The organism is Nicoliella sp. ESL1120, from assembly GCF_058508515.1.
Map to the genome: position 1 here is coordinate 1,153,427 of NZ_CP196383.1, position 57,671 is coordinate 1,211,097.

Consider the following 57,671-nt stretch of genomic DNA (forward strand, 5'->3'; position numbering starts at 1 on the left):
TTGGCAATGCTTTGGGCAACCGCGGCATTGCTAACGACAATCGCAGCACTTGCGATTGCTGAACTAGCGGAATTAACGACTCCCTGGGCGGAAGTGGCCGCATTTTGTGCACCACTAGCGACAGTGTTGGCAGAAGTGGCAACGCTGGACAGACTGTTAGCAGAACCGACATAGCTGTTCACATCGCTGAGCGCAGAGCTGGCCAGGTTATTGTAGATACTTGTGGTGGTCGAATCATCGCGGTTAGCGGCATCACTAGCAGCGGCGGCATATGACTTCCCGACACTGGCCGATTTGTTAGCAACGCTGTTAAGAGCATCCATCGCACTGGAAGCACTATTAGCAACCGATGCAGCAGAACTGGCGAATGATGATTGCTGTTGGGCAACTGCATTGGCACTGCTTGCTTGGTTAGCCGCAGAGTTAGCCACTGAAGCTTGTGAGCTAATGATAGCGTTATTCGGGTAGTTGGAAGTAACGCTGTTGATTGATCCCGTGGCACCAGCGACACTGCTGTTCGTTTGACTGGTGGTATTAGCGACTTCACTAGTATTAGTAGCTTGGCTGTTCGCACTGGTGGTGGCGGAATTAACGACATTGCTAGCGGCGGACAAACTATTTTGCGCCGATTGCATTGATTGATTATAGCTATCAACGGCAATTGAGTTTACACTGGCGCTGTTGACAGCATTGTTGGTCACACTGCTGTATGAACCAGCGGCACTGTTGGCACTACCTGCGATCGAGTTAGCAGAACTCAAGTTTGCGTTGGCAGAACTAAGAGCCGCGCTCGCAGAAGTGGCTGAATTAACCGCAGAGTTAGCGGCGGCTGAATCTTGACTAGCTTGACTGGCGTATGAAGCAGCCTTGCTAGCCGCATCACTAGCGGCTGAGGAATCCCCCGCTTGGGCGGCACTAGCGGCATCGTTGGCAGCAGCACTAGCGGAACTGGCATGAGCATTAGCATTTGAAATTGCAGCACTGGCGGTGGCACTAGCGCTGTTGAGTTGAGAAGCGGCATTGGAAGCGGCACTGGAAGCCACTTGGGCTGAATCAGCAGCTGATTGGGCAGCGGATGCGACCGAATTAGCAGCACTGGCAGCACTTTGCGCCGTACTATCATTAGGGTGCAAAGAGGCGATCGAATTAGCAACACTGGCAGCACTCTTCGCAGCATCAGCACTGGATTGGGCGGTGTTGCTAGTAACGGATGCCCCACTGGCAATTGAATCCATCGATGACTTCGTTGAACTAGTGGATTGGGCAGTATTAGCAGCCGAACTAGCGGCGCTGGAAGCTTGACTAGCAGCGTTGAGTGCATTTACGGTCGTATTGATTTGGGCGTTCAACGTGTTCGCACTGTTTTCATCAGATTGGGCTTGGGTCGCAGCACTCTTGGCACTGTTAGTAGCGGTGGTAACTTGACTAGCTAGTGTTGAAGCTGTCGTCGTAGCAGATTGGACCTGGTTCACCAAACCAGCCGCATTGGCGTTGAATTGGTCCCCGTACGATTGATTGCCGTCAGCATATGCCTGGCTGGCTAGGCTGGTGTAGAAGTTCACCATGTTCGCGTTGGAAATGGTTGCTTGGTTCAAACTATTAAAGTTGGCAGCAAGCCGTGCCGCATTCGATGCAGCCACACTTGCGTTGCTCCTTTGTGATGCTGCATCAGCATTCAAGCTGCTGATGCTACTGAACGTTGCACTGACAGTGGCTACGGCGGCACTCACTGCAGGATTGTTGGAATAAGCTGACACTACCGATGAAGAAACGATATTGGCGTTAACGTAAACGCTATTGACCTGACCAGCAGCCGAACTAGCGGTACTTGATGCAGAAAGAGCTTGATCAGCATTGGTGCTAGCAGCATTAAAGCTGGCTTGAACCGTGGCAGATGCACTGGATGCCAGGTTGTTATTAGCGGATACCTGTGATGACGCCCCTGAATTAGCACTACTGAGCGAACTGGCATCGCTATTAGCGGAACTGACCTGGGCATTAGCACTGGCAGCAGAACTATTGACGGTTGCTACCGAATTAGCAAGTGAGTTCAAAGCACTTGAAGCGCTGTTAGCAGCGCTATCAGCACCAGATGCAGTAGCATTGTATGATTCAGCAGATGAGTTAGCCTGACTAGCAATCACTGATTGATCTGATGCAGCAGAAGTATCGCCACGACTAAATGCAGAAGCGGCACTAGCGGCGGCATTGCTGGCAATGGTAGCCTCGGATCTGGCAGAATCCCGTGCAGAATTAGCAGCAGTATTGGCAGATGTGATTGCACCACTCAAAGCACTGGCGGTACTAGTGGCACCATTAACTGCGGAAGCCTGTTGACTAGCTACAGTTGCAGCACTGTTGGCAACAGAAGCGATTGATTGGGCCTTACTGTTGTTAGGGTTAGCGCTCGCCACCGAATTAGCATAACTAGCGGATTTGCTGGCAGCACTAGCGGTTTGAGCAGCTTGGTCCGCATTCATGCTAACGTTGTTCGCACTGTTGGAAGCGTTAGTAACGCTATTAACGATATTGGCAGCATGGGCGCTAGCACTGTTGGCAGCGGTATTAGCTGCACTGGCATCGTTACCAGCGTTGGTGGCGTTCGCACTGGCTTGACTGGCGGCAATTAAGCTGGCCTTGATTTGTTCAGCAACAGAACTAGCAAGTGAAGCATTCGTTGAGTCGGTCTGGGCCTGAGCTTGTGCACTCGCCCCCGAACTATTGGCGTTGCTAGCAGCGGTTGATTGGGCAGTAATTGTTGAATTAGCATTCGATAGCTCGTCTAGAGCAGTATCGGCCATGTTGCTGTAGAAATCACCAGTATCAGACTTACCGTTCGCATAGGCACTATTGGCCTTGCTAGCGTAGGAGTTGACCTTGGAAACCGCCCCACTAGCAACCATTGAAGCGGAGTTGGCAGCAATCGTGGCACTTTGCGCTGCTACGTCGGCACTACTTGCAAGACTCGATTGACTTTGAGCATTCGTATTCGCATTCGCTGCTTGACTCACGGCACTCGTCATGTCACCCACCAAGCTATTAACAAAGCTATTTGAGGAGTTGGCACTAGTAAATGAGGCAACCGCACTGGCGTTTGATGCCACGCTTGAATTAGCTTGTGAAGTAGCGGCGGCCAGTGAACTAGTGGTAGCAGAGTGAGCTTGGGCACTGATGCCGCTCACGATCGACGCATTCGGACTGTTCAGACTACTTGCCTTGCTATTCGCACTGTTCATTGCAGTGCTTCCGATGGCTGCACTAGCACTAGCAGCACTAACGGCAGCCCCAATGGATGTGACCGAGGCATTGACAGATTGGGCGCTACTATCGTATAACGCAGCTTGACTGGCAGCATTGCTAGCGGTGCTGGTAGCAGCAGCAATGCTTGATGCTAGTTGACTAGCGTTTGTAGCCGCTGTTTGAGCAGAAGCCGCATTACTATTGGCGGCACTCGTGTAGGAGTCCCCTGAACTTAATAAGCCTGCTTGGTAGGCGGATTGAGCTGAACTGGAGTTGGAATTAAATGATGCGTTAAAGCCATCAACAGCAGAATTAAGACTACCGATGGTCTCCTTCATCCTATCAACAGCTGTACTAGCCGATTGCGCAATGCTGGATTGTGAATTGGCGTCTTTTTGGTATGACGATAGCGTTGAATTAGCGCTGCTTAGTTGACTGGCGTAACTCTGGTAAACAGCGTTACTAGGGTTGCTGCTCAACAATGTCCCTACGAAAGAAGCGTTGGAACTAGCGGTGTTACTATAATTGCTCACATTGTTAGCATGAGAAGACGCAGCGCTAGCGTATGAACTAACGCTCGTTGTATAGTTAACCGCACTGACTACCAACCCCTTCGCTGAACTAACAGCGGATTGGTTCGTGGAATTATTAGCTGCTGCTGATTGAGCGTGATTAAGGTTTGCAAGCGCATCTGAATAAGCACTCTTCGCAACACTTTGTAGCGCACTAGCAGAAGAGGCATCCCGAATGGCACTGGTAGCAGCAGTCGTAGCGGTACTCAATGCATCGGCAGTGATCTGGGCGTTACTATTTGCAACGGATTGATAGGAATTCATCGCAGCCACGTTTGAAGCAGCTTGGGATGCTAAGATCTTCCCTAAGTCAGTATTCCCAGTATTAAATGCAGCAGCGGCCTGACTATTGAGTGCGTTCACCTGCGAAGCGGTTTGAGCAGCGTTGTAGTTAGCCTGACTAACGTTCGAGTTTGCAGAGGAAGCTAGTTGACTAGCACTATTGGCGGCGCTGGCCCAGCCATTAGCGGTGCTGCTCAAGTTAGCAGCAGCTGTATTAGCAGATTGGACCACGCTATTTTGAGCAGAAACGACCGCATTAGAGGCGTTGTTAGATGCTAGCGGCGCAAGGCTATTTGCACTACTACTAATGTCGCTAGCGTATGAAGCCGTATTGCTGGCCGCACTGGATGCTAAATAAGCATTGAATGAGGCATTCGAATTATTGACCGATGCTGATTGGGCAACGATTGCGGTAGTCGATGCAATGCTAGAAGCAGACTGGGAGGTTTGGACTCCAGCATTATTACCAGAGATCGTAGTCGTAGCGATACTGTTGGCCAGGCTATTGGCAGCGGAGGCATTCGCAGCGTTTTGACTAGCGTTTTGGGCATCCACGATGCCTTGACTAGCAGCTGAACTAGCCACACTGGTTAACGATGCAATCGAACTGGCGGTGCCACTAGCTGAATTAGCAATGCTATTTGCAGTGGCAACCATCGAATTAGCGGTATTAATGTAGCTGTTTCCATCACTATCTTGCCCAGCATCAAATGCTGAATCAGCACTTGCTGAGAGACTCGCAACGCTGTTAGCAATATCATTAATGGAATTCTTGCCACTTGAGATGGCTGAATTTAAAGCATTGGCAACTGATGATGCTGAGTTAGCAATACTAGATTGTAAACTAGCATCAACTGAGTTTGAATGAGCACTACTTGCCGCCTGTTGAGCTTGGCTGGCCGCACTAACGATGGCTGAATTACTAGCGCTGCTTATAGCCAGGGCCGAAGCTGATCCAGCAGCATTGGCTGCCGTAGAGTTATAAGCCCCCGCCGCAGTGTTGGCGCTGTTTGCAGCACTGGCGTAACTATTAATTGCACTACCGTTCGCAATAGCGGCCCCACTAATCCCGTTAATTGCGGATTGGTTCGCGTTGACTGAACTAGTGTTATTATTACCGCTATTAGCAGCGTTGGCAGCGGCACTGGCCACTGAACTGGCAACGCTAATGGCATTGGCAGCTACCGAAGCGGCACTAGTTGCGCTGTTCATCGCGGCATTAGCGGCATTAAATGCAGAAGCAGCTGCAGTCTTATTAGCCGCAATCGTTTGTGACTGAACATTGATGTCGCTGTTCGACGATCCGATCGCATTAGACAGCGAAGTGATTTGTTGTTGATACAAACTCCCCAACTGATTGTTCCCGGTAGCGTAGGCATTGGTAGCTTGGGAACTCAGTTGATCAAGGGTATTCAACTTATCCTGGGCATTTTCCTGGTCACGACTGGCAATGGAAGCCGCCTTAGAGGCACTGAGGCTAGCTTGGGTGGCGATGCTATTTTGACTGCTTGCCACCGCATTAGCGCTGTTGGCAACGACGTTAGCAGAATTGACTAGGGCAACTTGACTACCAACGAAGCTGTTCTTAGGGTTGGCAGTGGCTAACGAACTGGCGATCGCACTATTACTATTGGCCACGCTGGTCGCACTACTGGTAACTGAAGCAGCGGAACTAGTGGCACTGGCGTACGAGCTCACTGATGATTGATCACTATTAAGAGCGTTCACGCTAGCACTTGCACCACTGTAACTATTGCTAGCTGCAGTAGTGGCGCTGTTAATTGCGTTATTAGCAGTTGCTGAATCGCTGGATAGCGAAGTAGCGGCAGCAGAAGCACTACTGATCAAAGCGTTCGCACTGGCGGCGTTACTAGCGTCGTTGCTAGCCTGACTGGCGGCGTTTTTAGCAATTTCAGTTTGCGTATTTACAACAACCGCTTGACTAGCGGCAACACTGGCCGCTGAAGCAGCGTTACTTGCAATTGAATTTGCATCAGCGGTAAAGCTATCACCCAACGATTGATTACCAGAGATGTAGGCACTAGCGGCCGAACTGGTAGCGGAACTTAAAGAACCAGGGGCTAATGCAATCGCTGAACTAGCACTAGCAATGCTAATTGCAGCCGAAGCAGCCACAGAGTAAGCACTAGATGTAATCCCCGATTGAACCGCAGCGTCTGAATTATAAAAACTAGCGTTATAGGCAGCGTTACTTGCCACGACGGCGTAGCTACTTAAAGCGTAGTTACTAGGGTTTTGACTTGCCAGGGTTTCAACTGCACTCGCATTGGTTGAGGCTGAGCTATTAATATCTTTGGTCGAATTTGCAGCATTTGAAGCAACAACGCTGTAAGAGTTAGCCGCACTAGCATTAACGGAGCGCACCGTCCCAATTTGGGTCGCGGCTGAACTCACCTGGTTGGCGTTGCTCTGGTTAGCAGCGGCAATACTTGCGGTAGCCTGGGCGGAATTGAGGGCGGCGATGGCAGCAGCGGCAGCATCTTTAGCTTTGGTCTGTTCGGATTGGGCAGCAGAAGCATTGGAACTCGCTGAAACAGTAGCAATACTAGTTTGAATAGCCGCACTGCTTGCCTGACTAGCTGCTGAACTCGCCACTACATCGGCACTGGCAGCTTGGCTACTGTAAATAGAAGATGCATCACTGTTTTTAGCGTTAGCAGCGCTGGTTGATAACGAATTAAAATCATTATGCGCACTAGTGGCACTGCTGTTCACCCCATTATAACTATCCGTTGCGGAAGCCGCGCTTTGCGCATCGTTGTAATTATTAGTTGCACTACTATAGTAACCATTTGCAGCATCCATTGCGGAAGTGGCAACACCTGCAGCTGAACTCGCAATACTACTTTGGAGCGAAAGGAGCGAAGTTAGTGACCCCGCACTCGATCCATTGGCTTGACTATTCAATTCGTTCGCAATACTAGTAGTGGCAGCAGCAGCTGAACTCGCCAGACTCTTATAGTAACTAGCTAAGCTAGAGTTAGCAAAAGCTAATGACGCCAAGATCTTAGCGGCATTGGCCTGACTAGCAGCGTTTGAAGCCCCCGCACTGGCATTTTCACTATTGTACGCGCTGAAGGCATCTGAAACCGCACTCCCAATCGAATCATTGGCTAAACTAAGGATTGCATTAACACTACTTAACACCGAATTAGCGGCGGAAGCAGATTGATTAGCGTTAGAGACATTGATCAAAGCCTGACTTGCGTTTGAATATTGACTAGCGGCGTTAGATGCTGCAGACGATGCCAACACTGAGTTGGATGAAGCGGTACTGTAATCACCATTTTGGGCGGCCGCCGATGCTGCTGAGTAAGCCGTTGAAGCCTGGGCACTGGCAGTATCAGCATTACTGGAGGCAATAGACGCAGCCCGACTTTGTTGGGTGGCATAGCTACTAGCCGAGGTAACTACTGAGTAAGCTGAAGATGCTTGTTCAATGGCTGGATTGACAACTGAAGATTGGTAAGAAGTAATCTCGGAATAAGCCGTTGAAATCTGCGAATTACTAGAATAAGCGCTATAGTATTCACTGGCTTGACTGGCAATTTGGGAAGCCAGTGAGGCTGAGAATGAGACTTGCCCAGAAGTATTAGTAGCAACTGAATTAGCAGCATTAATTCCGTTGGAGAAGCTACTTACTACAGCACTGGCGGAAGCGGTTTGGCGATCGTATGATGAAGCCTGACTAGATGCACTATTCGCTCCATTAGCATATGAATTAGCCGAACTAGCGTTGAGCACAGCTGAATAAGCACTGCTAATTGCACTAGCGGGGGCACTGGCAGCTGCTTGATCTGAGCTAGCGCTGGACTTCGCATTGGCGGCCACGACCGAATTACTGGCGGCAATTGAAGCTTGGGAGCTAGCTTGCAGGGCAGCACTAGCGGCAATGCTGGCGTAAGATGATGCAAATGAATTTTCGTTCGTTGCTCCAGAATAGTTCCCGTTCGAATTATATTGCACCGCTTGGTTCGCATGTGAACTGGCTTGGGAACTAGCAGAACTAATTACAGAATTCAAACTATTGATGGCACTAGCAGCACTGCCATATGCCATACTGGCACTGTTGGCCAAGCTACTTTGGTTATTAGCATCGGAATTCAACGAGTTTAAACCATTCCCGTTGAAATTAGATGCAATCACATTTTGGGCGCTAGCTATAGCCGAATTACCGGTGATGGTTGCGGCAATGCTATTGACGCTTCTGGAATTATTCATTGCAGAATTGTAGATACTATTCGTTCCACCAGTGGCTGAATTAGTAGCACTGGCGTCGCTACTAACGTTATTACTTGCACTGACGGCACTGACCGCACTATTCCCAGTTGTTGAAGCTGATTGAGCCGTGCTATTGGCAGAACTGGCGTTGGCTGAGGTATTTGCAGTTTGGGAAGCAACAACGACGCTGTTAGCCCCAGAATTGGCCTGGCTAATTGCGTTGGCAGCTGAACTAACAACGCTCATATAACTGTTTGCTTGGGATGCTGCAGTATCAGCAGCTGATCTTTGGCCACTGGCAATTTGGGAAAAGCTACTTGCCGATTGCGCATTTTGGCTCGCCAAAGAAGCGTAGCTAGAAGCGCTTTGGGCGGCAACTGAAGCGGCACTTGAGTTGCCCTGCGACATGTAGCTATTCGCACTACTGGTTTGTGCAGTGGCGGCTGCGTTATTGGAACTTGCCGAACTAGCGGCAGCATTTGCTGCATTTGCCGCTGATTGGGTGTTGCTGGCAGCCACACTCGCCGTTGAACTTAAAACACTAATTTGAGCATTAGCACTTTGAGCAGATTGACTGGCAGTGCTGGCCTGGGAGGCATATGATTGCACCGCAGGATTACCAGAATTAGCACTGGCTAACGAGCTTAGTTGTGAATTTTGGCTACTAGCGCTATTAACCGCATTGCTAGCGTTACTACTGTTATTTTGAACATTACTGGAATCCTGACCCGCAGTTGTTGCATCACTTTGGGCCCCTGAAGCATACGATGAGGCACTGGCAGAAGCGCTCGCGGCGTTGTTGGCGTACGATGAGGCTAAACTCCCCTGGTCAACGTTGTATACGACGGTCGTAACGATGTTGCCAGTGCTATCACTAACGTTACTAGTCGTTGCTACGCTAGTTTGATTTGCAGTATATCCGCTAATCGTTGGTGAAGGAACAGCGGCAAATGAATCGCTACCCTGAGCAGTCCATTTTCCGTCAGTGACCTTCCCAGTAACTTTATTAGTGGTCTGAATCTGGTTAAACGTAATCGTTTGGTTCACATCATTCGCAGCAGATGATCCATTTGCGTATTGATAATGGATGGTCCGATTTACGGTTTTAGTATTAGTTACCTGAGTAGTTCCTTCGTGCAAGAGCACGTAGTAGTTTTGATCCACTAAGTCGTTATTATCAAAGTAAGTATTGTCGGAGCTATTGGTAAAGCCATCACTATCTAAGACATAACCACTATTAAGATAACTATTCAGGCGATTCTTGGTGTTGTAGTTTAGACTTCCACCACTATCCCCTTCCAAAGTATCCCGTTGTAAAATTTGGCCAGTCGTCTGATCGACGTAGTTAATATTGGCTTTTTGAATCGAGGTGTAGGTCATGCTGTTTAACTTAATTGTTTGGGTCGCTGCAGAATAACCAGTCGCTGCCGTTAAGTTAAAGTAGGTTGCTGGATCGTTTTGATCATAGGTGATTCCCTGCGAAAATGTAACTGAGTTAGCACCACTACTATCATAGATGGTCGCAGTTAATGTCCCCTGTCCAGCAGTACTGGAAGGAGTGTAGGAAATCACGATCCGATGTGCATTCCCATCGGTTGCATTGATTCCACTATTGGCGTCAATACTTTGAACGGTATCTTCGTTAATATGTCCGTAACCGCTAGAATCAGTATTTACAAACGCCCCGTAGGGTGATGGATATGAATCTCCAGCAGACTTAATCTTGGTCCCGAAAATTCCGTTCAAATAGTTGCGATAAATATCTTTTTGATAGGTATCCAAATCCCCATCCAATTGAGTCGTCGTATTTCCGTTGCTAGGGGTATCTGGGAACGTATCAAGCTTAAAACCAACGGCATTCGGAATTCCGTTGATCCCAATTCCACCACCAGCAAGCCCCTGTTGATTTCTAGCACCCTTGTAGAGCACGAACCCGATCCCATCAGCGTTACTACTGAGGGTCACATTACCGTCCAGTGTAAAGGACTGTCTTAGGTCCAGTGAACCATTGTAGGCAACATTGGTACTCTGGGATTTGTCATTAGTCAGAGTCAGGGTATTCGATGAAATGTCTAGGGATGGGACTGGATTATTTCCAGTTAGCGTGGAGGTCCCATTGGCAGTCCCGTTCAGAGTGAAGCTAGTTCCGAACTGTTGAGGACTATTCAAAGTCGTTTGGGTCCCAGAAAGATCTTTATTAACAGTGGTAGTGGTGTTATTTGGGGTCACTTTAGAATAGTCAGTCGTTTGGGTCGTGGTATCGCCAATTCGATCACTTAGCCCCGCAGCGTCCACTTGATCTGGATATTCACTGTTCATGACCACTACGGCGTTGCTGGCGGCCAGATAGGCGTTCGACATCATGGAATAGTAAGCCGAATTAGCAGCGACTAAAGAAGCCAGTGAATTTTGATCACTAGCATTAAGTACTTCGGCAGTGAGTTTGGTGGAAAGTAACTGCGCAGCAGTACTTTCGGCACTCCCGTTGGCGCTGTAAGATTGAGCCACTTGGTAGGCAGACGAAACAGCACTAACGTTACTATCGTTAGCGCTGATGGCTCCACTATTTTGAATCGTGACTAATGCCAAGCTATTAATGGCACTAGCATATGAGTCAATCTTTGCAAGGCTACTCTTCACCTGTGCAATCGCACTGGCATTGCTTTGGTGCGCAGCATCAGATTGGCTATCCGCTGATTGACTAGTGTTATCACTACTACTGGATTGATCGGCACTAGCACTCGATTGACTATCGTTGCTAGTACTATCCAATGCACTAGTCGTACTTGCTGAGCCCTGGGTATTACTGATAACACTCGAACTGGTGGTTGAATCAGCACTCACCGAAGCATCAGTGGTGCTGAGTGCAGAACTACTAGAGCTGGCACTTTGTACACTATCTCTCTGTTCGCTGTTACTATTTGTAGCATTGATCGAACTTGATTGCACTGCATTGGTTGATGATGAAGCAATGCTTGACTCATCATCATCGGCATTACTATCACTTGCCGATTGAGTTAACGTACTGGCATTAGCGGTTGCATCTTCATGCGCAATTACGCTACCTCCGCCCATTACAGTCAGCATTGATAGCGATACCACTACCCAATGCTTTTTAATCTTTTTAAGCTTTTTCTTATCGTTTACCTTGTTAAATCTAAGTTTATTATAAAGCATTCTAACATTCCCTCTTCGCAATCCATTTACGGCACTATACACTTAATATCATACAAAATGAGCACTCACATGTAAAGGTCTTTATAATTATTAAAGATAAACAAGGGCAATAAATATACATATTATATATATTCATCATATTTATAATCAATAAAAAAAGAGACCATGGAATAAAACCATAGTCTCATCGATAAATTAATTTTTATTTTAATAGTGTTCCATGTATTGCTTACGTTCCCATTCAGAAACTTGAATCTTGTATGCGTCATATTCAAGGTGCTTAGCAGTCGTGAAGCCCTTGATCAAACGTTCGCCAAGTGCGTTCTTAATAACGTCGTCCTTAGCTAATTCATTCAAAGCATCCTTTAATGTTTCTGGAAGACTTTCGATATCGTTATCAGATCTTTCTTCTGAATCCATCTTGTAGATATTACGGCTAGTTTCAGGCATTGGCTTGATCTTGTTCTTTAATCCATCTAAACCAGCTTCTAGTAGCACTGCAATGAACATGTATGGATTAGCAGTAGGATCACCACTCCGTAGTTCCAAACGAGTCCCCATTCCACGAGAAGCAGGGATCCGAACAAGTGGTGAACGGTTTGAAGCAGACCATGCAATGTAAACAGGAGCTTCATAACCAGGTACTAAACGCTTGTATGAGTTAACGGTTGGATCACCAATTGCAGCAATGGCCTTGGCATGCTTCAATAATCCACCCAAGAAGTAATAAGCAGTTTCTGATAATTCTAATTCACCATTTTTGTCAAAGAAGGTGTTACCATCTTCGTTAAATAATGACATGTTCATATGCATCCCTGAACCATTAATTCCACTAAGTGGCTTTGGCATAAAGGTTGCATATAAACCATGCTTCTTAGCAATCGTCTTAACCACGATCTTAAAGTTTTGGATATTATCTGCAGTTTCTAACGCATTTGCGTATTTGAAATCAACTTCATGTTGACCTGGAGCAACTTCGTGATGGGCAGCTTCAACATCAAAGCCCATCTTTTCCAATGTAAGCACAATTTCACGACGACAATCTTCACCTTGATCCATTGGAGCACGGTCAAAGTAACTACCTGAATCATTCAGCTTTGTAGTAGGATTGCCATTTTCATCCATCTTGAACAAGAAGAATTCTGGTTCTGGTCCAATGTTAAATGATGAAAAACCAGCCTTTTTCATGTCTGATAAGACCCGAACAAGGTTATTTCTAGGGTCCCCTTCAAAGTATTCTCCGTTTGGCTTTCTAACTGAACAAATCACTCCAGCAATCTTGCCATGTTCTTCACTCCATGGGAATGTCATCCAAGTAGAAAGGTCTGGGAATAGGTACATATCACTTTCTTCAATTCTAACGAATCCTTCAATTGAAGAACCATCGAACATAATCTTATCATCCAATAATTCATCTAATTGACTAATTGGTAATTCGACGTTCTTAACAGTTCCGAATAGGTCGGTAAACATTAATCTTAAAAAGTTAACGTTATCTTCCTTAACCATTCGTCTGATGTCATCTTTTGTGTAATCATGCTTAGTTGCCATAAATAAATCGCTCCTCACGTTGGAAATCAATTTTTACATCGGATTGTTAAAAGGGTTACCATTATCAGCTAGTCCACCGAGATTTAAAAACTCCTTATGCAATAAACGCCTTGCTTCATCATCTGAAATCGACTTCGATAATGATTCTTGTTCCTGCTTGCGTTTAGCCTCTCGTTTGGCAAAGACCGCTTGAATATCCGCAATGTTAAACCCTTCTCCTAAGAAGTCCTTAATCTCCAAGATTCGATCGATATCATTTAGAGAATACATGCGACGGTTCCCCTCGTTACGCTTGGGTAATACCAATCCCTGTTCCTCATAATATCTAATTTGTCTTGCAGTCAAGTCGGTTAATTTCATTACAGTTCCAATCGGCAATACCGATAATGAACGGCGTAGTTCTTTTTCGCTCATAACGTTTCCCTCCAACATCTATAATCATATCATCTTTTTTCCATCCGTCAAGGATTTATGTTACTTTTTATAACATCAGAATCCGTTTTATTTATTTAACCACGTTTGAACGGTTTCTTCAACCATTTTTAATGTCGTCGGGTGTTGTAATAAGTTAAACCACTTAACATTCATTTTATTCCGAAACCAGGTTAGTTGTCGTTTGGCATAGTGTCTTGAATCCTGTTTTATTTTAGCAACTGCGACGTCTCGTTCAATGGCTCCACTTAAGTATGGATACAGTTCTCGATAACCAATCCCCTTTCCAGCAGGTAAATCAGTTCCACCTTGTGATAATAGCCACTGGGCTTCATCGAGCAATCCGTCTTGTAACATCAAATCAACGCGTTGGTTAATCCGCTCATAGACTAACGCACGTTCTGCATTCAATCCAATCAAAAGCGAGTCATATTGATTCGATGCCAATTGGGGTTGTTCAGAGAATCGGTGCCCCGTCTTTTGGTAAACCTCTAATGCCCGAATTACCCTGCGAACGTTGTTAACTGGAATTTGCGTTGCAGCAACGGGATCAACTTGCTTTAAACGTTGCCACATTGCGTAGTTACCGATCGACTGCGCCTGGGCTTTTAACTCAGTTCTGAGCTTTCGATCGGATTCATCATCGCCCCCCAAAGCAAGGTTATCCAAGAGGGCCTGCAAATAAAAGCCAGTCCCACCAACAATAATTGGTAACCGCCCCCGTGCGCTAATGTCATCGATCCAATGGGTCGCATCTGCAATAAAATCAGCAGCTGAGTAGCGTTCGTTAACATCTTTGATATCGATTAAATGATGGATAACACCATTCATTTCCTGAGGCGTCACCTTAGCCGTTCCAATATCTAAATGACGATAAACCTGCATCGAATCTCCTGAAATAATCTCGCCATTGAATTGCTTTGCTAATTGAATGGATAATGCTGTTTTACCAACCGCAGTTGGCCCTACGATTCCTAATACCTTTTGCAATTAAATATCCCCTTGAATTTTTTTGCGCATTTGCAACGCTAACCGCGGATCATCAGTGATCAATCCGTGATAGTGACGATGCAAACAAAATGCGATTTCGAACTTTTGGTTGACGGTCCACGGTCTGAAGTAACGATGAAAACTAAAAATGGGGTGGGCCATCAATATCCTAACTTCTGGATGAAAATTATGAATTAATTTTTGTTTAAATAGATGCCGCATCGAACGGTAATGATAAATCATCAGTCCCGCAGTTTCGACCTGCGGAGCTAGTCGAGCCATCTGCTCCGTAGTCGCCAGGTTAAAGCTAGAGTAAATCAAACTAAAATCATAATCATGGGTCGCAAAGTAGTTAGCAACCATTGACTCAATCCCTTGATAATGAATATGATCAGTTTTAATTTCTAGGTTCAAGGCCCCCGTAAAATGATTTTGCACCAAGCATTGGACCATTTCATCCAATGTCGGAATCCTCTGCTTGCCTAATTTCGGATGGGTTTGATTAGCATTTAGCTGTTTTAATTCTGCCAAAGTAAAGTCCTTAACTAAACCATGCCCATTAGTGGTTCTTTGAACATTCTCATCATGAATAATAACTAACTGCCGATCCTTTGTTAAATGAACATCAGTTTCAATTCCATCTACGCCCATTTGAATCGCCATTTCAAATGCTACCAAGGTGTTTTCTGGTGCATCATGTTTAGCGCCACGGTGTGCAAAAATCATTGTTTTCATAATTAACAGCATCCTTTGCCTTAAATATTAAAATTCTTATCCATCATACTGGATAAATTACTATAAATAAAGCATAATATAATTGAAAGTAAATCTAAAGAGGAGGCTTTACTATGCGCAATTTCAGTAAAGGATTTTTAGCTGGCGTATTCGCAACTGTCGGTTGTGTTGCAGGTGCAATGTTTTCATTCAAAAAAGCAGTCGTTGATCCAATCGAAGATCAAGAAGCTAAGTATGAAGAAAACAGAAAGCGTTCATTAAGAAAGAGCCGTTCTGCACACCAAGGCTAAATCAATAATAACTAAAAAAAGAGGTGCTTATATTAAACTAAGCATCTCTTTTTTTAGTCTTGCCATTCCAATTTCGATAACCATTTTTTAAGACGTAGATCTGACGATACCCCTTTTTATGCAAAAGTAGTGCCGCGCGTGTACTAATGGTTTGCCCTTGATCATATAAAATGACTGGTAAATCAGGCCGAATATCGCCATAAAATTGACGAATGGTAGAATACGGAATACTCCGTGCTCCCAAGATATGGCCAGCGTTAAAATCACGTTTTTCACGCAGATCAACAATTTGGGCGCGTCGTTTTAACGCGTTAAATTGGGTTTCATCAATTACATTTGCGACTTGTTTTAGTCGGTAACGATTGATGAGAAACCATGCCCCCCAAACGGCTAAAATAACAATAAGCGTAATGAAAAATGTTAAGCCTGACAAAATTTAATCAGTCCCCTCATGCAAAAAATTATTTGCTACTTCCAAATGCCTTTTCAGCTAATTCGGCAGCTCCCATTACCCCTGCGTCGTTCCCTAATTGGGCTAAACGAATGCGAGTAGAGTCACGAACTGGCTTAAATGCATTTTCTTGGAAGTATCTAGTCGTTGGTTGTAAGAGGGTATTTCCAGCGTTAGAAACCCCTCCACCAATCACGATACTTCCTGGGTTAAAGATGTTTCCGATGTTTCCTAATGCAAGTCCTAAGTATGAACAAACTTGATCTACGACTTGGTTAGCTAAAATGTCACCATTATCTGCTAAGTAGAAAATGATCTTAGAAGTAATTTCTTCGCGGGCATCTTCTAATTCCTTTAACCGAGAAGTCCCAGTAAAGTTAGCAGCTAAGTCCTTGGCAACGTGAACGATCCCAGTAGCAGAAGCGTATTGTTCTAGACAACCACGCTTTCCACAAGTACATAGGTAACCGTTTTGAACTACGGTAATGTGACCAATTTCACCAGCAGCACCGTTGATTCCGTGAACTAATTCACCATCAACGATAACTCCACCACCGACTCCGGTTCCTAAGGTAACGAAGACAACATCGCTTTCCTTACTTCCGGCCCCGCGCCATGATTCACCTAATGATGCAGCGTTGGCATCGTTATCAGCAACGAATGGAAGGCCAACACCCTTTTCAATTTGTTCCTTAATTGGTTGTGGAGTGGTCCAATTGAGGTTATATGCCCCTGTAACAGTTCCCTTTTCACGGTTTACAGTTCCTGGGGTCCCCATTCCAATTCCAATGAAATCACTTTTAACGTGGTTAGCATTATCCATGGTTTCATTGATTGACTTAATAATATTTGGAACGATGTGACTACCATTTTCACTAACGTCAGTATCAATTTTCCACTTGTCCAAAATTTGACCGTCAGTAGTTAAAAAAGCCATCTTGGTAGTAGTCCCACCTAAGTCAATTCCAATTAATTTATTTGCTGCCATTACTAAATTCCTCCTAAATCGTGTTTCCGCGCTTCTTTTCGTTCTTCAATCCTATGTTCATGATTCAGAACTAATTTTGCGTTGATAAAAGATTTGTCAGAAATAACGTGAGCCTCGTGTAAATGATCCAATTCGAGGGCCATTACTTCGATATCCCACAGTCGTTTTCCAACATAAACATAAATTCCAAATTGTTTTAGTAATTGTTGAACATCATACAACGTTTTCATTGTCCCACATCCTAAAGTAAAATGCACTAATAATTTAGTACTTTCCAACATATCCGACATAGAATAAGGCTACTGCGATGATAACTAGTGTGATTGTAGCTAAAATCTGCTTAGGTAATGAAATAAAGCGCTTTCTTGGTAGCCCAACAAAATAGGCGGATAGGAACCCACCTACTAAACCACCAATGTGCCCTGCGATATCGATGCTGGATGAAAAAAGATTAAATCCTAAGTTCAACAAAATAAAGAAAATAAATGATCTCGTCATTTGCTTAATATATGGATTTTCCCAAAAGACTTCTCCAATCATCAAAAAGGAGCCGAACAATCCAAAGATCGCAGTACTAGCCCCTGCGGACAGCCCATCATTAAATGCAAAACTAGCTAAATTACCAACAATTCCTGAGATAAAGAAAATCAAAGCGAACCGAGTGTGGCCAAATAACGTTTCTAGTTGAGTTCCCATATAGTATAACGTAATTCCGTTAAATAAAATATGGGTAATGCTCAGGTGAATAAAGATCGGGGTTACTAATCGCCAGAGCTGACCATCAATAATCAACGGATTATATTTAGCCCCGAAGCGAACTAGATTAGCAACATCGGCAGTTCCACCATCCAGACTCATCACTATGAACACCAATCCCATTATCCCTAATAGTGTATAGGTAACGAACGGTTTCGAATTGATTTGTGCTCCCCTATTTTTCAAAAATGCACCCCATTAGCTAATAATTGTTTTTACCCTTATATCATACTTGTTTACGTCCCAATTGGGAACCGCACACAATTGAGCAGGTAAAGCTAAGCTAATCGTATTGCCTAAATAATCAGCCAAGTAACGATCGTAAAATCCGCCCCCAAAGCCAAGTCGGTCGTGGGTCTGGGTGGCAAACGAGAGCCCTGGTACAATGATCAGGTCAATCAAATGCTTTTCGATCACCAGTCCATTCGTTGGTTCCATAATCCCGAACTTCGTTTTAAACAGTTTTGTCGTGGCATCATAAGTAACAAATTCCATTTGAAAGTCGGGTAGCGTGCGCGGTACTACGACGCGTTTACCAGCCTTTAAAGCTTGTGCAATGATTGGAGCGGTATCAAGCTCAATCGCAGAACTAAGCGTAATTGCGACTGTCTTAGCAGATTGCCAATCTGGATGCGTAAATAGCTGTTGATATAAATTTTGATCTACATGCTGTGTGTTTTTTAAAGCCGCTATAATTTGATTTCTAAGTGCTTTTTTATTCATTTTAATTATCCTAGATAATAAAAAAGGTTTGGGTTAACCCCCAAGCCTTATTTTGTTTCACGGTGTAAAGTAACTTTACGGTCACGTGGACAATACTTCTTTAGTTCTAGACGATCGGGGTTGTTCCGACGGTTCTTGCTAGATAAGTAGTTACGTTCGTGACATTCAGTACATTCTAAGGTAATGTGTACGCGCATTATTATCCCCCCAAACATTAATTAGTTTTTTAATTGAGTTTAACAACTATTGACTAAATCATTCTATCATTTTTTCAGTCATTTTGCTAGTAATTTCAAAAAGATTGTTAAGGAAAATTACTTAACAGTTAATTTGCATTGCTCAATGTCGAAGTTGATTGGACATATTTCCAGTAAGCAGCGTAAATTTCCTTCGCCAAATTAGTGTTATTGTCTTCTGCATCGGTTGGCAAGTTCGGAATTGCTAGGGCCACCACCACTTGTGGATCTGATGAAGGGGCATACGAACCTAAACTCAGTGTAACCGTTTCGTTACCGTGTTTACCACCATAGTAAGTTTGCGCAGTCCCCGTCTTAGCTGATACGGATGGCTTGATCGTATTTAAGTTAATTCCAGTCTTGTACTCATTAGTCCCATGGACAACATCATAGAATCCATCGGTAACGACCTTCTTTTGGGCCTGCGTCATGTTAATTTCGTTCAAGACCTTTGGTTCGAATGAATACTTAACACGTCCTAGCTTACCACTCGCAGTCGTTCCTCGAATCGATTGGACGATATGAGGTTGTAGACGATAGCCACCATTTGCGATCGTCGAAATATATTGTGCAATCTGTAAAGTAGTGTATGCATCATAGTTCCCAAATGAAAGGTCTAAGGCATGCCCGATATTAGCAGCGCCACCTAGCCCTTGAATTCCGGCTGATTCTCCAGGAATATCAATTCCCGTTTTCACACCGAGACCAAATTGATTAAAGTAACCACGCATCGTATTAAAGACGTCTGGGTTCATGGTCAACGGACCACCTTCGACATACTTAAAGTGGCCTTCCTTCATGGCTAATTGCATCATATAGGAGTTAGATGAAACTTCCAAAGCGGTCGAAGCATCGATATTCATGTTCGCTTCACCATTTTTATTAAACCAAGAAGTCTTCTTAGTTCCACCAGTGATAATTGGTTTTTCAGTCAAAATATCGTTCGTCGGTGTAATCACACCATCCATCAACGCTCCTGACACGGTTGCTCCCTTTACCACGGACCCCATAACGATGGAGTTATTAATCGCCCCTAGTTCATTGGAAGTGACCTTACCAGTCTTTGGATCGCGATTGACACCGGCCATCCCGATGATCGCACCTGTATGGGGATTCATTACCACGGCATAAGCACCAGTTGAATCACCAACACTACCACTTTCAGCATCGCGCACTAAACTTTGCAATTTGTTTTGGAACTTATTATTGATGGTCAACTGCAGGTTATCACCCTTTTGTCCACCATACTTTTTAATTTCCTTGGTCACACTAGTGCCCCTTGTTACTTCCACTTGGGTCTGGGCCTTCGTTCCCATTAACGTTGGTTCATACAACTGTTCCAAATAACTTTGTCCAACGCTATCATTTCTAGAGTATCCTTCAGAAAGCAATTCATTGATCCGATCACTAGGCAAACCGACCTTTTCAGATGACACCGTTCCGATGATACTTTGAATGGCACTGCCCTGTGGATATTCACGTGACCAGCTCGTCCCAATTTGAATCCCAGGCATTTCGGAGATGTGCTCGCCGACTTCAGCTACTTCCTTGTTACTTACGTTATTGGTCTTAATGTAAGTCGTTGAGAGTTGATAAGCCCCGTTCATCTTGGTATAAATCGTTGCTGGATTTTCCATTTTACTATTTAAATCAACGTTTTTTAAAACGTAGTCGACTTCTTTTTCAGTCAAATTATCAGTCGTGTAATTACCATTGAGCTTATTTTTAACGTTTTCAGCGTTAGTAGGATTGGCAATATAGTAATTCGCCATTTGCCGTTTGGTTAAGGTATCGGTCGGTACGGTAATGTATTGACTTAATGCATTTGCAATTTCATACATTTTAGATGGTAAAACATTGATCCCCTTAGTGTATGTAATCGCGCGGTGTGTATTATTACCAACTAATAACTGTCCCGTCGAATCATAAATCATCCCCCGTTGGACATTATCAGTTTTGATCGTCGTATCTGAACGATTAACTTCAGCCTTGTATTGATTCCCATCGATCACTTGCAAATACGCTAATTTACCAATTAACGCAGCAAACAAGATTCCAACGATTACGAATATAAAATTCAATCGGAATGAAATCTTGGATTCACCATCTTTTTTATGGTGACTAAAAAGGCCCTTAAAAAAATTATTCAAAACAATTAAATCCCCTTACGCATTTCATAATTATTCCTATAATGATATTTTATTTACTTCTGATTGATTGTACAATAAAATTATTGCTTTTTTAACTTATTTTATATTTGAGGTGCGAAATTTAATGAAACGCTTTTGTAAAACTTATTGGTTCTTATTTCTCAGTTTTTTAATTCCATTTGTTATTATGGCATGTTACTTCGCTTATCGCAACATGGCGCCATTTGGTGACCAAAGTATTTTAACTGTCGATATGGGCCAACAATACGTCGATTTTTATGCCTATTTTAAGCACGCCATCATCTCAGACCCGACCAGCATCTTTTATTCATTCTCTAAAGCTCTCGGGGGTGAAATGGTCGGTTTATGGGCTTATTACTTAACTAGTCCCATTAACTTAATCTTATTATTGTTCCCGTTAAAAAACCTCTCAAGCGGCATTTTATTGGTCACCTTAATCAAATACGGACTGGCAGGACTGAGCTTTGGTTATCTCGTTTTCAAAAAAACCGCTACTTCAAAGATTTTAATCCCAGGTTGGGCAACCGTATACGCACTGAACGGCTGGATCATCGCTAACCAACTTAACTTAATCTGGTTAGACGCAATGTATATGTTGCCATTGATCGTCTTAGGAATTGAACTACTCATCGATGAACAAAAGTGGAAAACATACCTATTTAGTTTAGCAGCAATGCTCATCATTAACTACTATATGGCCTACATGATCTGTATTTTTTCAATCTTGTATTTTGCATACTATTCAATAACCAAATGGCATTCAAAACGCCAATTTATTGGCAATACAATTCGGTATGCAATCAGTTCCTTACTTGCGGGAGGACTGGCCGCCTGTTTATTAATGCCGACTTTTGCGGCCCTGTTAATCAGTAAGGCGAGTTACACGGTCACCAAATTCAAATGGCAGTTTGAATACGCTCCACTCAAGATGCTAGCTAAGTTCTTTAACGGCGCATTTAACTTTAAACAGATGCCGAACGGAACGCCGAACGTCTTTGTCGGTAGCGTTGCCATTATCGGATTCGTTTCATTTTTCTTTATCAATCGATTCAAACTTCGCCAAAGAATCGCTGCTGGACTGATCACTGGGTTTTTAGTTATCTCGATGATGTTCCAGCCACTCGATTTGTTCTGGCATGCAATGCAATTCCCAATCTGGTATCCATACCGCTTTTCATTTATCTTTTGTTTTTGGTTGGTCTGGATCGCTTGTCAAGCGCTTAATCAAATCGACTTCCTTCGCGAATGGGCCAAAGTAGTGGTAATTGCAATCATTGCTAGTGGGATCCTTTACATTACGTTCAATTTTAAGACCTTCAATAATTTCTTAACGGTAGAAAACGTTTCCATCGGGATTATCCTGATGATTGCAGCCACCCTATTGATATTTTGGGTGCGCAACAATAATTACTTTCCAGTCGCTATCATTATCCTAATCTGCGGAGAAATGGGTTATAACGTCTTTAGTTCATTGAACAATATTTCATACGTTACCAATTCCAATTACGTTGATTACACCAGCAACTTAAAACGGCCGGTCGATCAAATCAAGGATAATGACGATTCATTTTACCGTATCGGCAAGACATTTTACCGAACTAAGGATGATCCATTCGAGGTCAGCTATAATGGTGGTGACCATTTCTCCTCTACTTTCGAACGGGCCACGCCCCAGTTCATGGAAAACATTGGTCAACCAGATGGGGATGGCTTTACCGAATATTCGAACGGAACCGTGCTATCAGATTCACTGCTCTCAATGAAATATTGGCTCAATGCCGATAATCCTAGCTCTGATCAATATTTACAGCCACTTACGACTAGACCAGACTTGAATCGTTACCACCTTTTGCGAACTAGGGATCACGTGCAAACGTACGAAAACCAAGAAGCCCTCCCGATCGCTTTTGCAAGTAACAAACAGGTCTTCCAAAGTAATCTAGCGACTGATCCGACCCGTTATCAATCAAATATCATAAATAATATGATGGGTAACGATACCAATGATCGCCTATTTACAGCCATCAATTTTGATAGTTCAATCTTTAGAAACGTTCCACACCAATCCAATTTGACAGGGACGTTTATTCAAAAACAAGATCTATTAAAACCAGCCAGCATGATGCTGACGTTTACACCAAAGACTAATGACTCGTACTACCTAACGTTCGGCAGTTCAATCAACTTCGGTAGTTCTCAAGATAGCCAAAACGTGAAGGTCTATCGCAATGGATTGGTTTTAAATCAATACCCTACTTTTCGTAATACCGTGATTGCAAACGTAGCCTCAAATGACAAGGGTAAACCGATCACGATCAATATTGAATTATTGAAAACGAATTTATTATTGCAAAACTTTACGCTCTACCAATTCAACAACCAAGCCTTCGAAAAACAAGTAAATCAATTAAAACAACACGCCGCCAAGATTACCGCATTTAACAGCCGCATGTTCAAGGGGCAGATCGAGATCACAAAGAATCAACAAGCCCTAACAACAACGATTCCTTATTCGAAGGGCTGGCGATTGCTAGTGAACGGCAAACCACATCCAATTAAGAAGTGGTCGAATATGTTCATTGGGGCCCAGCTCAAACCAGGGAAGTATGATTTCGAACTATCATATTGGCCACCATTACTCACTCCAGGATTGATCATATCAGCCGTCTCTCTGATTATCATCGGTGGATTAATAATCATCAAACGCAAACCAAAAGCATAAAAAAAACGAGTTCAGCAAACTGAACTCGTTTTTTTTACGCTTATCTAAGCATTACTCAACCTTAGTGATCTTAACGGTCATATCACCAGCAGGAATTTTAATGGTCACAACATCATTGACCCGATTGCCTAATAGGGCCTTTGCAATTGGCGAATCGTTAGAAATCTTTCCTTCCAGTGGATCTGATTCAGCAGCTCCCACGATTTGGTAAGTTTCTGCATCACCATCTGGTTGTTCAACAAAGGTAACCTTTTTCCCAACGTTCACGATGTCAGAATCAGTATCTGCATTATCAACCACTTCTGAATATTGAAGCATGTGTTCAATGGTCGAAATACGCCCCTCTAGCATACTTTGTTCATTCTTAGCGGATTCGTATTCGGAGTTTTCTGATAAATCACCATAACTCCGTGCAATCTTAATTCTTTCAATAATTTGGGGCCGTTGATTCAAGCGAAGATCGTCTAATTCCTTTTCGAGGTTCGCTTTCCCCTCAGCAGTCATTGGAAATTTTTCATCAGCTGGCATTTAAATCATCCTTTCAAGTTTAATTAAATTGATGTGTCAATGTTATTTTCAACACGATGATCACCGTGTTGAATTAAAATGGACTTAATTTTAGTGGTTAATAAATCAATTGCCACTTCGTTCTTTCCACCTTCAGGAATAATGATATCTGCATTCCGTTTAGTTGGTTCGATAAATTCATGATACATTGGACGAACCGTATCCAAATATTGCTGGATTACTTCATCCACCGTCCGTCCTCGTTCTTGGGTATCACGTCTAATTCTTCTGATCAGTCGAATATCATCATCAGTATCAACGAACACCTTGATGTCCATTAGGTCACGAAGTCTTTTATCATCCAAAACTAAAATTCCCTCTAAGATGATAACATCCATTGGGTCTTGATGCACAGTTTCGGTACTTCTTGTTAAATGGGTGTAATCATAGACTGGCTTTTCAATGGATTTATAATCCAGTAGTTGATTGATTTGTTCAATCAATAAATCAGTATCAAAAGCTAATGGATGGTCATAATTGGTTAATTCACGCTGTGCCATCGTTTTATGTGATTGATCCTTATAATAAGCATCTTGTTGTAAAATCATTAGCGAATTGCCTAGTAAGTGGTTAAAAATGGCCCGACTAACAGTTGTCTTACCACTTCCGGAACCACCCGTAACCCCAATTACAACCGGCCGTTTTCTTTTTTCTGTCATAATTATAAATCTCCCCTAGTCATCTTGCTTCGTCGTGTCTTTACTAATGCTTTTTAGTGAACTGATCTGATTTTGAGAATAAAAGACGCGCTTATTGCTCTGATCATTTAAATAATACAAATAACCCTTTGATTGTTCCTTGGGATTTAATGCAGCAAGGATAAAGTTTAAACTGGGGTTGTTGACCGGACCTGGTCCGAACCCAGTGTAAATCGAAAGGTTATATGCTGATTTTACCAGATAATCGCTTTTGGTCAATTTATGCAAATAATTATTCGAAGCATATGCTACCGCAATTGAAGAATTCAAAGGTAATCCAGCATTGATTTTATTATATAAAACTCCAGCAATAATTGCACCGTTTTTAGTATTAACATTTTCCCCCTGTACTAGTGAGGCAATCGTCAATAGCTGTTGAACGGTTAAATTCTTTTTCTTGATTTGATTATAGTATGGTTTTAATTCCGCATCGGACTTAGCAACCATCTGGGTAACTAATTGCTTCAAATTACTGGTGCCATTCGCACTATAAGTAGCAGGGTATAAATACCCTTCTAATTGATAGCGTAAATCCTTACTCTTAGTCTGTGAAGCTAGCAGTTTTGGATAACGTTTAGCAAGTTCCTTAACAAAGCTTTTATCATTGACTAAACTAAGGAATTCGTTACGACTGTAATTAGTTCGTTGGGCCACCGTATCGGCAATCGTCGATATATTGTCACCCTCTTTGATCACTACCTTACCACGTAAAGCCCGAATGGATTCAGCGGAGCCACCCTTTTTCAAAAGGCTCGCAATCTGGTGCAAGCTCATTGAGGGTGAAAATTCATAGTACCCAGAACGAAAATTATTAATATTATGGGCTTTTACATAATAATTAAATACGATCCCGCTTTTCACGATCCCTTGATCTTGCAAAATCGAACCAATTTTTTTATCCGAGGCCCCCATTGGAATATTGACCTCAGTTGTTTGGTGATTGTTCGGATTCAAAGGCTTTAAAGATGTTTTAATGTAATTATGCCCTAAAAATACAATGAATATGAATAAAATGATTAAAATCGAAACGATCCAAAGAATGATCTTTTTACCAAACTTAGCAACTTCCTGCGGATCTTGATCAGAATCAGAATGATGTTCGCTCAATTAATCCGCCCCCAATCGTTTTGAACATTTGAGCGGGTTCAAATTAACGAATTGTGACGTCAAATTCATTTTGCAGTGCCTTTGTAACCTTTTCAAATGCTTTATTAACATCATCATCAACCATTGTATCATGCTTATTTTGATAGGTAAGTGAATATGCAACTGATTTTTTACCAGCTGGAATCCCCTTGCCTTCGAAAATATCAAAGAGGTGGACGTCAGTTAAAAATGCGCCCCCCCGTTTCTTGATGACGGATATGATCTGTTGGTTCGTAACCGATTGATCAACTAGCATTGCGATATCACGACTAACTGAAGGATATTTAGAAATGGCTGTTGATTGTTGGTCTTGTTTAGGCATATCAATTAGCTGTTGTAGATCAAATTCAAATCCATAGGTCGCCTTGATCTTGTATTGCTTAGCGACACTCGGATGAATCTGGCCCACAAACCCTACAAAGTGTCCGTGGACATAAACGTTAGCTGTCCGCCCTGGGTGCATGTCTGAATATTGATCGGTAGCCTTATACTCAACATCTCCGGCAACGTTCAATTCAGCTAACAATAAATCGACGATTCCCTTAATTTGATAGAAGTCGGTCTCAGTCGACTTATGATCCCAAGCACTAGGGGTCAAAGAACCCGTAATTACCCCGGCAACGTGTTCCACTTCAATTGGCCGTGATTGTGATTCTTCATCCTTATAAAAAACGCGTCCTTGTTCATATAAAGCTACATCGTTGACGCTGCGGGCTTGATTATATGCAATATCATCTAATAACCCACTTAAGAGGTTCATCCGAAGGGTCGTATGATCGCTACTCATTGGGAAACTTAGGTTCGTAGCAAAACTTGGCCGCATCATAAATGAAGCTGCCTTATCAGCGGAAGTTAATGCATATGAAATCGCATGGGTCAATCCAGCGCCCTCTAAAACGTTGCGCGTTTTTCTAATTAGCGCTTGTTTAGGCGTTAGGCGACCAACCGTCGTCCGACTAAGTGGCAATGTACTAGGGATGTTATCGTAGCCATAAATTCTTGCAACTTCTTCGAACAGGTCAGCTGGGATACTGATGTCCCAACGTCTCACTGGCACGGTCACGGTATATTCACCACTATTTTCCACAACTGAAAAGCCTAATCGTTCAAAGATTGCAGTGATTTGAGAAATGCTTAGTTCAGTTCCTAATACCTGATTGATCCGCGCAGCAGTAGTTTTAACCACGCGTGGTTGGGCATGGTCATCGCTGGCCGTTACCATTCCATTTTCAACGACCGCGTTCCCATCAGTACTAATCAACTCAGCAGCGGCATTCAAAGCTTCTTGAACACTACCATGATCAACACCTCTTTCAAAGCGTTGGGAAGCATCAGTATGAATCAAATGACGTTGTGCAGTCTTTCTGACCTTGACTGGATCAAAAGTAGCACTTTCTAACACAACGGTCTTGGTATCAGCAGTCACTTGGCTATCAAAACCACCCATTACTCCAGCTAACGCCACTGGTTGCTTAGCATCTGCCACCACGATGTCATCTGCCACCAATTCATTATCATTTTCATTTAGGGTCTTTAATTGTTCCCCGTCCTTGGCGTGCCGAACGACCAACTGATGATCCACGAGTTGATCGTAATCATAAGCATGCATCGGTTGTCCATACTTGAGCATGATGTAATTAGTAGCATCAACAACGTTATTAATTGGCTTAATTCCAGCATTCCAAAGCCGAATCTGCAACCAGAGGGGGCTACTTTGAACCTTGACGTTCGATAATACCCGTACGTTAAAGTTCGGTGCGATGGAATCATCAGCAGTAGCACTAATCAGATCGCTAGTTTTATTGCTACCAGTTTCCTTTAAATCAGGATGGTCTAATTTCAGTGGTAAATCATAGATCGCTGCTAGTTCATGGGCCGTGCCGTAAATGCTTAACATATCTCCACGGTTAGGGGTAACGTCTAGGTCGATCAATTCATCGTCCATCCCGATGTATGGATAAACATCATCGCCCACCTTAGCATCTGATGGCAGGAAGTAAATTCCTTCTGACCATTCCTTTGGGACCACATCCTTAGCAAAACCAATTTCATCTAACGCACAAAGCATCCCGTTGGAAACTACGCCCCGCATTTTACTACGTTTGATTTTTAAGTTATCGCCAACCCTAGCGCCTACTTCAGCGACGATCACCTTTTTATCAACTTGAACGTTCGGTGCACCACACACGATTTGAATCGGTTCATCTTCACCAACATCAACTTGGCAAATATGCAGGTGATCTGAATCGGGATGGTCTTCCATTGAAACGACCTTCCCAACTACTAATTTTTTAAGCCCGTCAGCTGGACGCACTACGCCATCAACTTCAACGGCCGTTCTTTCGATCTTTTCGGCTAATTTATCGACAGGGACGTTCAAGTCCAGGTATTCTTTTAGCCATTTATAAGAAACAAGCATGTTTTAACACTCCTTAGTTAAATTGAGATAGGAAGCGGACATCATCTAAATAGAAGTCCCGAATATCTGAGACCCCGTATTTCAACATTGCAAGCCGATCAGGTCCTAAACCGAATGCAAAGCCAGTGTATTTTTCAGGATCGACGCCTGCATTTTTCAAGACGTTTGGGTGCACCATTCCAGCCCCCAAAACTTCAATCCAGCCGCTGCCCTTACATACGCTACAACCCTTACCCATACAATTAAAACAGGTAATATCAGCCTCAACTGATGGTTCGGTAAATGGGAAGTAACTTGGCCGTAGCCGCACGTTAAATTTGTCGCCAAATAACTCATGGGTCAATAGTTCCAAGGTCCCCTTTAGATCACTCATCGTAACGTTTTCAGAAACCACCATTCCTTCAACTTGATGGAATTGATGTGAGTGAGTGGGATCATCGGTATCACGTCGATAAACAACCCCTGGTGAGATCATCTTTAGTGGGCCCTTGTCGAAGTCATGCTTTTCAAGCGTCCGCGCTTGCATTGGTGATGTTTGGGTCCGCATCAAGATTTCATCTGTAATGTAAAAAGTATCTTGCATATCACGTGCTGGATGGTCCTTTGGTAGGTTCATCATTTCGAAGTTATACTTATCTTCTTCCACTTCTGGACCGCTAAGCACTGAATAACCCATCCCTAAGAACAAGTCCGTAATTTCATCAATGATCGACTGAATGACATGGGGATGACCCTTGGCTACTGGTGTACCAGGCAACGTCACGTCAATTTTTTCATTAGCCAATTGAGCATTCAATCGCTTGGCTTCTAATTCAGCGACCTTAGCATCCAATGCAGTTTGTAGGTCATCTCTAATCTTATTAGCATAGCTACCGACCTTGGGCCGTTCTTCAACTGCAAGGTCTTTGATCCCCCGTAACGCCTTAGTAATGGGACCCTTTTTCCCCAATAGCTTTACCTTTATATTTTCATGAATTGCTTTAATATCAGTCGCATCATTGATGGCTTTAATTCCACGATCATGAATTTGACTTAATTCATCCTTTAAACTCATCTTTATCCTCCTTAATTGCACAAAAAAAGCCTCATCCCTACAAAAAGGGACGAAGCTGCGCGGTACCACCCTACTTTAGATGCTAGATCAAAGCCATCTACTCTCAAAATCAATAACGGTGATCACCGGATATTTTTTGTTCATTAACAAACTCCCAATATCTGTTCAGAAAATGAATTCAATCGACCTATAGCTACTTTCAGCATCTATAGCTTCTCTGTGAAACGGTCAACCTACTAATTTTTCATCGAAACATATCTAGTTTGATATTAAACTATTCATAGCAATTAATCAAGCCTATTTTTAGGCGAACCACTTATTCGCCCAATTATGAACTGAGCTCATAATGGGCTCTAGCTCTAGTCCCTTTGCGGTCAATTGATATTGGATCAATGAAGAATCCTTAAATGTATTTCTGGAAACGATTCCTTCGGCCTCTAGTTCTTTAAGGCGTTCAACTAAAACTCGATCACTACACTTACTAATCGTCTTAGCAATGTTCTTAAATCTGAGGGGGCCTTCATTTAGTAATGTTTCGATGATCAATCCATTCCATTTTTTGCCTAAAATCGCAAATGTCTTTTGAAACTTTGGGCAAAGGTGAAAATCTGGAGCACATTGATCAGCTTTTAATTCGTCCATAAAAAATCCCTCCTGTAATAAATAATCATGTATTATCCATTTTATCGATATTTCAAATTTTTTCAAATATTTTCCTTACTTTTCGGTTAAACGGTCCTAAAAATTCATGAATTGCTGCATAATCATCGACTAATGATACAATAACGCTCTCTTTGTATTTTGGTCGTGCCAATGTAAAGCCCCACATATGTTTTAATATAATGTCGCGTTCCATTGGTGAAAGCTCAGTTATTTTTTCAGCGTTCTTTAATGCTACGCGGGGATGAATAAAGGCGTGTGAACCTAAATTGAACTTAGTGACCCGCCAGTCATAAAAGAAAAAATCGTGTAACAATCCCCCACGTGCAATGGCCCGATAGTTCAAATGGAATTTTTTAGCAATTCGATAGCTAACGTATGAAACGTAAATCGAATGATTAAGCCTGGTAGAGTGATGGTGTTGGACGATCGTGGCCATCCGCTTTACTAACGGTTGCGCCAATAAATCTGAAACGATTGAGACGTACTCCTTATCATTGCGCCAATTAGAAGCATCCAAAATGATTCCTCCCTACTTTTGTAAGTGAAACATTACGATTCCAGCAGCAATCGCCACGTTCAAGGATTCAGCATTTCCCTTCATTGGGATAAATAAATTAGCATCAGTGGTCGCAAGCAACGCCGATTGCATTCCATTGCCCTCGTTGCCCATTACCAATGCAAAGTTGGATTGTGGAGTAATTGTACTTAGCGCAACGGCGTTCGGATTTAACTCAGTCCCATAAACTGGATAACCCTGTTCATGATATTCGTTAATCCATTCAGCGAGGTCTGCTTCAGCAATTTGAACGTGGAACTGGCTGCCCTGCATTGCTCGTGATACCTTTGGAGAATACTGACTAGCCGTTCCAGAACCAAAAACGACTCCAGTTAGCCCCATTGCATCGGCAGTCCGAACCATCGTTCCGATATTACCTGGATCTTGAACTTGATCCAATAGTAGCCATCCGCCTTGAGCATAATTAGCTGCTACTTGGGCACTCGGCTGAATTTCAACCACGGCAAAAATGCCCTGGGGGGTTTTAGTATCACTAATGTGGTTCGCAACTTCATTAGTCACTACGACATAATCATATTTATCAACAAAGAAATCCCCGTCAGCATCTAGCCGCGCTTGGGTCACGATTATCGTAACGATTGGTTGATCATAATTAATGGCTTCAGAAACTAAGTGCCATCCCTCTAATAGGTATTGGCCAGCCCCTTGGCGCCCGTGTTTGGTTTTTAATTTCGTCCAGGCTTTGACCTGGCGATTTTGATTTGATGTAATTTTTTCCATTATTTTCTCCTGTATAATCCGCAATTAATATTCTAACATATTTATTGTGATATAATTTTATTGTTAACTATTTTTTAAGTAAGAGGTAATGAAATGAAACCAACTTTAGAATTAATCGTTTATGGAACCGTCCAAGGGGTCGGATTCAGATGGGCAACCAAACAAGTTGCTGAACAACTCAATATTAATGGTTCCGTCGAGAACCTAGCGGATGGATCAGTACGGATTTTGGCTCAAGGTGAGCACAAACAATTAGATCAATTCGTAGATCAAGTTAGACAACCATCAAACAGTGCTGCAGAGGTAACTGATATTAACCTTAGTTTCACTAAGCACGATGCTTTTCATAATTTTACCACGATTTAATTTGCAAATTCGCCGTGATTAAATTACGATATTTAAATAGCATATTATGATGATTATAGGAAGGATTTTTGATTTAAATGAAAAAGTTAAAACGACTGAGTGCACTAGCAATGGCTGGTTCATTAGTCCTATTATTAAGTGGTTGTGTCCAAACCGATAAGAACGGCCAACCATACGGATGGTATTATGATCTATTCGGTAAAACAGGCGAAAGCATCATGAATTTGATCGCTAAGTTCGTTGGTGGTTATGGTTGGGCATTGATCGTCCTTACCGTATTAGTTAGATTAGTGCTATTGCCACTGATGGTTAATCAAATGCGTAAGTCTACTACTCAACAAGAAAAGATGAGCCTGTTAAAACCACAACTAGATGAAATCAAAAAACATCAAAAGGCTGCTAAAACCCAAGAAGAACAGGCAGCTGCCAGCCAAGCAATGATGTCACTATACCGTGAAAATGGGGTCAGCATGACTGGTGGAATCGGATGTTTACCAATTTTGATTCAACTACCAGTGTTCGCCGCACTGTACGAAGCAATTCGATTCTCACCCGAACTTTCCAAAACCATTTTCTTTGGAATCAAGCTTGGCGATAAAAACATCGCATTAGCAATCCTCTCATTCGTTGCTTATATTATTCAGGCCTTATTATCCAAACAGGGACTACCAAAAGAACAACAAAAACAAATGCAGGCAATGCTATTCATTAGTCCCATCTTCATATTAATAATTGCCTTTCAAGCTCCTGCTGGATTGGGAATCTACTTCTTCATTGGCGGAATTTTTGCATGTATCCAAACCCTGATCATTAATCTGTACCGTCCAAAGATCAGAAGAGAAGTGGCCGAAGCTGCTAAAAAAAATCCACCGAAAAAAGTTGATTTATCATCCTTAGTAGCCACAGAAAATAAGCCTAAGCAAACTAATCAATCCAGTAATAATAACCAGAGAAATCGGAACCGTAATGCTGGAAAACAAAATCGCAAGTAAATAAAAAGAATTGATAATTTTAAAATTATCAATTCTTTTTTTATCTACAGGTTAGCTTCATTATTATTTTCAGCATCCCTTGCTTCTAATGCCAATCGTTGTTCCTTGCTTAAAATTGGCAATGAGACACTAAAAATCGAACCCGAACCAACTGAACTTTCGACGGCAATCTTACCATGGTAAGCCTCAACCAATCGTTTTGCGATCGATAGACCTAATCCATTACCACCTTGATCACGGCTTCTTGACTTATCAACTCGATAGAAACGATCAAAAACATTGCGCATATTTTCTTGACTGATTCCTTCACCGAAGTCTTGAACCGATAATTCAACACTTCGCATATTGCGGGATAATGAAACGTGAATGATCTTACGCTCGGCTGAATATTTAACCGCATTGTCCAGAAGAATAATCAATAACTGTTCGAGATGGTTACGGTAGATCTGTGCATAAACCGGTTTTCTAACGTCATTATCAAACGTGAAGTTAAAGTCTGGATGCAACATCTTAAAATCATTAAATTGCTGTTCCACCACTTCTTCAACATTCGTGATGCGATCTCGATAATTTAAACTGGCCTGTTCCACACGGGATAGCTCAAGCATCTCATTAATCAAGCTTTTCATTCGATTAATTTCAGCAATCGATGAATCAATCGACTCATCAAGCACGACTTGATCTTTTTTCCCCCAACGCTTTAGTAAGTCCATGTGGCCTTGAATCACCGCCACAGGCGTTCTTAATTCATGTGAAACATCTTCTACAAAGCGTTGCTGTTGCTCAATATAGCGTTGCATCGTATCAAGCATTTCATTGAACAGGGTCCCTAAATCAGTTAATTCATCATTTTGATTTAGCTTGGGCACCCGCTTAGAAGTCTTCGGGGAATCACTAACTTCATCGATGGTGCGCCTAATTTTATTAATTGGTCGTAGCAAGTAAGCAGCCATAGCATACGCTAGTAGTGATGATATCGCAGTTGTCATGATCAATAATAATAGTAAAATAGCGACTAACTTGTTCGTTGATGAGTGATAATCATTTAACTGATCAACGATTCGAACGTAACCAACCACGCTCCGCGTTCCCCGTTTAAAGATGGGCGCATCACCAATTAACACAAGTGAATGGTTCACTCGATCGCTGTACACCCGTTTACTAATGATCGAATGCGTCAACGGCTTCGGATTAGAATTACCCACCATAAATAAAGACTGTTTTTTCGCATCGGAAACACTGATCGAAGTGTTATTACGCGATAAATCGTTGAACACTGAATCAGGAGCCACTAATTGGTCATCGCGCTGATTTGGATTTAAGCGCGGTGATAATACATTGTAAACGTTATCGTGATCGAACTTATCGAGTGATTCCAAACGATTCGTAACGCTATTCAAAGTACTTTTGACATGGTCCATTTCCTGATCTAATAATACATCAGAAAAGCGATTATAAATTAAGAATGAAAAAATTGATACAACTAGAAAAACAACTACCGACGTGCCGACAGACCATTTCCATTTTAAGGAAATCCATCTTCTCCCGTTACTAACGTCATCAGATGATGCGTTTTGTGATTGTTGCTTATCTTGTTTTGAAATCATGAACGCATCACGTATCCTGTCCCACGCACGGTTTGAATGTAACTCTTGTCGCCGTCGCGATCAATTTTATTTCTCAGGTAACGAATGTAAACATCAACCACGTTCGTTTCAGCATCTGAATCGTAACCCCACACCTTGTTCAAGAGAACGTCACGTGCTAAGACAACGTTTACATTTTCCATTAACGTTAATAGTAATTCGTACTCCCGCTTGGTAAGGTCAATTACCTCGTCACCACGCCGCACGATCCGACTTTCCTTTTCGATCGTAAGGTCCTTAAAGTGAACCACCTTTTGTTCTTGGGCTTTTTGATGACCTTCGATCTTAATTCTCCGTAAGAGGGCCCGAATCCGCGCAAGTAATTCTTCAATTGCAAATGGCTTTACGATGTAATCATCGGCTCCATGATCGAATCCAGATACCCGATCAATTACTGAGTCACGTGCGGTCATCATAATAATTGGGGTATCCTTCTTTTCACGTAATCGCCGTGCCACTTCCATTCCGTTCAATTTAGGAAGCATTAAATCGAGTAAAATGACATCAAAGTCATCATTAATTGCTTCTTCAAGTCCATCCCGACCGTTTCCAGCAACCGTAACGTCATATCCTTCATGCTTTAGCTCTAATTCAACGAAACGAGAGAGACTTTTTTCATCTTCAACAATCAATACATTGGTCATAACTGTCCCACCTTCAATTTTTTCATATAATTCCATTTTAACATAAATTAGATATTTTTAAGCAACGTCTAATCGTTTTAGCAGAAAAATAAAAAGCTTTCAGAACCCATGGTGTTCTGAAAGCTTTTTTAATCCTGATAATTAGTTATTAGTGTTACTAATAACATCTTTACCATCGTAATAACCACAACTTGGGCAAACGAAGTGTGACTTACGTAATTCACCACAATTTGGGCATGGAGTCAAACCAGGGACATTCAACTTAATGTGACCCCGACGCATGCGCTTCTTAGCTTTAGAAGTTCTTCTTGCTGGTACAGCCAATATAAACCCCTCCTTCTTTTTAAAATATCCACTAGTGAAATTTTTAAGCCTTACTAATCTTGATTAAAGAAATCTTTTAACTTGGTAAGACGTGGATCAACTGGTTTATCATCTGTCTTAGGATGTTTATAGTCATCCTCCGAAATTACTTGCCAATCATCACCTTCTGGCATAATGTTTAGTTCGGACTCTTTCGGTGACAGAATATGCATTGGGATTTGCAGAATGATATTATCAGCTACGGATTTATCAAAATCAATGGCCCCATCTTCATCGGTGACCAATGCAATCTCGTTAGCGTTACTATCATCTTGTTCGAAGCTCCTTAAGGCAGCTTCATCTGGAACATAGACTTCATTAATGCTAAAGTCTAATGGCAATTTAACAGGCGTTAATGAACGAGATGACGGAACCGTAATTTCGCCCTTGACCTGTGCATTCACAATTGCCTTCCCCTGATTATAAAAAACATATGATTCAACATTTACAGGCTGAACATCAATGATTTGATCAGAGTATCTAGATAAAAGGTCATCCTTTAAATCTAATTCAACTTTTTCAGAAAGTGGTACAGCTTTGTAATCTTTTAAATCACTCAAATACCATTTCATAGCAGTTCCTCCTAATGCAACGTGATTAATTATACATATTAGCAATTTTAATGTCAAGGTAATTTCCTTGATAGCTTCATTTTTTAATAATTGGGTGCCGATACAAATCCTCGAACTGATTGGTTTGCATCTGAATCAACATCCCAGCCTTAAATTCAACTGCCAACTGTGATTGTAGCACTGATTGACTTATCTTTGAAATAATTGGCCACTCAATTTGTTTTTTGACCTGATTTAAATACTGTTGACCAAGTGGACTAAAACCTAATACCCGAATGTATGGAGATTGACCAAGCATTTGGTGTGCGTCCAATTTTAATAATGTGGCCACTAATAACCGCTGAATCCGCGGATAGGTGTAGCGCTTGGTCTTAACGGCATCAATAAAGTCAGTGAAACGAGCATTTTGAATGGCAGCTTGTTTTAACCTTGATTCGATACCCTCGGTCATTTGATAAACCGATCGTAAATCAGCCAGTGAAGTCGTTAATAACTGATAACGCAACTGGGGCCAAAAAAGTAACCAATCCAACAGCTGCGGTGTTGATGATAACAATATCTTCCGCGAACTTGCTGGCAACACTTCTGATACCCCTGCATCATCGTTCTTCGCCAATAGTGCACGACGAATGGCAGTTGCACTAGCAAATTTAGTCTGCCAATTTTGATCATGATGTTGACTACCGATTCGCTCGATGGGCACCAATTTAATCGGACTCGCCAATTTATGAACTGCACGCGCATAGTTAAAAGCCAAGATATCATTAGGTTGGTCGATTGCCACCCCTAACTGAGATTTAACCGCTGCTTGCAATAAAGCAGGATAGCTCTGCTGATAATCTTTAAAGTGCTGTTGATCACCCTTCACTTCAAGTTGGCCCAGCCGTTTAAAATCATAGTTCGAATGTTCACAGCCGAACGCTAAGGCATCACACTTTAATTGATCAACGATCCGAATGGCTTCATACGCGAAGATATCAGCAGGCTGAACTGCTCCAAAAACTGGTAACTCGACTACTAGATCGACGCCACCAGCCAACGCCATTTCAGTCCGCTGCCATTTATCAACAATTGAAGGAGCGCCTCTTTGCACCCAATTACCACTCATTACGGCAACTGTAACGTCAGCGTGGGCTAAGCGTTTTGCCATTTGGAGCTGGTAAAGATGCCCGTTATGAAACGGATTATATTCTGCAATAATGCCGACAGCCGATAACATCAGTTACTCCTTTTTCGCAACGAAAAACCACCGTGTCGTATCAGGTTGAACATCGGCATCACCGAAATCAGCACTAGGTTTAACGTTAGTGAATCCCGCCTTCTTGAGCGTCTTAAGATAGGTTGGCATTGGATAGGTCCGTTCTAAATGTAATTCAGATATCTCATCGTAGGCTTCTTTAGCTGGATTATAGTTAAAAAACGATAGATCATGTTCGACTGAATGGGGTGCATCCCCTGAATATGAACGCCACATGAAGGCCCTTGACTCATCATGATAATTATACATATACCCTGGATAAACGACATCGGTCTGATACGGGGTGATCACATCGAACAAGAAGACCCCATCTGCACTCAAGTGTTGTGCGACCTGAGTAAACATTTGTAACAACTGGTCTGCATCTTTTAGATAACAAATTGAATCATCAAAACAAGTGATGGTCTGAAAGGTATCCAATCCCTCTAGATCAAGCATATTCCCATTTAACAAGGGAAAGTGCACTCCGCTTTGATCCGCCTTTTGACTGGCAATCGCTAGCATGTCGGTGGATAAATCTAGCCCTACTGGTTCAAACCCCCGCTTGGCAAGTTCGATATCCATTCGTCCGTTCCCACATGCTAAGTCTAAAAATGCTTTGGACTTAGCATATTTTTCAACAAAGCCAACCCACTTCACGTACATTTCTGGATCGAACAATTCGTCGTATAACTCAGCGAATTCACTGTAGATCATTATTCAACGACCCAGCTGCTCAAATCTAATTCAGCAGCGTCAGACCATAATTTTTCAATGTCATAAAATTCACGTTGTTCCTTTTGGAAAACATGAACGATAACATCCCCTAAGTCGATCAAAATCCACTTAGCTTCATTCTTGCCCTCAACTTGTTTAACATTGATCGATGCTTTTTCTGATTCATCAACGATTGCTTCAGCAATTGCTTTTACCTGCCGATTAGAAGCAGCGTCCATAATCACAAAATAATCAGCCATCAAACTGACTTGTTCAACGTTTAGAGCCACGATATCGTGAGCTCTTTTATCATCAGCAGCTTTTACAACGACTTCTAATTTTTCTTTACTATTCATCATTTATTATTTATCCTCTCTGTACAATGCGGAGTTAGGTACCCAAGCATTAAAAGTATCAATTGTTTTTGGAAAAACCGCAACATGTTGATTGACTAGATAATCTAACGTATGGAAGGTTTGATAAGCCACTCCATTCGCTAAATTGTCAAACGTAATCGCACGGGCTTCTTCCACCCCAGGAAAATCACGACCAGTTTCGATATAATCGGCCATGTAGACAATTTGTGCCAACTTACTCATGTATGGAGCACCAATCGTGTGGTACTTAACGGCATTTAAAACATCAATATTGTGAATGCCCAATTCATTTTTAACTAGGATCCAACCAACGTAACCATGCCAAACTGCATTCCCGTAGTTGAGTAAAGTGGGGTCTAATCGATATTCCTTAATCGTTTTCACAAAGTCCTCATCGGGGCGTTGTTTCGCGTAATCATGAACTAATCCGGCGATACTGGCCATTTCTGTATCCACGCCATTCAATTGGGCTAATTTAATCGCCATTTGTTCAACTCTTTGCACATGGGCAAATCGCTTAGGACGCAGTGCCGCATTTAAACGCTTTAATAATTCGGCTCGATCATACGAAACAATATTTTCTTGATAATTCAAAAACACTTCACTCATAAAGATGATTCTCCCTTATATAATTAGTAACTGCACTGGGTACTAAATAACGAATCGACTGGCCTTGGTGAACCTTGCTCCTAATCAGCGTTGAAGAAACATCCATCATCGGAACATCGACCCAAACCACTGGGTACTTGGAAGTGATTGGATAGCCACTTCGCTTAACCCCAACGAATTGGACCATCTTAATCAAGTCATTGATTCGGTACCATTTTGGAAGATACTCTACCATATCACCACCAATAATAAAGTAATAGTTATTATTAGGAAAGCGTTGGGTCAACTCCTTAATCGTATCAAAACTAAAACTCTTCCCGCCCCGCAGGACTTCGGATAATTCAATCCCTAATTTAGGGTTATCCTCTGTTGCTAATCGTAACATATTAACCCGATGGCTCGCATCAATTGCGCGCTTTGGATCAACATGTGGGGGGACGGCATCTGGCATTAATAAGACTCGATCCAAGCCCAGTTGGCTTCTCACTTGATCTGCAATAATTAAATGACCAGTATGCACTGGGTTAAAAGTTCCACCCAATAAACCAATGTTTTGCCCATTTTCACGATGACCAATTATTTGCGTTAGCGTTTTAACATTACTTTGATATACGACCTTATTCATCATCAATTACCTCTAGATTTGTTTAACATCCTCAGAAATATGCCGATTTTTAGCTTGATCCGCAATCTTAAATAATAAGACCGTGCGGCCAATTGTTTGGACTACTTGAATTTCACTATTATGTTCCACAAATTCACGAACATCTTCGGGTTCTACCGCAGAGTTTTGTAAGATGTTGACCTTCATTAATTCGCGATTGTTCAACGCATCATTAACTTGGTTCAACCAATTATCACTGAGCCCTTCCTTACCAATCGAAAACAATGGTCTCATTCGGTTCGCCTTCGCTCTTAAAAATCGTTTTTGTTTCCCTCTTAAGTTCATTTAAATTCTCCTATATCATTGAACGCCGCATTAAAACGGCAACCTGCTTGGGAGCCCATCCTGCAACCACTACGCCTGCAGGAACGGTTACCCAACCTAATCCTTCAATTACTAAATCACTTTTTTCAGTGGTTTTAAACTCATGCCGCACTAATTTCGGAAATTGCTTTAGATCATCCCCACTTGGCGGGGTCAATAGATCACCAAGGTGTTTTTCATAAAATGCATCAGCATTCATTAACTTCGTCCGATGGACAAAAAGATTATTCTCAACGTATGCAGTAAAACCATGCTTACGATCACCTACAACATAGTCAAAGCGTGCCACGCCACCAAAGAAAAGCGTCTGTTCTGGATTTAATTGGTATGAACGTGGCTTAATTTTTTTCTGTGGTGCCACGATTTTTAAATCCCGTCCGTTCAAATAATGGGCCATCTGTTGAGCGTGAATGATCCCTGGAGTATCAATAATCTGTTTCCCATCGGCTAGTGGGATTTCAATTTTATCTAACGTTGTCCCAGGAAAACGGGAAGTCGTAATCAATTCCTTAATCCCCGTGCTTTGTCTAATAATTTGGTTAATCAAGGTCGACTTACCAACGTTGGTCACCCCAACTACGTAAACGTCGCGACCCTTGCGTTTCTTATCGATCACTTCTAGTAGGTGGTCAACCGAATCGTTAGTTTTAGCGGACACCAATTCAACATCAATTGGCCGAATCCCATTTTTATTGGCCTGCTGGCGAATCCAGTCAGCCAATTTACTCCGCTTAAATGAACTAGGTAATAAATCAGACTTATTTCCCACCATCAAGATGGGGTTATCACCGACGAAACGATGTAATCCTGGAATTAAGCTTCCGTTAAAATCAAAGATATCCACTACATAAACGATCAAGGCATCGGTATCTTGAATTTGACTTAGCAACATTCTAAAATCATCATCAGTCAAACTTACTGGTGAAATCTCATTATAATGACGCAATCTAAAACACCGTTTACAGTAAACATCCTCATCATTATCAACTGCATTTTTAAGGGCTGATGCAGGAACAAATCCCAAACCATCTGGGTCCGTGGTCTGAATCTTAGCTCCACAGCCAACACATCTTAATTCTTCATCTTCCATTATTAATTAATATCCTCCTGCCATTTAAGATTCGGGTACTTTTGTTGTAACTTTCTTATTACCCGTTTTTCAATTTTACGATTCACTCCGGTAATCCAAGCATCACTATTCACGAGTGGCTTGACCAATACACTCCGCACGCCAGCATTATTTGCGGACCAAACATCGGTCATGATTTGATCTCCGACCATAATGACTTGATCACGATCAAGTTGATATTGTTTTAAAGCCCGCTTGATGCCATTCGGCAGCGGCTTCATCGCCCGTGAAATAAATGATAATTTTAAATTACTAACCGCACGCTTAACTCGTGAATGCTTGTTATTAGAAATGACCACAAGGCGAATATTGAACTCGGCTAAAGTCGAAAGCCAAGCTCGTAATTGAGGAGTGCCGTCTGGATTGTTCCAAGGGATAACCGTATTATCCAAATCTGTGAATACTGCTTTAATCCCCATTGATTGTAAACGCGCCGGCTTTAAATCATAAATTGCTGAAACCATCCAGGTTGGTTTTAATTTTTCGATCATAGCTTCTCCCCATAGTTAAATATTATGTAACCGTGTTTAGTGTAAACAACACGGCAATCCAATTTAGATAAAAAAACTTTCACCAAGTAAAATGTCTGGTGAAAGTTTTAATTTCTGTTATGCTAAAGCTTTTTTAGCAGCTTCTGCGAATGCCTTAAATGCATCTGCATCGTTAACAGCTAAATCAGCTAACATTTTACGGTTAACTTCGATATTTGCTAACTTCAAACCGTGCATAAGCTTGCTGTAGCTTAAGCCATTAATTCTGGAAGCAGCATTGATCCGTGCAATCCAAAGCTTTCTGAAGTTGATTTTGTTGTTACGACGGTCACGGAATGCATAAGTACGTGACTTCATAACTTGGTCTTTAGCAGTCTTGAACAAACGGCTCTTAGCACCGCGGTATCCCTTAGCTGCTTTTAGCATGCGCTTACGGCGTGCATGTGTAACGGTTCCACCTTTAACTCGTGGCATATTAAATTCCTCCTAAATAATGGTTCTCAAATTAAATTACTTTAATAACTTAAGGTACTTCTTAGTGTTTGATGCTGAGATTACGTGAGTTCCACGTAATTGACGACGTTGCTTCTTAGTCTTACCGTGGAAACGGTGACTAGTAAAAGCATGCGCACTCTTTAAACCACCCTTAGCAGTTTTCTTGAAACGCTTTGCTACGGCGCGGTTAGTTTTGATCTTAGGCATTATAAATATCCTCCTTCAAAAATAATAATAATTATAATTTTAATAATTATTTCTTTTCATTGTCGTTTGGGGCAAGCATTAAGAACATGCTCCGCCCTTCCATTTTAGCTCTTTGAGTAACAACCGCAACATCCTTAGTTGCATCGGCCATCTTATTTAAGACATCCCGACCAATTTCTTTATGGGTAATTGCACGCCCCTTGAAACGAATTGAAACTCGCACTTTAGCACCCTTGCTTAAGAATGTTTGAACACGCTTTAACTTCGTATTAAAGTCATTCGTGTCGATGGTTGGACTTAAACGAATTTCTTTGACGCTGATTGTCTTTTGACTTTGACGAGACTTGCGAGCCTTTTTTTGTTGTTCGAAACGGTACTTACCGTAATCGAGAATCTTTGCAACTGGTGGCTTTGCTTTAGGTGCAACTAAAACAAGATCTAAATTAGCATCCTCTGCTAACTTCAATGCTTCAGCCTTAGTCTTCACACCGAGTTGTTCGCCTTGAGCGTCAATTAAACGGACATCGCGAGACCGAATTCCTTCATTGACCATCATATCGTTTGCTATGGTAATCCACCTCCAAATAATTTAAAAAGCAGAAAAAGCGGGCGCACTAAGGCACCCGCTTTTTAATCCGAATCAAATTCAGATTTTTTACCGTACATTTGCCCAGCGACAATTATCACTCAGGCGAGAAGCGGGATGCTTCTGCTTTTTATCGTTACTAATAATATAACAGTTTCTAACTAATCCGTCAAGAATGAATTAATCTTCTCGAGAATAGTTATTGATATCATTTTTAATTTGTGATTCAAAATCAGCAAATGATTCTGTATTACTTTCTTCATGTCCGTAACGACGAACGGAAACGTTTTCGTTCTTCACTTCTTCGTCACCAACCACGATCGTGTATGGAATCTTATGGGTTTGGGCATCACGAATCAAGTAGCCCATCTTTTCAGCCCGTTCGTCAACTTCGGAACGAATTCCTTCCTTGCGAAGTTTTTCGTTAACCTTGCGAGCGTAGTCACCATGTTTTTCTTCACTAACTGGGATAATCTTAACTTGCTTTGGTGCTAGCCAAGTTGGGAATGCACCCTTGTATTGTTCGATCAAGTAAGCCACGAATCTTTCCATCGTTGATACTAATCCACGGTGGATCATAACTGGACGGTGTTCCTTACCATCTTCTCCAACGTAATGAAGATCGAAACGTTCTGGTAACATGAAGTCTAATTGGATCGTGGAAAGTGTTTCTTCATTACCCAATGCAGTGTAAGTTTGAACATCAAGTTTTGGACCATAGAATGCAGCTTCCCCTTCAGCTTCAACGTAGTCTAAGCCAAGTTCATCCATGGCACCCTTAAGCATTGATTGGGACTTGTTCCACATTTCATCATCATCAAAGTACTTTTCAGTATTCTTAGGATCGCGGTAACTTAATCTGAAGTGGTATTCCTTAATGTCGAAGTCGTTGTAAACGTCCATCATTAAGTGCAAGATCTTCTTGAATTCTTCTTGGATTTGGTCTGGTGCAACGAACGTGTGACCATCATTTAACGTCATTTCACGAACCCGTTGTAAACCACTTAACGCTCCTGATTTTTCAAATCTGTGCATCATCCCTAATTCAGCCACCCGCATTGGTAGATCACGGTATGAACGGATATGGTGGTTGTAAATTTGGATGTGGCTAGGACAGTTCATTGGCCGTAATTCTAGTTGTTCACCATCACCCATGTCCATTGGTGGGAACATGTCTTCACGATAGTGTGCCCAGTGTCCTGAAGTCTTGTAAACGTCTAGATTCATCAATACTGGCGTAACAACGTGTTGGTAGCCGTTGTTTACTTCCTTGTCGATAATGTAGCGTTCGATGACCCGACGGACCGTAGCACCATTTGGCATCCAATAAGCAAGCCCAGCACCCACTTTAGGGTCAACGAAGAAGAGGTCCAATTGGTTACCGATTACTCGGTGGTCACGTTCCTTTGCTTCTTGGCGTTGCTTTAAGTCTGCTTCTAAATCATCCTTCTTAAAGAATGCAGTTGCGTAGATTCTTTGTAACATTGGGTTAGATGACTTACCTTCCCAATAAGCACCAGCAACTGAAAGGAGCTTGAAGAACTTAAGTGGTTTAGCATCTGGTAATACGACCCCTTCGCCTAAGCTCAAGTAATCGCCGATTTGATAGAAGACCACCTTATCATCCTTAGCTAACTTACGAACTAAAACAGCTTGGTAAGGATCACCATCAACTTGCTTTAAAGCATCTTCAAGTGATAATTCCTTGCGTTCTAATTGTACATCATCCTTAACTAATTGGTTGATCTTATCAGCTAAACCATCTAATTCATCAGCACTGACTTGACGATCGTTCTTATCAGTATCAACAAAGAAGCCATCTTCATCAGAAGTACTTTCCCCGAAGCGAATGTCTGCGAATGAGTCTGCTAATACGGCCTTTAATAATTGTGCAGCAGTCCGCCGTAAAACAGTCAAGCCTTCTGCATCGTCCTTAGTAACAATTTCAATCTTACCACCCTTTTGAAGTGGTGTTTTCAAACCAAATGATTGTCCATCAACCTTACCAGCAACTGACTTTTTAGCCAAACTGATTGAAATTGACTTTGCGATATCTTCTGTCGTAACGCCAGCGTCAAATTCTTTTACGCTGCCGTCTGGAAATTCAAATGAAAGTTGAGCCATATTTATGATCCCCTTTAATATTATTATCTTTACTAGACTAAAAAACGTCCCATGCGTACTTCAATGAGCACACATGGGACGTCGTAATAAGCGCGGTTCCACCCAATTATCCATAGTAAATAAGCCTATGAACACTTAATTTAGTATCTAACGTTAACCAAACGACCTATTATTTCCAATAGGCAGTCAAATGAAGTGGTAACTTCCGACCAAATTAGAAGGACTTTCAGCAAATGCCCCTCTTCCCTAATAAATTTGGATTCGCAAATCATGTCTTCAAACACTTTTAGCTAGTAAAGATTTTTCAATTATCATTAAACTATTATTTAGCAATAATGTCAAGTAAAACACCTAGCTTACTGCAAACGCATATTTTTACCATCCATCTGGTACTCATTCGCTAGAAAACGAATTCTTTGCATAATTCTTCCAGAACGGACCTTATCTTCTTGATTCCGTTTATCGTAGGGTAAATGATCTTCTTCTAGGGCATTCATCGAATAATTTGAGCTAAATAGTGTCGGCAACTCATTTTGCATTCGATACTCTAAAATAACTCCCAATACTTCATCTCGAATCCATTCAGAAAGCACGTCGGCTCCAATATCATCAATCATTAAAATTGGGGCCTTCTTGACTGAATCAATTTTAGCACCAGTCGTATTAAATTGAATTGAATTTTTTAATTCAACCGTGAAACTAGGAAAGTTAATCAAAGTCGAAGATAAGCCTTTTTTAGCAAGCTCATTTGCGATTGCTCCGAGGGTATATGTCTTACCAACCCCAAACGTTCCCCAAAGATACAGCCCCTTAACAAATTGATCAGGATGATCAGATAAACGATGGATAAAATCCATTGCAACTTCTAGGAGGTGCACCCGTGCGTCACTGCTCATTAGATAACTGTCAAAACTAGCATCACGAGTTTGCTTTGGCATTGCAATCGACTTAACCCGATCCTTCATTGCCTTCGTCTTTTGTTTTTCAATCGTCGCTAGGGTCGGTGAGTAGGTAATATCGATCAACTTCCCATCAAATGTCAATTGTGGTTGATATCCAGGGATCATTTCCCCACCGCGTGATAGCTTATTCTTTTGTTGAACGTATTCATAAATGCGGGAGGCAGAATGGCGAACCGCATCGTTACTAATATGATGTTCATTAATAAACTTTTTAACATCAGGATCAGAGCAAGCTTGATTCATTAAATCACGGTAACTACTTTCATTGCCAGTATGATTTTTCAACACGTTCTGTAATTCTTCTTCCAACTTTTTAATATTTACACCCCCTAATTATCTTCACGGAATTTTCTAAGCATTTCCTTGCCCTTCTTTAGGCTTTCCTCACTGATTGGCTTTACATCGGGTTGATAGTCCTTTCTTAGCCAATATGGGACCGGCTTTTTGACCATTGGTTGCTTTCTGCGATAGCCACCATTTCCCTGAAAATTACGGCTACCATTATTACTGCTAGCCTCTTTTTTACGATTGTAATCCTTAATGGCAAGCATTGCATCCCGCGTCGTTTTAACATGATATTTTTGAACCCACTCGTTTGCGATTCGTTCAAAGCTATCTTGATAAAGCTGGGTTTTGTTCATATCCACTAAAATGTGGTAAACCAACATATTGATTACGCTCGTGTTCATTACGTTACGGTTCAACATTTCTTCAATCATTTTATTTTCAGAACTGGAGGGAAACCCACCAAGTTGATGTTTTAAATTCTGTAAAAATTGAAGAGGTGGAAATTGACTTACATTTTTTAATAGTAATTTTTCCTGATCACTAAAATCATCATTTTGAGTTTCAGCATCATTATTAGCATTTTGATTAGGTGGCACCGATTGTTTTACTGGCGCTTTTTGATACATCCGATTGACCAAAATCTTTAATTTTTCAGGATCAAAAACATTGTTCTTAATGTTAGTCGACTGAATGATCAACCTAGCCAATGCGAGCTCGTCAATGCCATACAAACGGTGTTCATTCAAGATTAAATTATAGTTCTTTTTCACCTGATCAATCCGCACATACGACTTTGCAACACTGTCTAAGACCAATTGAAAATCAAAATCATCACTAGCCGCTAATTGAGGCTGTGAATTAGGGGTTGGTTTCTGGGTATCATTCAAATCGTATTCTTGCTTTAAATTACCAATCGTATTCGGTTGATTGGTGAGTTGATCAGCATCGATCTGAAATGAATCCAAGAAATCTTGAGTAATTTCTGACGCATGTTCCATTGGAAAGGGCTTGATCAAAAGGCGGTCGGCAAGCTCGTGATACATCTTTTCACCAATGTTTTCCAATAGTGCCAAGCTTAATAAATCGTCATTAAAAAACTGGCGATTCGTTAGTGGGGGCACTAGTTGATATAACATTATCGGTTTAGCATCCGTTGGCTGCACGAACGTTTTCAAAAGTCCCGCCCCTTCTAATTTGATGCGACATTCCGTAAACTCCCTAAAATCAAATTGAAGAAACGAAAATAAGTCATAGTGAGAGCGTTGTCTATAATCAACCTTTTGTTCATTACTATATCTCCAAAACAAGCGAATCAATGCAGTCGCATTGCAGCCAATTATTGGTTGATACAACAAATCAATGGATTCACTCGCTAAATCAGATAATCGTTCATTTTTAACAACAATAAAGCCTGCCTGAGGATCATTTTGTGTTAATTGATTAGCCATTATTTATCATTATCCTTTGATTCTTTATCATGATCACGGTTCATGACTTCTTTCATTTCATTATAAAATACCGTCATATCCTTAAACTGCCGATAAACACTTGCAAAACGAATATACGCAATTTCATCAACATCTGATAAAGCCTTCATCACATACTCACCAATTAGTTGGCTGGAAACCTCTGTTTCGCCGATCGATCTAACCTTAGCTTCAACTTCATCAACGATTTTAGTCATTTTATCCATTGAAACGGGTCTTTTCTCGGCAGAGCGAATAATCCCGCGTAACATCTTATCACGACTAAATTCCTCGCGATTCCCATTATGCTTAATCACTAATAGTGGTGCCGACTCAATTCGTTCAAAAGTGGTATAGCGATATCCACATTTTTCACATTCACGGCGTCTTCTAATTACAGTCCCATCATTGGTAGGTCTGGAATCAACTACCTTTGAACTATTTTTATGACAATGGGGACATTTCATCTTAATCACCTCATCGTTTTATCGTAATTTATCCAGTAATTTTAACACTTGTTGGCTAGTTTGACTAATCGAACCTGAGTTATTAATGACCACATCTGCTAAATTTTGCTTAATTGATTGCGGCCACTGCTTACCAATTAAACGAACTGCTTGTGTGGTGCTAATGTGATTACGCATTTTAAGTCGCGAAACTTGAATTGTTGGATCACATGTAACCATCACTACCAAATCAACATAATTTGCATACCCTAATTCATATAACAAAGGTGCATCTAAGACCACCAAGTCAATTTGTTTTAGGCTATAATCATGAATTTGATCTAAAATCATCCCACGAATGTATATATCCATCGTCCGATTCAATAACAACAGTTTGGCAGGGTCTGCAAAAACGATTTCCCCCAAGCGTTTTCGATCGATGGAATATTCGCCCGCAATCTCATTGCCAAATTTTTCTACAAGCTCATTATAACAATCGGTCCCCCTTAACTGGAGGGTGTGGGCAATTGCATCCGCATCGATAATTGGAACGCCATGGGCTGACAATTCCCTACTAACGGTGGATTTACCAGTCCCAATGCTACCAGTTAAGCCTAATAACTTAGTCATTAGCACTTACGATTCGTTGACAATTGGGACAAAAGCTAGTCCCCCGTTGAGCAACTTTGATTTTTTCAATCGGGGTTCCACAACGTTCACAAGGTTGGCCCTTTTTGCCGTACACATGCAATTGACTTTGGAACTGGCCTGCTTCACCAAAGGCATTCGAATAAGAATGAACGGTCGTTCCATGACCCTTAATTGCCAGGGCAATTTCTTTAATAATATTCTTCCGTAATTCGCTGATCTGTTCATCTGAAATCAAATTAGTCTGTTGTTCTGGATGAATTTTACTCATCCAAAGGACCTCATCAGTATAAATATTACCTAATCCAGAAATATGGTCTTGGTTCAATAAAAATGGCTTGATTTTCCCACGACTTTTATTCATGATCCGTTTCATGTAATCAAACGTTAAATCTGATTCGGTTGGTTCGGGACCAATCGTTCCTAATCCTGAAAGGGTCTTTTCGTCACCATTTTTAATTAAATACATCCGACCAAATTTCCGACTGTCGTTATATCTTAATTCCCGACCATCGGCCAAATGCATAATAATATGGGTATGCTTACTAGGCTTAGTGCCGTCTTTTTCAACGTCGTACTTACCTTCCATTCGTAAATGTGAAACAACGGTATGCCCATTGTCCAACCTAAATAATAGGTACTTCCCCCGTCTGTCAATCTTAGTAATTGTACTATCAGCTAGGCAGTCGATAAATGTTTTCGGTTCTACGTTTAGCATCTTAGGGTAAATTACATCAACACTTTTGATGTGAGCACCCTTAACTAATTCGGTCAGTCCCTTACGGACGGTTTCAACTTCTGGTAATTCTGGCATTTTTTAACCTCTCTTTATTTACTTGCATCGTACCAAGTAGCGCCAAAGTGACTAGCTACCTTTAGCGGTACATGTAACTTAACTGCGTAATCCATTACCTTAGGAACCAGCTTTTCGAGAACGGGAATTTCTTCCGCTGGGGCCTCAAAAACTAATTCATCATGGATTTGTAATAACATCTTTGCTTGCATCCCACTAATTGCTTTTTCCATATTAATCATCGCAATCTTAATAATATCAGCGGCACTTCCCTGAATTGGTGAGTTCATCGCCGTTCTTTCAGCAAATGAACGAAGGTTGAAATTACGAGAATTAATATCTGGCAAATAGCGCCTACGGTTGGTCAGCGTTTCAACATACCCCTTTTCATGGGCCTGTTCAACTGAATCTTGCATATATTTGTGAACGTTTGGATATTCAGCAAAGTACTTCTCAATGAACTGTTTAGCATCAGCACGGCTAATCCCTGTATTACGAGCTAATCCGTAGTCACTGATTCCATAAACAATCCCAAAGTTAACGGCCTTAGCCTGTCTTCTTAAATTAGGGGTCACTTCATCGTTAGAAGTCAATCCAAAAATCCGCCGAGCAGTTGAAGCGTGAATATCATCATTGTGCAAAAATTCGTCTTGCATATTGGTATCACCACTGATCGATGCCAAGACCCTTAATTCAATTTGTGAGTAATCAGAAGTAAAGATCTGCCAATCGGGATGGCTAGGGACGAACGCGCGTCTAATCTGGCGGCCTTCATCAGTCCGAATCGGAATATTTTGTAAGTTCGGATCAACTGAAGACAGTCTTCCCGTTTGTGTTAAAGTCTGCAAATAACGCGTATGGACCTTATTATCTGCGGGTGAAACCACTTTTAGGAGCCCATCAACATAAGTCGATGATAGTTTCGCTAATTGACGATATTTTAAAATATCATCAACGATTGGCGCATCAGGAGCTAACTTTTCTAAAACGTCCACTGAGGTGGAATAACCCGTCTTAGTTCGCTTAATAACTGGTAATTTTAATTTCTCAAATAAAATGGTGCCGAGTTGTTTGGGTGAGCCAATATTAAATTCTACGCCAGCTTCATTATAGATGGCCTGTTCAAATTCGGCAATCCGCTCAGATAGCTTACTGCCCATTGCGCTCAATTGATCTTGGTCGACTGCGATTCCATTAATTTCCATCCGTGCCAAAACGAATGCAATTGGCAGTTCAATTTGCTCGTAGAGTTTCGTTTGATCGTGATCGGCTAGTTCTTGAAACATTTTCGTCTTTAATTCTGAAATCGCATTTGCCTTGGCTGCCAAGTGGCCAAATAAAACGTCATCATCTGCTGGAATGGTGCGTTTAGCACCCTTCCCATAGACGGTTTCATCACTTTGAACATTGTAGTAACCATGTTCACTAGCAACCCTACTTAAATCATTCCGATTATCATTAGTATTCAAAAGATAAGAAACCAATAGCATATCAAAATCAACATGATTAAGCTCAACGCCAAGCCGATGTAATCCTACATAGGCCCGCTTAGCATCAAAAACATCAATCTTAATGGCAGAATCAGCCAATAAATCCGCTAGCGGGGATTGCTTTAATAATTCCACATTCCTCGATACGTACCAACCAGCACTCGTACCAATTACAAACCCTACAAACGGTGCGGTGTGATAATTATCACCATCCATGGCTAGGTAAAAAGTCAATTCTGAGCCTAAGTCCGATAATTCATTAATATTATTTTCATCTAGGACCGTAAATTTAACATCAGGATCAGGTTGACTATCCATTTCACTTAAGAATTTTCTGAAATCCATTTTTTGATAAAAAGCAGTTAATTCAGCTGATTGATCTCCTAAATAAGCCAAATCAGATACGCCAATTTTAATCGGTGCATTACGGTCAATAGTAGCCAATTGCTTAGATAATAACGCCTGGTCATGATCTTCAATCAAGTGCTCCTTTAACTTTTTAGCGGTAATTTCATCAATATGCGCATATAAGTTTTCGATCGAACCGTACTGCTTAATTAATTTATCAGCTGTCTTGGGTCCCACCTTATTAACGCCAGGATAATTATCGGAATTATCACCCTGTAAGCCTTTTAAATCAATGATTTGAGCTGGTGTAATCCCCATCGTTTCTTTCACGTAATCCGCAGTGTAATGTTGAGTTTGACTAACACCAGTCTTAGAAATACTAACAGTAGTTTTATCAGAACATAGCTGGGTGAGATCGCGATCCCCAGTAACGATGGTCACTTCATAGCCATCAGCTTCGGCCTGTTTAGCGAGCGTCCCGATAATATCGTCTGCTTCATAGTCTGGTAACTTGTAACTTTTAATTCCGCGAGCATGCAAAAGCTCTTCAATATATGGGAACTGTTCTATCAATTCTACTGGTGTTTTTTTACGACCACCTTTGTATTCATGGAACAACTTAGTCCTAAAAGTAGTTTTACCAGCATCAAATGCAGCCAATGCAGCAGTGGGCTTAACAACATCTAACATATTGTCTAACATTGTGTTAAATCCGTAGATGGCGCTGGTATGTAAGCCATCATGATTAGTAAATCGATCGTCATATTGATAGAGGGCATAAAAAGCTTTAAATGCGATGCTATTACCATCAATTAATAGTAGTCTCTTATCAGCCATGTATAATCTCCTTAGTCGTTATTTTCGAATTATTCCTTTTAACATTATATAACAATTCAAAGCGATTTAAAAAAGAGACCTTCGATATTATCATCGAAAGTCCCTTCTTTTTTAGTAATGATTAGCTACGGTTATTACCGCCTGCTCCAAAGATTTGTAATAAGCTCAAGAACAAGTTAATGAAATTCAAGTAAAGCATCAATGCTCCACCAATAGCAATTCCAGTAGCGGAGCTACTATCACCATTTTGGTTATAGAATTGCTTTAGCATTTGCGTATCGTAAGCAGTCAATCCGGTAAAGATCACCACTGAAACGATTGAGATGATAAGTGATAACATCCCGATGTGTAAGAACATGTTAATCAACATCGCCACGATGATGGCGATCAATGCCGCCGTCAAGATCGTGCCCATCTTAGCTAAACTCTTCTTCGTGATAAATCCATACACACTCATCGTAATGAATAAGCTCGCACTCGAAACGAATGCTGCTACGATCGATGTACTCGTGTAGACCATCAAGATGTTCGAGAATACGAACCCGGTCATTGCCGAATAAATAAACAATAACGCCAAGCCTAACCCGGCATTACGCATCGCTGCGTGTTGAATGAAGAATGGGATAAACGCCCAAACTAACATTAGTACTAGTGCGGCACCACCAGACATCGAAATTCCATTTTTAACTACTAAGAATGCAACCAATGCTGAAATTAAAATCGAAGAACCCATCCAACCGTAAACGCGGGCAAAAAATGAATTGACCCCGACGGCGTTGTTAACAGCTCTTCTATCTGTTGGTTGATCAAAATTATTCAAGGAAATCCCTCTTTTCTATAAATTACATCTATATAAACTATTTAGACAATTATACCAAACTAATTGGTAATCATAAATCATTTTAACCATTAATTTACGTTTGGCCGTAAATCATTTAACAAATTTTCATAAATTTTTTCATACTTTTGAATATCACCAGCCCCCATAAAGATGATTACGGCATTTTTATAGTCGAGCAGTGGTGATAGGTTTTCAGCTTGAATCAATCCACCGTCCTTAGTGATTTTATTAACTAAATCTTGACTCGAAACATTCCCCGTTTTTTCACGTGGTGAACCATAGATTTTAGTAACGTAGACTTTATCCGCCTTATTCAAGCTCTTAGCAAAGTCATCTAAATAGGCAATCGTCCGACTAAAAGTGTGGGGTTGGAAAACCGCAACAATTTCTTTATTAGGGTATTCTTGTCTAGCAGCATCCAAAGTGGCATTGATTTCCGATGGGTGGTGCGCATAATCATCAATAATGACCATGTCTGAGACCTTGCGCTGTGCAAACCGTCTTTTAACCCCCTTGAAAGTTAAAAGCTCGTTTCTAATTTCAGCCAAATTAACATCTTCAAAGTATGAAACCGCAATGACTGCAAGTGAGTTCAAGATGTTATGTTCACCAAACAGTGGAATCTTAAAGTTACCTAGTTCCTTGTCATTATGAATGACATCAAAAGTTGATCCCTCAGTTGTCCGTTTAATATTTACGGCTCTAAAATCATCATCCTTATTAGTCCCATAAGAGTAAATCGGCACGTTAGCAGTTAATTTCCGTAGGTTTTGGTCATCACCCCAAATAAAGATTCCCTTCTTAACCTGATTAGCAAAAGTTTGAAAAGCATCGAATACATCATCGATTCCAGTATAGTAATCGGGATGATCAAAATCAATGTTAGTCATAATTGCGTAATCTGGGCTAGTGGCTAGGAAATGACGACGATATTCATCAGCTTCATAAACAAAGAATCTAGCATCTGGCACACCCTTCCCACTACCGTCACCAATTAGGTAATCAGTAGCAGAAATCCCACTCAAAACATGGGCTAATAAACCAGTTGTACTGGTCTTACCATGGGCACCAGCGATTCCAATGCTAGTATAGCCATTGATCATTTCACCAAGTAGTTCATGATAGCGATAAATCCTTAAACCCATTTCACGGGCCTTCGCAATTTCTGGATGATCATCTTTAAATGCATTTCCAGCAACGATGGTGAGTCCTTCATGAATATTATCAGGATCAAATGGTAAAATATCGATCCCTGCTTGTTCCAATCCCCGTTGCGTAAAAGTATATTGGTCAATATCAGAACCCTGAACTTGATAACCCTGATCATGTAAGATCAAAGCCATCGCACTCATCCCAGTTCCTTTAATCCCAACAAAATGGTAAATTGTATTCTTATCCAACTTTATTTCCCCCTACCTATTCTGGCACTCTTTTATATTAGCAGAATCCCCCTGAATAGCTACTAATTATTATTAAAGATTTATTTTTTTATAATCATCTTCAGTAAGATATACTTCACGTGGCTTAGAACCATGTTGACCAGAAATATAATTCTGTTGTTCTAAATCATCGATCAAAGTGGCTGCACGGTTATAGCCAATTGAAAAGACCCGTTGTAATTTCGAAGTGGAAACCGTATTTTCCTTTGCAATATAAGCCAATACTTCAGGCATTAGTTCATCTTGTTGATGAACCATATTGACCTTTTTCAACAACGACTTCGGATTAAACGCATACTTAGGCGTCCCTTGGGTCCTAACCGCAGCAGTGATGCGCTCAATTTCTTCATTGGTAACGAACGTTCCTTGAATCCGCAACGGCTGACTCTTTCCATTGCCTAAATAGAGCATGTCACCACGTCCCAAAAGACGTTCCGCACCCGCAGTATCAATAATCGTTCTAGAGTCCACTTGACTTGAAACCATGAACGCAATTCGAGTTGGAATGTTGTTCTTAATGGTCCCCGTAACAATATCAACACTTGGCCGTTGTGTGGCAACGATCAAATGAATTCCAGCTGCCCGAGCCTTTTGGGTGATTCTAACGATGTAATCCTGCACTTCAGTTGATGCCACCATCATTAAGTCAGCCAACTCATCAATGATGATCACAATGTATGGCATTTTCAATTCAGGTTGATTATTTTCATCAGCCTTGGTATTGAACTGCTCAATATTCCTAGCACCACCAGCGGCTAGCTTTTCATAACGTTCATCCATCTCCTTGACCGCCCACTTCAAAGCAGCGGAAGCCTCGTTTGGTTCTGATATTACTGGGGCCAAGAGGTGTGGAAGCTTATTATAAGGGGCTAGTTCGACCGCCTTTGGATCAATCAATAATAACCGCAGTTGCGCTGGGGTCGCTTTATAAAGCAGTGATACCAATAGGCTGTTGATGAACACACTCTTCCCTGAACCAGTGGCACCAGCAATTAACCCATGGGGCATTTTTGAAATATCGGTTACCTGTGGCTTTCCAGTTAGATCGACCCCCAAAGCAATCGTCAACGGTGATTGTGCATTTTTAAATGATTGATCATCTAAAACTTCTGATAGCATTACTGGGCGCGGCTTGGGATTTGGAATTTCGACCCCCACCGTCGTCCGCCCAGGGATTGGGGCTTCAATTCGGATGTCCTTGGCGGCTAGCGCTAGTTTTAAGTCATCGTTTAGATTAGTAATTTTACTAACCTTAACCCCCAACGCTAACTTCACTTGGAACTGGGTAACGGTCGGCCCATTGGTCCAATCAACAACTTCAGCGTTAACGTGAAATGCATGTAAAGTTCGATCTAAAATTTCTGATTGTTTAATGATCCAATCATCCAAATCATCATCATCTTGGAAGTGCGGTTCATTTAACATGCTAAAGCGCGGGAACTGATAACCATGCTCGTATTCAGTCCCGCTGCTTAATAGTTCATGGCCAGATTTATCACTATCATCATTATTTGCTGGTTCGTCAATCGGCTCATCATCAGGTGTTGGCTGCAGTGTTTTTACATCCGATGGTCGTGCGATAGCCTTAGGGTGTTCATCTTCCTGGGCTGCTTTCACTTCTTTCAAACCATCTTTGAAAAATTCCACATCTTTTTGGGCATCTTGTTCATTATTTAAGATCGCAGAAAGCGGATGCCCTAACCCACGCTTAGGGGTTTTAGAATTAGCGGACTGTTTGGTATCAACAAATGCCGATTCAGAACGCTGCGTCTTATCCTGCGGGGTTGCTTCGCTACTACTTTTACTTCGATCAACGGAATCATTCATTTCATCGGCATCGTTATCACCAACCTCAACTGATTGAGAATCAGGTTCAAAATGATGCGATGCTTTAGAAGACGGCGCTACATCAGAAGCAGACTGGATCCCCTTATCTGCATCGGATTGCTCATTTTGTAAGCGTTGATAGTATTCCTCATCACTTGTCGGATTAGCATAATGACTGCTGGCTGCTGATTCAAACCCACTGACATTTTCACTAGCATCGCTAGTGAAATCATCTGAAAATTGCTCAGCAGCAACACTTTCTGGATGTTCATCAACAGCGCCAAATTGAATTAGATCCGAATTGGCACGTGTATCCAACCCATCGTCAAATAAAATACAATCAAAATCCTGCTTATCTAATTGCTGAATTATTTTCAGATAGTAACGGCCCAGCTTAGACTCGTTTAAATATTCATCACCAACGACTCTTTTCGCATAATTGCCCTTTGGCGTGAAAGCATTCGTCATTTTAGAAATCATGTTCTCACCATTAGTTCTAAAATTACCGCTACTAGAGTCACCCGTGCCTCGGATATCTTTTCGATTGCCCCTAGTCATCTTATTGTTAGAATAACTATCTTGATTATCATTTGATTTTGGTTTTTGTAAAAAGCGTCTATAAAACGCTGGTCCATCATAGTGATTCATTTTATTCACCCTTAATTTACGTTAAATTATTAGATTATGTAAAAATAAGGAGTGACCAACTCCTTATTCAAATAGATTTTGTGCTTTTATAAAATCAAATTTAGTGCCAACTTGGTAATCATCAGGTAAGATCAACGCCCCAGGTTTTTGAGGTGCGTTCGGCAACCTAAGTTCCCTTCCAGAACAGATCATCCCATCGCTTGTAACGCCCTTTAATTCACCAGGCCAAATTATCAAGCCACTTGGCATCATCGTCCCGACTTCTGCAACTACAACTTTGATGTCTGCTTGCATGTTTGGAGAACCGCTGACAATTTGAAGAGTCTTGCCATCTTGGACCTCAGTTTCAGTGATTTTAAGGTGGGTCGACTTAGGATGGTCAGTAACCGTCTTTACGTACCCCACCACGAATTTAGGCTCTTCATCAACGACTAGTTGATCTGTAAAACCAGCATCCTTTAGAACAACGTTCAATTTAGCAACGTCATCTGCGGTCAAAGTTACTTGTCCGTTTTGATCCTTTAACGCTGGTAAAATCTGACTCGCTGCAAAAAAGTTAAATCCCAAAGTTTGTCCAGATTCTGCTGCTGAGACTTTGAAAACATCACCTTTATGTTCAACGACTTGGTCTTCAACATCTGGGTGCATTATTACAACTAAAACATCCCCCATTTGGGATGGATTATAACTTGC

The 57,671-nt window shown here is 41.6% G+C and carries 50 protein-coding genes and 2 other annotated features (2 of these 52 running past the window's edge); of the genes, 4 read left to right on the top strand and 46 right to left on the bottom strand.

The features are described 5' to 3' along the window. The 5 genes from ACSYTE_RS04905 to ACSYTE_RS04925 form a co-directional block, all read right to left on the bottom strand. Positions 1-11,513 carry the 5' end (the start) of a mucin-binding protein gene (locus ACSYTE_RS04905; protein WP_491716347.1) on the bottom strand. It extends 14,542 nt beyond the left edge of the window, so the window shows 11,513 of its 26,055 coding nt (coding positions 1-11,513); its start codon is at positions 11,511-11,513; its stop codon lies off the left edge, out of view. Between the two features lie 207 nt (positions 11,514-11,720). Continuing rightward, positions 11,721-13,064, bottom strand: a complete 1,344-nt coding sequence (glnA, locus tag ACSYTE_RS04910; RefSeq protein ID WP_491716348.1) for a type I glutamate--ammonia ligase — start codon at positions 13,062-13,064, stop codon at positions 11,721-11,723. A 33-nt stretch (positions 13,065-13,097) separates the two neighbouring features. Further along, complete coding sequence (locus ACSYTE_RS04915; protein WP_491716349.1) at positions 13,098-13,478, bottom strand: MerR family transcriptional regulator; 381 nt, start codon at positions 13,476-13,478, stop codon at positions 13,098-13,100. 87 nt (positions 13,479-13,565) lie between these two features. Then, positions 13,566-14,486: a tRNA (adenosine(37)-N6)-dimethylallyltransferase MiaA gene (gene miaA / locus ACSYTE_RS04920; protein WP_491716350.1), complete on the bottom strand. Its 921-nt coding sequence runs from the start codon at positions 14,484-14,486 to the stop codon at positions 13,566-13,568. Beyond that, positions 14,487-15,221, bottom strand: coding sequence for a glycerophosphodiester phosphodiesterase family protein (locus ACSYTE_RS04925; RefSeq protein WP_491716351.1), 735 nt, complete (start codon positions 15,219-15,221; stop codon positions 14,487-14,489). Positions 15,222-15,334: 113 nt separating this feature from the next. On the opposite strand from ACSYTE_RS04925, the gene ACSYTE_RS04930 reads away from it, so the two are divergent. Next, positions 15,335-15,511, top strand: coding sequence for a DUF3042 family protein (locus tag ACSYTE_RS04930; protein WP_491716352.1), 177 nt, complete (start codon positions 15,335-15,337; stop codon positions 15,509-15,511). 37 nt (positions 15,512-15,548) lie between these two features. Here the strand turns inward: ACSYTE_RS04930 and ACSYTE_RS04935 are convergent, their stop codons facing one another. From ACSYTE_RS04935 to ACSYTE_RS04965, 7 genes are all read right to left on the bottom strand, one after another. Then, positions 15,549-15,944 carry a rhodanese-like domain-containing protein gene (locus tag ACSYTE_RS04935; RefSeq protein WP_491716353.1) on the bottom strand — a complete coding sequence of 132 codons (396 nt, stop codon included), beginning with the start codon at positions 15,942-15,944 and terminating at the stop codon, positions 15,549-15,551. Between the two features lie 28 nt (positions 15,945-15,972). Further along, the gene (locus ACSYTE_RS04940) at positions 15,973-16,950 is read right to left on the bottom strand and encodes an ROK family glucokinase (protein ID WP_491716354.1); all 978 of its coding nucleotides are present in this window, start codon (positions 16,948-16,950) and stop codon (positions 15,973-15,975) included. Between the two features lie 2 nt (positions 16,951-16,952). Further along, positions 16,953-17,180 (bottom strand): YqgQ family protein, encoded by a 228-nt coding sequence (locus tag ACSYTE_RS04945; protein ID WP_491716355.1) that lies wholly within the window; start codon positions 17,178-17,180, stop codon positions 16,953-16,955. 34 nt (positions 17,181-17,214) lie between these two features. Next, positions 17,215-17,829: a rhomboid family intramembrane serine protease gene (locus ACSYTE_RS04950; protein ID WP_491717299.1), complete on the bottom strand. Its 615-nt coding sequence runs from the start codon at positions 17,827-17,829 to the stop codon at positions 17,215-17,217. A 75-nt stretch (positions 17,830-17,904) separates the two neighbouring features. Beyond that, positions 17,905-18,429 carry a 5-formyltetrahydrofolate cyclo-ligase gene (locus ACSYTE_RS04955; RefSeq protein WP_491716356.1) on the bottom strand — a complete coding sequence of 175 codons (525 nt, stop codon included), beginning with the start codon at positions 18,427-18,429 and terminating at the stop codon, positions 17,905-17,907. A 47-nt stretch (positions 18,430-18,476) separates the two neighbouring features. Further along, a complete protein-coding gene (rpmG, locus tag ACSYTE_RS04960) occupies positions 18,477-18,626 on the bottom strand; it encodes a 50S ribosomal protein L33 (protein ID WP_219054531.1) in 150 nt (49 codons plus the stop codon). Between the two features lie 128 nt (positions 18,627-18,754). Further along, a complete protein-coding gene (locus tag ACSYTE_RS04965) occupies positions 18,755-20,815 on the bottom strand; it encodes a peptidoglycan D,D-transpeptidase FtsI family protein (protein WP_491716357.1) in 2,061 nt (686 codons plus the stop codon). A 124-nt stretch (positions 20,816-20,939) separates the two neighbouring features. On the opposite strand from ACSYTE_RS04965, the gene ACSYTE_RS04970 reads away from it, so the two are divergent. Further along, positions 20,940-23,558, top strand: coding sequence for a YfhO family protein (locus ACSYTE_RS04970; protein ID WP_491716358.1), 2,619 nt, complete (start codon positions 20,940-20,942; stop codon positions 23,556-23,558). Between the two features lie 51 nt (positions 23,559-23,609). Here the strand turns inward: ACSYTE_RS04970 and greA are convergent, their stop codons facing one another. The 8 genes from greA to ACSYTE_RS05010 all read right to left on the bottom strand — a co-directional run bounded on the left by greA (position 23,610) and on the right by ACSYTE_RS05010 (position 31,402). Beyond that, entirely contained in the window at positions 23,610-24,086 is a 477-nt protein-coding gene (gene greA / locus ACSYTE_RS04975; RefSeq protein WP_491716359.1) for a transcription elongation factor GreA, read from the bottom strand. 23 nt (positions 24,087-24,109) lie between these two features. Continuing rightward, positions 24,110-24,784 (bottom strand): uridine kinase, encoded by a 675-nt coding sequence (udk, locus tag ACSYTE_RS04980; protein WP_491716360.1) that lies wholly within the window; start codon positions 24,782-24,784, stop codon positions 24,110-24,112. Between the two features lie 15 nt (positions 24,785-24,799). Then, complete coding sequence (gene mltG, locus ACSYTE_RS04985) at positions 24,800-25,930, bottom strand: endolytic transglycosylase MltG (protein ID WP_491716361.1); 1,131 nt, start codon at positions 25,928-25,930, stop codon at positions 24,800-24,802. A gap of 43 nt (positions 25,931-25,973) precedes the next feature. Next, entirely contained in the window at positions 25,974-28,388 is a 2,415-nt protein-coding gene (gene pheT / locus ACSYTE_RS04990; RefSeq protein ID WP_491716362.1) for a phenylalanine--tRNA ligase subunit beta, read from the bottom strand. A 13-nt stretch (positions 28,389-28,401) separates the two neighbouring features. Next, entirely contained in the window at positions 28,402-29,442 is a 1,041-nt protein-coding gene (gene pheS / locus ACSYTE_RS04995) for a phenylalanine--tRNA ligase subunit alpha (RefSeq protein ID WP_491716363.1), read from the bottom strand. 42 nt (positions 29,443-29,484) lie between these two features. Further along, positions 29,485-29,702: a binding site (T-box leader), on the bottom strand. A gap of 43 nt (positions 29,703-29,745) precedes the next feature. Then, positions 29,746-30,084, bottom strand: coding sequence for a winged helix-turn-helix transcriptional regulator (locus tag ACSYTE_RS05000; RefSeq protein WP_491716364.1), 339 nt, complete (start codon positions 30,082-30,084; stop codon positions 29,746-29,748). Between the two features lie 52 nt (positions 30,085-30,136). Then, positions 30,137-30,622 carry an HD domain-containing protein gene (locus ACSYTE_RS05005; RefSeq protein WP_491716365.1) on the bottom strand — a complete coding sequence of 162 codons (486 nt, stop codon included), beginning with the start codon at positions 30,620-30,622 and terminating at the stop codon, positions 30,137-30,139. A gap of 12 nt (positions 30,623-30,634) precedes the next feature. After that, positions 30,635-31,402: a TrmH family RNA methyltransferase gene (locus tag ACSYTE_RS05010; RefSeq protein WP_491716366.1), complete on the bottom strand. Its 768-nt coding sequence runs from the start codon at positions 31,400-31,402 to the stop codon at positions 30,635-30,637. A gap of 93 nt (positions 31,403-31,495) precedes the next feature. Here ACSYTE_RS05010 and ACSYTE_RS05015 point away from each other — a divergent pair, with 93 nt between their 5' ends. Together ACSYTE_RS05015 and yidC are read left to right on the top strand one after the other, a co-directional pair. Beyond that, positions 31,496-31,768, top strand: coding sequence for an acylphosphatase (locus ACSYTE_RS05015; protein ID WP_491716367.1), 273 nt, complete (start codon positions 31,496-31,498; stop codon positions 31,766-31,768). 77 nt (positions 31,769-31,845) lie between these two features. Continuing rightward, positions 31,846-32,760 carry a membrane protein insertase YidC gene (yidC, locus tag ACSYTE_RS05020; protein ID WP_491716368.1) on the top strand — a complete coding sequence of 305 codons (915 nt, stop codon included), beginning with the start codon at positions 31,846-31,848 and terminating at the stop codon, positions 32,758-32,760. Positions 32,761-32,804: 44 nt separating this feature from the next. Here the strand turns inward: yidC and ACSYTE_RS05025 are convergent, their stop codons facing one another. The 26 genes from ACSYTE_RS05025 to ytpR all read right to left on the bottom strand — a co-directional run. Beyond that, complete coding sequence (locus ACSYTE_RS05025) at positions 32,805-34,367, bottom strand: sensor histidine kinase (protein ID WP_491716369.1); 1,563 nt, start codon at positions 34,365-34,367, stop codon at positions 32,805-32,807. Beyond that, positions 34,364-35,050, bottom strand: coding sequence for a response regulator transcription factor (locus tag ACSYTE_RS05030; RefSeq protein WP_491716370.1), 687 nt, complete (start codon positions 35,048-35,050; stop codon positions 34,364-34,366). The genes ACSYTE_RS05025 and ACSYTE_RS05030 overlap by 4 nt, the downstream gene beginning before the upstream one ends. 141 nt (positions 35,051-35,191) lie before the next feature. Next, positions 35,192-35,374: a 50S ribosomal protein L32 gene (gene rpmF / locus ACSYTE_RS05035; RefSeq protein ID WP_491716371.1), complete on the bottom strand. Its 183-nt coding sequence runs from the start codon at positions 35,372-35,374 to the stop codon at positions 35,192-35,194. A 53-nt stretch (positions 35,375-35,427) separates the two neighbouring features. Next, positions 35,428-35,985, bottom strand: coding sequence for a DUF177 domain-containing protein (locus ACSYTE_RS05040; RefSeq protein ID WP_491716372.1), 558 nt, complete (start codon positions 35,983-35,985; stop codon positions 35,428-35,430). A gap of 76 nt (positions 35,986-36,061) precedes the next feature. Then, entirely contained in the window at positions 36,062-37,204 is a 1,143-nt protein-coding gene (locus tag ACSYTE_RS05045) for a nucleotidyltransferase (protein WP_491716373.1), read from the bottom strand. Between the two features lie 3 nt (positions 37,205-37,207). Beyond that, positions 37,208-37,939, bottom strand: coding sequence for a class I SAM-dependent DNA methyltransferase (locus tag ACSYTE_RS05050; RefSeq protein ID WP_491716374.1), 732 nt, complete (start codon positions 37,937-37,939; stop codon positions 37,208-37,210). Beyond that, a complete protein-coding gene (gene rsfS, locus ACSYTE_RS05055; RefSeq protein WP_491717300.1) occupies positions 37,939-38,295 on the bottom strand; it encodes a ribosome silencing factor in 357 nt (118 codons plus the stop codon). The genes ACSYTE_RS05050 and rsfS overlap by 1 nt, the downstream gene beginning before the upstream one ends. Positions 38,296-38,301: 6 nt before the next feature. After that, on the bottom strand, positions 38,302-38,925 hold the full coding sequence (gene yqeK / locus ACSYTE_RS05060; protein ID WP_491716375.1) for a bis(5'-nucleosyl)-tetraphosphatase (symmetrical) YqeK: 624 nt from the start codon (positions 38,923-38,925) through the stop codon (positions 38,302-38,304). Further along, a complete protein-coding gene (locus ACSYTE_RS05065; RefSeq protein WP_491717301.1) occupies positions 38,918-39,550 on the bottom strand; it encodes a nicotinate-nucleotide adenylyltransferase in 633 nt (210 codons plus the stop codon). Before ACSYTE_RS05065 ends, yqeK begins: the two co-directional genes overlap by 8 nt. A 12-nt stretch (positions 39,551-39,562) precedes the next feature. After that, positions 39,563-39,874 carry a ribosome assembly RNA-binding protein YhbY gene (yhbY, locus tag ACSYTE_RS05070; protein WP_491716376.1) on the bottom strand — a complete coding sequence of 104 codons (312 nt, stop codon included), beginning with the start codon at positions 39,872-39,874 and terminating at the stop codon, positions 39,563-39,565. Between the two features lie 10 nt (positions 39,875-39,884). Then, positions 39,885-41,003 carry a ribosome biogenesis GTPase YqeH gene (yqeH, locus tag ACSYTE_RS05075; protein WP_491716377.1) on the bottom strand — a complete coding sequence of 373 codons (1,119 nt, stop codon included), beginning with the start codon at positions 41,001-41,003 and terminating at the stop codon, positions 39,885-39,887. Between the two features lie 2 nt (positions 41,004-41,005). Continuing rightward, positions 41,006-41,533 carry a YqeG family HAD IIIA-type phosphatase gene (locus tag ACSYTE_RS05080; RefSeq protein WP_491716378.1) on the bottom strand — a complete coding sequence of 176 codons (528 nt, stop codon included), beginning with the start codon at positions 41,531-41,533 and terminating at the stop codon, positions 41,006-41,008. 117 nt (positions 41,534-41,650) lie between these two features. After that, positions 41,651-42,007: a 50S ribosomal protein L20 gene (rplT, locus tag ACSYTE_RS05085; protein ID WP_491716379.1), complete on the bottom strand. Its 357-nt coding sequence runs from the start codon at positions 42,005-42,007 to the stop codon at positions 41,651-41,653. A 36-nt stretch (positions 42,008-42,043) separates the two neighbouring features. Then, complete coding sequence (gene rpmI / locus ACSYTE_RS05090; protein WP_491716380.1) at positions 42,044-42,235, bottom strand: 50S ribosomal protein L35; 192 nt, start codon at positions 42,233-42,235, stop codon at positions 42,044-42,046. A gap of 46 nt (positions 42,236-42,281) precedes the next feature. Beyond that, a complete protein-coding gene (gene infC / locus ACSYTE_RS05095; RefSeq protein ID WP_491716381.1) occupies positions 42,282-42,791 on the bottom strand; it encodes a translation initiation factor IF-3 in 510 nt (169 codons plus the stop codon). Positions 42,792-42,826: 35 nt separating this feature from the next. Further along, positions 42,827-42,956: a sequence feature (ribosomal protein L20 leader region), on the bottom strand. Positions 42,957-43,001: 45 nt separating this feature from the next. Further along, positions 43,002-44,945: a threonine--tRNA ligase gene (gene thrS, locus ACSYTE_RS05100; protein ID WP_491716382.1), complete on the bottom strand. Its 1,944-nt coding sequence runs from the start codon at positions 44,943-44,945 to the stop codon at positions 43,002-43,004. Between the two features lie 356 nt (positions 44,946-45,301). Continuing rightward, on the bottom strand, positions 45,302-46,216 hold the full coding sequence (dnaI, locus tag ACSYTE_RS05105; protein WP_491716383.1) for a primosomal protein DnaI: 915 nt from the start codon (positions 46,214-46,216) through the stop codon (positions 45,302-45,304). 20 nt (positions 46,217-46,236) lie between these two features. Further along, the gene (locus tag ACSYTE_RS05110; protein ID WP_491716384.1) at positions 46,237-47,643 is read right to left on the bottom strand and encodes a DnaD domain protein; all 1,407 of its coding nucleotides are present in this window, start codon (positions 47,641-47,643) and stop codon (positions 46,237-46,239) included. Further along, positions 47,643-48,128 carry a transcriptional regulator NrdR gene (gene nrdR, locus ACSYTE_RS05115; RefSeq protein WP_491716385.1) on the bottom strand — a complete coding sequence of 162 codons (486 nt, stop codon included), beginning with the start codon at positions 48,126-48,128 and terminating at the stop codon, positions 47,643-47,645. Before nrdR ends, ACSYTE_RS05110 begins: the two co-directional genes overlap by 1 nt. 18 nt (positions 48,129-48,146) lie before the next feature. After that, complete coding sequence (gene coaE, locus ACSYTE_RS05120) at positions 48,147-48,737, bottom strand: dephospho-CoA kinase (RefSeq protein ID WP_491716386.1); 591 nt, start codon at positions 48,735-48,737, stop codon at positions 48,147-48,149. Continuing rightward, positions 48,730-49,569 (bottom strand): bifunctional DNA-formamidopyrimidine glycosylase/DNA-(apurinic or apyrimidinic site) lyase, encoded by an 840-nt coding sequence (gene mutM, locus ACSYTE_RS05125; protein WP_491716387.1) that lies wholly within the window; start codon positions 49,567-49,569, stop codon positions 48,730-48,732. Before mutM ends, coaE begins: the two co-directional genes overlap by 8 nt. Positions 49,570-49,583: 14 nt before the next feature. After that, positions 49,584-52,223 (bottom strand): DNA polymerase I, encoded by a 2,640-nt coding sequence (gene polA / locus ACSYTE_RS05130; protein ID WP_491716388.1) that lies wholly within the window; start codon positions 52,221-52,223, stop codon positions 49,584-49,586. A gap of 121 nt (positions 52,224-52,344) precedes the next feature. Beyond that, positions 52,345-53,043, bottom strand: a complete 699-nt coding sequence (locus tag ACSYTE_RS05135) for a Bax inhibitor-1/YccA family protein (protein WP_491716389.1) — start codon at positions 53,041-53,043, stop codon at positions 52,345-52,347. A gap of 89 nt (positions 53,044-53,132) precedes the next feature. Then, positions 53,133-54,464 carry a UDP-N-acetylmuramate--L-alanine ligase gene (gene murC / locus ACSYTE_RS05140; RefSeq protein WP_491716390.1) on the bottom strand — a complete coding sequence of 444 codons (1,332 nt, stop codon included), beginning with the start codon at positions 54,462-54,464 and terminating at the stop codon, positions 53,133-53,135. A gap of 72 nt (positions 54,465-54,536) precedes the next feature. Further along, positions 54,537-56,978 (bottom strand): DNA translocase FtsK, encoded by a 2,442-nt coding sequence (locus ACSYTE_RS05145; RefSeq protein ID WP_491716391.1) that lies wholly within the window; start codon positions 56,976-56,978, stop codon positions 54,537-54,539. Between the two features lie 63 nt (positions 56,979-57,041). Further along, a protein-coding gene (ytpR, locus tag ACSYTE_RS05150) for a YtpR family tRNA-binding protein (RefSeq protein ID WP_491716392.1) crosses the window boundary here: on the bottom strand, positions 57,042-57,671 show its 3' portion. The gene runs 6 nt beyond the window's last position; 630 of the gene's 636 nt are visible here — the last part of the coding sequence; its start codon lies off the right edge, out of view; the stop codon is at positions 57,042-57,044.

Coding starts and splice junctions, on each gene's coding strand:
- yidC (WP_491716368.1), top strand. CDS start 31,846: ATGAAAAAGTTAAAACGACTGAGTGCACTAGCAATGGCTGGTTCATTA.
- ACSYTE_RS05045 (WP_491716373.1), bottom strand. CDS start 37,204: ATGTTATCGGCTGTCGGCATTATTGCAGAATATAATCCGTTTCATAAC.
- polA (WP_491716388.1), bottom strand. CDS start 52,223: ATGGCTGATAAGAGACTACTATTAATTGATGGTAATAGCATCGCATTT.
- pheS (WP_491716363.1), bottom strand. CDS start 29,442: ATGAGTTTAAAGGATGAATTAAGTCAAATTCATGATCGTGGAATTAAA.
- yqeH (WP_491716377.1), bottom strand. CDS start 41,003: ATGGAAGATGAAGAATTAAGATGTGTTGGCTGTGGAGCTAAGATTCAG.
- rplT (WP_491716379.1), bottom strand. CDS start 42,007: ATGCCACGAGTTAAAGGTGGAACCGTTACACATGCACGCCGTAAGCGC.
- greA (WP_491716359.1), bottom strand. CDS start 24,086: ATGCCAGCTGATGAAAAATTTCCAATGACTGCTGAGGGGAAAGCGAAC.
- ACSYTE_RS04930 (WP_491716352.1), top strand. CDS start 15,335: ATGCGCAATTTCAGTAAAGGATTTTTAGCTGGCGTATTCGCAACTGTC.
- udk (WP_491716360.1), bottom strand. CDS start 24,784: ATGACAGAAAAAAGAAAACGGCCGGTTGTAATTGGGGTTACGGGTGGT.
- ACSYTE_RS05000 (WP_491716364.1), bottom strand. CDS start 30,084: ATGGACGAATTAAAAGCTGATCAATGTGCTCCAGATTTTCACCTTTGC.
- ACSYTE_RS04940 (WP_491716354.1), bottom strand. CDS start 16,950: ATGGCAGCAAATAAATTAATTGGAATTGACTTAGGTGGGACTACTACC.
- ACSYTE_RS05040 (WP_491716372.1), bottom strand. CDS start 35,985: ATGAAATGGTATTTGAGTGATTTAAAAGATTACAAAGCTGTACCACTT.
- rsfS (WP_491717300.1), bottom strand. CDS start 38,295: ATGAATAGTAAAGAAAAATTAGAAGTCGTTGTAAAAGCTGCTGATGAT.
- ACSYTE_RS04915 (WP_491716349.1), bottom strand. CDS start 13,478: ATGAGCGAAAAAGAACTACGCCGTTCATTATCGGTATTGCCGATTGGA.
- thrS (WP_491716382.1), bottom strand. CDS start 44,945: ATGGCTCAACTTTCATTTGAATTTCCAGACGGCAGCGTAAAAGAATTT.
- ACSYTE_RS05065 (WP_491717301.1), bottom strand. CDS start 39,550: ATGAATAAGGTCGTATATCAAAGTAATGTTAAAACGCTAACGCAAATA.
- yhbY (WP_491716376.1), bottom strand. CDS start 39,874: ATGAACTTAAGAGGGAAACAAAAACGATTTTTAAGAGCGAAGGCGAAC.
- ACSYTE_RS04925 (WP_491716351.1), bottom strand. CDS start 15,221: ATGAAAACAATGATTTTTGCACACCGTGGCGCTAAACATGATGCACCA.
- ACSYTE_RS04945 (WP_491716355.1), bottom strand. CDS start 17,180: ATGAAAACGTTGTATGATGTTCAACAATTACTAAAACAATTTGGAATT.
- ACSYTE_RS04970 (WP_491716358.1), top strand. CDS start 20,940: ATGAAACGCTTTTGTAAAACTTATTGGTTCTTATTTCTCAGTTTTTTA.
- ACSYTE_RS05080 (WP_491716378.1), bottom strand. CDS start 41,533: ATGATCGAAAAATTAAAACCAACCTGGATGGTTTCAGCAATTTATGAT.
- ACSYTE_RS05110 (WP_491716384.1), bottom strand. CDS start 47,643: ATGGCTAATCAATTAACACAAAATGATCCTCAGGCAGGCTTTATTGTT.
- infC (WP_491716381.1), bottom strand. CDS start 42,791: ATGATGGTCAATGAAGGAATTCGGTCTCGCGATGTCCGTTTAATTGAC.
- mutM (WP_491716387.1), bottom strand. CDS start 49,569: ATGCCAGAATTACCAGAAGTTGAAACCGTCCGTAAGGGACTGACCGAA.
- coaE (WP_491716386.1), bottom strand. CDS start 48,737: ATGACTAAGTTATTAGGCTTAACTGGTAGCATTGGGACTGGTAAATCC.
- pheT (WP_491716362.1), bottom strand. CDS start 28,388: ATGCTTGTTTCTTATAAATGGCTAAAAGAATACCTGGACTTGAACGTC.
- ACSYTE_RS05015 (WP_491716367.1), top strand. CDS start 31,496: ATGAAACCAACTTTAGAATTAATCGTTTATGGAACCGTCCAAGGGGTC.
- ACSYTE_RS05025 (WP_491716369.1), bottom strand. CDS start 34,367: ATGATTTCAAAACAAGATAAGCAACAATCACAAAACGCATCATCTGAT.
- ACSYTE_RS05030 (WP_491716370.1), bottom strand. CDS start 35,050: ATGACCAATGTATTGATTGTTGAAGATGAAAAAAGTCTCTCTCGTTTC.
- nrdR (WP_491716385.1), bottom strand. CDS start 48,128: ATGAAATGTCCCCATTGTCATAAAAATAGTTCAAAGGTAGTTGATTCC.
- ACSYTE_RS05145 (WP_491716391.1), bottom strand. CDS start 56,978: ATGAATCACTATGATGGACCAGCGTTTTATAGACGCTTTTTACAAAAA.
- ACSYTE_RS04950 (WP_491717299.1), bottom strand. CDS start 17,829: ATGGGATTGGTGTTCATAGTGATGAGTCTGGATGGTGGAACTGCCGAT.
- ACSYTE_RS05010 (WP_491716366.1), bottom strand. CDS start 31,402: ATGGAAAAAATTACATCAAATCAAAATCGCCAGGTCAAAGCCTGGACG.
- glnA (WP_491716348.1), bottom strand. CDS start 13,064: ATGGCAACTAAGCATGATTACACAAAAGATGACATCAGACGAATGGTT.
- rpmG (WP_219054531.1), bottom strand. CDS start 18,626: ATGCGCGTACACATTACCTTAGAATGTACTGAATGTCACGAACGTAAC.
- ACSYTE_RS04955 (WP_491716356.1), bottom strand. CDS start 18,429: ATGAATAAAAAAGCACTTAGAAATCAAATTATAGCGGCTTTAAAAAAC.
- rpmI (WP_491716380.1), bottom strand. CDS start 42,235: ATGCCTAAGATCAAAACTAACCGCGCCGTAGCAAAGCGTTTCAAGAAA.
- ACSYTE_RS05050 (WP_491716374.1), bottom strand. CDS start 37,939: ATGATCTACAGTGAATTCGCTGAGTTATACGACGAATTGTTCGATCCA.
- yqeK (WP_491716375.1), bottom strand. CDS start 38,925: ATGAGTGAAGTGTTTTTGAATTATCAAGAAAATATTGTTTCGTATGAT.